This window comes from Aeromicrobium panaciterrae, from assembly GCF_031457275.1.
Classification (GTDB): domain Bacteria; phylum Actinomycetota; class Actinomycetes; order Propionibacteriales; family Nocardioidaceae; genus Aeromicrobium; species Aeromicrobium panaciterrae_A.
In genome coordinates this window covers 393,055-448,412 of record NZ_JAVDWH010000001.1, presented here as the reverse complement: position 1 = coordinate 448,412, position 55,358 = coordinate 393,055, and the positions used below count along the sequence as shown (strand labels likewise).

At 64.1% G+C, this 55,358-nt stretch carries 59 protein-coding genes and 1 riboswitch (2 of these 60 only partly in view); of the genes, 24 read left to right on the top strand and 35 right to left on the bottom strand.

The features are described from left to right. The 5 genes from J2X11_RS02270 to J2X11_RS02250 form a co-directional block, all read right to left on the bottom strand. Positions 1–575 carry the 5' portion of an SDR family NAD(P)-dependent oxidoreductase gene (locus tag J2X11_RS02270; protein WP_309966246.1) on the bottom strand. The gene continues 226 nt to the left of window position 1, outside the view, so 575 of the gene's 801 nt are visible here — the first part of the coding sequence; it begins with the start codon at positions 573–575; its stop codon lies beyond the left edge, outside the window. A gap of 25 nt (positions 576–600) precedes the next feature. After that, positions 601–1,764 (bottom strand): hypothetical protein, encoded by a 1,164-nt coding sequence (locus J2X11_RS02265; protein ID WP_309966243.1) that lies wholly within the window; start codon positions 1,762–1,764, stop codon positions 601–603. 46 nt (positions 1,765–1,810) lie between these two features. After that, entirely contained in the window at positions 1,811–2,452 is a 642-nt protein-coding gene (locus J2X11_RS02260) for a histidine phosphatase family protein (protein ID WP_309966239.1), read from the bottom strand. Positions 2,453–2,527: 75 nt separating this feature from the next. After that, entirely contained in the window at positions 2,528–3,172 is a 645-nt protein-coding gene (locus tag J2X11_RS02255) for a fasciclin domain-containing protein (RefSeq protein WP_309966236.1), read from the bottom strand. 26 nt (positions 3,173–3,198) lie between these two features. Continuing rightward, positions 3,199–4,758 (bottom strand): molybdopterin-dependent oxidoreductase, encoded by a 1,560-nt coding sequence (locus J2X11_RS02250; RefSeq protein WP_309966233.1) that lies wholly within the window; start codon positions 4,756–4,758, stop codon positions 3,199–3,201. Positions 4,759–4,858: 100 nt separating this feature from the next. Here J2X11_RS02250 and J2X11_RS02245 point away from each other — a divergent pair, with 100 nt between their 5' ends. Then, complete coding sequence (locus tag J2X11_RS02245) at positions 4,859–6,286, top strand: hypothetical protein (protein WP_309966230.1); 1,428 nt, start codon at positions 4,859–4,861, stop codon at positions 6,284–6,286. Here J2X11_RS02245 and J2X11_RS02240 read toward each other — a convergent pair. Genes J2X11_RS02240 through J2X11_RS02230 form a run of 3 tightly spaced genes read right to left on the bottom strand, consistent with a single transcriptional unit; the run spans position 6,283 to position 8,572 of the window. Beyond that, positions 6,283–6,954, bottom strand: a complete 672-nt coding sequence (locus J2X11_RS02240) for a nitroreductase (RefSeq protein WP_309966227.1) — start codon at positions 6,952–6,954, stop codon at positions 6,283–6,285. The two genes, J2X11_RS02245 and J2X11_RS02240, sit on opposite strands and share 4 nt — an antisense overlap. Further along, complete coding sequence (locus tag J2X11_RS02235) at positions 6,951–7,706, bottom strand: enoyl-CoA hydratase-related protein (RefSeq protein WP_309966224.1); 756 nt, start codon at positions 7,704–7,706, stop codon at positions 6,951–6,953. Before J2X11_RS02235 ends, J2X11_RS02240 begins: the two co-directional genes overlap by 4 nt. Next, a complete protein-coding gene (locus J2X11_RS02230; protein WP_309966221.1) occupies positions 7,703–8,572 on the bottom strand; it encodes an alpha/beta fold hydrolase in 870 nt (289 codons plus the stop codon). Before J2X11_RS02230 ends, J2X11_RS02235 begins: the two co-directional genes overlap by 4 nt. A gap of 29 nt (positions 8,573–8,601) precedes the next feature. On the opposite strand from J2X11_RS02230, the gene J2X11_RS02225 reads away from it, so the two are divergent. The 5 genes from J2X11_RS02225 to J2X11_RS02205 all read left to right on the top strand — a co-directional run bounded on the left by J2X11_RS02225 (position 8,602) and on the right by J2X11_RS02205 (position 12,422). Continuing rightward, a complete protein-coding gene (locus J2X11_RS02225) occupies positions 8,602–9,495 on the top strand; it encodes an SDR family oxidoreductase (protein WP_309966219.1) in 894 nt (297 codons plus the stop codon). A gap of 80 nt (positions 9,496–9,575) precedes the next feature. Then, entirely contained in the window at positions 9,576–9,947 is a 372-nt protein-coding gene (locus J2X11_RS02220) for an ArsR/SmtB family transcription factor (protein ID WP_309966216.1), read from the top strand. Then, positions 9,940–10,440: an SRPBCC family protein gene (locus J2X11_RS02215; protein ID WP_309966213.1), complete on the top strand. Its 501-nt coding sequence runs from the start codon at positions 9,940–9,942 to the stop codon at positions 10,438–10,440. The genes J2X11_RS02220 and J2X11_RS02215 overlap by 8 nt, the downstream gene beginning before the upstream one ends. Next, a complete protein-coding gene (locus tag J2X11_RS02210; protein ID WP_309966210.1) occupies positions 10,437–10,898 on the top strand; it encodes a VOC family protein in 462 nt (153 codons plus the stop codon). The genes J2X11_RS02215 and J2X11_RS02210 overlap by 4 nt, the downstream gene beginning before the upstream one ends. Before the next feature lie 51 nt (positions 10,899–10,949). Beyond that, a complete protein-coding gene (locus J2X11_RS02205) occupies positions 10,950–12,422 on the top strand; it encodes an SDR family oxidoreductase (protein WP_309966207.1) in 1,473 nt (490 codons plus the stop codon). Here the strand turns inward: J2X11_RS02205 and J2X11_RS02200 are convergent. The 5 genes from J2X11_RS02200 to J2X11_RS02180 are packed head-to-tail and all read right to left on the bottom strand — an operon-like array spanning position 12,419 to position 16,756. Next, entirely contained in the window at positions 12,419–12,844 is a 426-nt protein-coding gene (locus J2X11_RS02200) for an OsmC family protein (protein WP_309966205.1), read from the bottom strand. The two genes, J2X11_RS02205 and J2X11_RS02200, sit on opposite strands and share 4 nt — an antisense overlap. A gap of 9 nt (positions 12,845–12,853) precedes the next feature. After that, positions 12,854–13,672, bottom strand: a complete 819-nt coding sequence (locus J2X11_RS02195) for an ABC transporter ATP-binding protein (RefSeq protein ID WP_309966201.1) — start codon at positions 13,670–13,672, stop codon at positions 12,854–12,856. After that, entirely contained in the window at positions 13,669–14,712 is a 1,044-nt protein-coding gene (locus J2X11_RS02190) for a FecCD family ABC transporter permease (RefSeq protein ID WP_309966198.1), read from the bottom strand. Before J2X11_RS02190 ends, J2X11_RS02195 begins: the two co-directional genes overlap by 4 nt. Next, complete coding sequence (locus tag J2X11_RS02185) at positions 14,712–15,758, bottom strand: FecCD family ABC transporter permease (RefSeq protein WP_309966194.1); 1,047 nt, start codon at positions 15,756–15,758, stop codon at positions 14,712–14,714. Before J2X11_RS02185 ends, J2X11_RS02190 begins: the two co-directional genes overlap by 1 nt. Then, positions 15,755–16,756: an ABC transporter substrate-binding protein gene (locus tag J2X11_RS02180; RefSeq protein ID WP_309966191.1), complete on the bottom strand. Its 1,002-nt coding sequence runs from the start codon at positions 16,754–16,756 to the stop codon at positions 15,755–15,757. Before J2X11_RS02180 ends, J2X11_RS02185 begins: the two co-directional genes overlap by 4 nt. 127 nt (positions 16,757–16,883) lie before the next feature. Here J2X11_RS02180 and J2X11_RS02175 point away from each other — a divergent pair, with 127 nt between their 5' ends. Further along, positions 16,884–17,252 (top strand): nuclear transport factor 2 family protein, encoded by a 369-nt coding sequence (locus J2X11_RS02175; RefSeq protein WP_309966189.1) that lies wholly within the window; start codon positions 16,884–16,886, stop codon positions 17,250–17,252. Between the two features lie 60 nt (positions 17,253–17,312). On the opposite strand, the gene J2X11_RS02170 is transcribed toward J2X11_RS02175, so the two are convergent. Both J2X11_RS02170 and J2X11_RS02165 read right to left on the bottom strand, forming a co-directional pair. Next, positions 17,313–19,514, bottom strand: a complete 2,202-nt coding sequence (locus J2X11_RS02170) for a 3-hydroxyacyl-CoA dehydrogenase NAD-binding domain-containing protein (protein ID WP_309966188.1) — start codon at positions 19,512–19,514, stop codon at positions 17,313–17,315. A 23-nt stretch (positions 19,515–19,537) separates the two neighbouring features. Beyond that, positions 19,538–20,749 (bottom strand): acetyl-CoA C-acetyltransferase, encoded by a 1,212-nt coding sequence (locus J2X11_RS02165; protein WP_309966185.1) that lies wholly within the window; start codon positions 20,747–20,749, stop codon positions 19,538–19,540. Between the two features lie 143 nt (positions 20,750–20,892). Here J2X11_RS02165 and J2X11_RS02160 point away from each other — a divergent pair, with 143 nt between their 5' ends. Continuing rightward, the gene (locus J2X11_RS02160) at positions 20,893–21,609 is read left to right on the top strand and encodes a MerR family transcriptional regulator (RefSeq protein ID WP_309966182.1); all 717 of its coding nucleotides are present in this window, start codon (positions 20,893–20,895) and stop codon (positions 21,607–21,609) included. Here the strand turns inward: J2X11_RS02160 and J2X11_RS02155 are convergent. The 3 genes from J2X11_RS02155 to J2X11_RS02145 are packed head-to-tail and all read right to left on the bottom strand — an operon-like array spanning position 21,606 to position 24,855. Beyond that, positions 21,606–22,526 (bottom strand): alpha/beta fold hydrolase, encoded by a 921-nt coding sequence (locus J2X11_RS02155; protein WP_309966180.1) that lies wholly within the window; start codon positions 22,524–22,526, stop codon positions 21,606–21,608. The two genes, J2X11_RS02160 and J2X11_RS02155, sit on opposite strands and share 4 nt — an antisense overlap. A 9-nt stretch (positions 22,527–22,535) precedes the next feature. Next, positions 22,536–23,678 (bottom strand): acyl-CoA dehydrogenase family protein, encoded by a 1,143-nt coding sequence (locus tag J2X11_RS02150; protein ID WP_309966177.1) that lies wholly within the window; start codon positions 23,676–23,678, stop codon positions 22,536–22,538. A 10-nt stretch (positions 23,679–23,688) separates the two neighbouring features. Next, a complete protein-coding gene (locus J2X11_RS02145; protein WP_309966175.1) occupies positions 23,689–24,855 on the bottom strand; it encodes a CaiB/BaiF CoA transferase family protein in 1,167 nt (388 codons plus the stop codon). Positions 24,856–24,975: 120 nt separating this feature from the next. Here J2X11_RS02145 and J2X11_RS02140 point away from each other — a divergent pair, with 120 nt between their 5' ends. Further along, complete coding sequence (locus J2X11_RS02140; protein WP_309966172.1) at positions 24,976–25,788, top strand: alpha/beta fold hydrolase; 813 nt, start codon at positions 24,976–24,978, stop codon at positions 25,786–25,788. Positions 25,789–25,867: 79 nt separating this feature from the next. On the opposite strand, the gene J2X11_RS02135 is transcribed toward J2X11_RS02140, so the two are convergent. From J2X11_RS02135 to J2X11_RS02120, 4 genes are all read right to left on the bottom strand, one after another. After that, complete coding sequence (locus J2X11_RS02135; RefSeq protein ID WP_309966170.1) at positions 25,868–27,571, bottom strand: LPXTG cell wall anchor domain-containing protein; 1,704 nt, start codon at positions 27,569–27,571, stop codon at positions 25,868–25,870. A 157-nt stretch (positions 27,572–27,728) separates the two neighbouring features. Beyond that, on the bottom strand, positions 27,729–30,005 hold the full coding sequence (locus J2X11_RS02130; protein ID WP_309966167.1) for a right-handed parallel beta-helix repeat-containing protein: 2,277 nt from the start codon (positions 30,003–30,005) through the stop codon (positions 27,729–27,731). A gap of 93 nt (positions 30,006–30,098) precedes the next feature. Then, positions 30,099–30,392: a YciI family protein gene (locus tag J2X11_RS02125; protein ID WP_309966164.1), complete on the bottom strand. Its 294-nt coding sequence runs from the start codon at positions 30,390–30,392 to the stop codon at positions 30,099–30,101. A gap of 34 nt (positions 30,393–30,426) precedes the next feature. After that, positions 30,427–31,116, bottom strand: coding sequence for a hypothetical protein (locus J2X11_RS02120; protein WP_309966162.1), 690 nt, complete (start codon positions 31,114–31,116; stop codon positions 30,427–30,429). A gap of 129 nt (positions 31,117–31,245) precedes the next feature. Here J2X11_RS02120 and J2X11_RS02115 point away from each other — a divergent pair, with 129 nt between their 5' ends. Next, a complete protein-coding gene (locus tag J2X11_RS02115; protein ID WP_309966160.1) occupies positions 31,246–31,785 on the top strand; it encodes a PadR family transcriptional regulator in 540 nt (179 codons plus the stop codon). Here the strand turns inward: J2X11_RS02115 and J2X11_RS02110 are convergent. Then, positions 31,761–32,000, bottom strand: a complete 240-nt coding sequence (locus J2X11_RS02110) for an SCO4848 family membrane protein (RefSeq protein ID WP_309966158.1) — start codon at positions 31,998–32,000, stop codon at positions 31,761–31,763. The two genes, J2X11_RS02115 and J2X11_RS02110, sit on opposite strands and share 25 nt — an antisense overlap. A gap of 26 nt (positions 32,001–32,026) precedes the next feature. Between J2X11_RS02110 and J2X11_RS02105 the strand changes: the two genes are divergently transcribed. The 6 genes from J2X11_RS02105 to J2X11_RS02080 all read left to right on the top strand — a co-directional run bounded on the left by J2X11_RS02105 (position 32,027) and on the right by J2X11_RS02080 (position 36,903). Next, entirely contained in the window at positions 32,027–32,425 is a 399-nt protein-coding gene (locus J2X11_RS02105) for a nuclear transport factor 2 family protein (RefSeq protein WP_309966155.1), read from the top strand. Next, complete coding sequence (locus J2X11_RS02100) at positions 32,422–34,449, top strand: NADPH-dependent 2,4-dienoyl-CoA reductase (protein ID WP_309966152.1); 2,028 nt, start codon at positions 32,422–32,424, stop codon at positions 34,447–34,449. Before J2X11_RS02105 ends, J2X11_RS02100 begins: the two co-directional genes overlap by 4 nt. Before the next feature lie 19 nt (positions 34,450–34,468). Continuing rightward, the gene (locus tag J2X11_RS02095) at positions 34,469–34,813 is read left to right on the top strand and encodes a hypothetical protein (RefSeq protein ID WP_309966149.1); all 345 of its coding nucleotides are present in this window, start codon (positions 34,469–34,471) and stop codon (positions 34,811–34,813) included. Positions 34,814–34,826: 13 nt separating this feature from the next. After that, a complete protein-coding gene (locus J2X11_RS02090) occupies positions 34,827–35,354 on the top strand; it encodes a DUF1697 domain-containing protein (protein ID WP_309966147.1) in 528 nt (175 codons plus the stop codon). A gap of 33 nt (positions 35,355–35,387) precedes the next feature. Continuing rightward, complete coding sequence (locus J2X11_RS02085; RefSeq protein ID WP_309966144.1) at positions 35,388–36,194, top strand: NAD-dependent protein deacetylase; 807 nt, start codon at positions 35,388–35,390, stop codon at positions 36,192–36,194. A gap of 76 nt (positions 36,195–36,270) precedes the next feature. Continuing rightward, positions 36,271–36,903 carry a DUF4389 domain-containing protein gene (locus J2X11_RS02080; RefSeq protein ID WP_309966141.1) on the top strand — a complete coding sequence of 211 codons (633 nt, stop codon included), beginning with the start codon at positions 36,271–36,273 and terminating at the stop codon, positions 36,901–36,903. Between the two features lie 55 nt (positions 36,904–36,958). Here the strand turns inward: J2X11_RS02080 and serA are convergent, their stop codons facing one another. Both serA and J2X11_RS02070 read right to left on the bottom strand, forming a co-directional pair. Next, positions 36,959–38,203: a phosphoglycerate dehydrogenase gene (serA, locus tag J2X11_RS02075; RefSeq protein ID WP_309966138.1), complete on the bottom strand. Its 1,245-nt coding sequence runs from the start codon at positions 38,201–38,203 to the stop codon at positions 36,959–36,961. 45 nt (positions 38,204–38,248) lie between these two features. Further along, positions 38,249–38,336: riboswitch (ZMP/ZTP riboswitch) on the bottom strand. 55 nt (positions 38,337–38,391) lie between these two features. Next, positions 38,392–38,820, bottom strand: coding sequence for a PaaI family thioesterase (locus J2X11_RS02070; RefSeq protein WP_309966136.1), 429 nt, complete (start codon positions 38,818–38,820; stop codon positions 38,392–38,394). A 55-nt stretch (positions 38,821–38,875) separates the two neighbouring features. Between J2X11_RS02070 and J2X11_RS02065 the strand changes: the two genes are divergently transcribed. From J2X11_RS02065 to J2X11_RS02050, 4 genes are read left to right on the top strand one after another with little or no spacing between them, the layout of a single operon-like run. Further along, positions 38,876–39,418 (top strand): DUF305 domain-containing protein, encoded by a 543-nt coding sequence (locus tag J2X11_RS02065; protein WP_309966133.1) that lies wholly within the window; start codon positions 38,876–38,878, stop codon positions 39,416–39,418. After that, on the top strand, positions 39,411–39,707 hold the full coding sequence (locus J2X11_RS02060) for a metal-sensitive transcriptional regulator (protein WP_309966130.1): 297 nt from the start codon (positions 39,411–39,413) through the stop codon (positions 39,705–39,707). Before J2X11_RS02065 ends, J2X11_RS02060 begins: the two co-directional genes overlap by 8 nt. A 13-nt stretch (positions 39,708–39,720) precedes the next feature. Further along, complete coding sequence (locus J2X11_RS02055; protein WP_309966127.1) at positions 39,721–39,957, top strand: heavy-metal-associated domain-containing protein; 237 nt, start codon at positions 39,721–39,723, stop codon at positions 39,955–39,957. Further along, positions 39,954–42,140, top strand: coding sequence for a heavy metal translocating P-type ATPase (locus tag J2X11_RS02050; protein ID WP_309966124.1), 2,187 nt, complete (start codon positions 39,954–39,956; stop codon positions 42,138–42,140). Before J2X11_RS02055 ends, J2X11_RS02050 begins: the two co-directional genes overlap by 4 nt. Here the strand turns inward: J2X11_RS02050 and J2X11_RS02045 are convergent. Then, on the bottom strand, positions 42,130–43,110 hold the full coding sequence (locus J2X11_RS02045; RefSeq protein WP_309966121.1) for an NAD-dependent epimerase/dehydratase family protein: 981 nt from the start codon (positions 43,108–43,110) through the stop codon (positions 42,130–42,132). The two genes, J2X11_RS02050 and J2X11_RS02045, sit on opposite strands and share 11 nt — an antisense overlap. A gap of 96 nt (positions 43,111–43,206) precedes the next feature. Here J2X11_RS02045 and J2X11_RS02040 point away from each other — a divergent pair, with 96 nt between their 5' ends. After that, positions 43,207–43,512: a YbaY family lipoprotein gene (locus J2X11_RS02040; RefSeq protein ID WP_309966118.1), complete on the top strand. Its 306-nt coding sequence runs from the start codon at positions 43,207–43,209 to the stop codon at positions 43,510–43,512. After that, positions 43,512–45,548 (top strand): ABC transporter ATP-binding protein, encoded by a 2,037-nt coding sequence (locus tag J2X11_RS02035; protein WP_309966115.1) that lies wholly within the window; start codon positions 43,512–43,514, stop codon positions 45,546–45,548. Before J2X11_RS02040 ends, J2X11_RS02035 begins: the two co-directional genes overlap by 1 nt. A 10-nt stretch (positions 45,549–45,558) precedes the next feature. On the opposite strand, the gene J2X11_RS02030 is transcribed toward J2X11_RS02035, so the two are convergent. Continuing rightward, a complete protein-coding gene (locus J2X11_RS02030; RefSeq protein ID WP_309966112.1) occupies positions 45,559–47,022 on the bottom strand; it encodes an NAD-dependent succinate-semialdehyde dehydrogenase in 1,464 nt (487 codons plus the stop codon). Between the two features lie 36 nt (positions 47,023–47,058). Continuing rightward, the gene (locus J2X11_RS02025) at positions 47,059–47,712 is read right to left on the bottom strand and encodes a DedA family protein (RefSeq protein ID WP_309966109.1); all 654 of its coding nucleotides are present in this window, start codon (positions 47,710–47,712) and stop codon (positions 47,059–47,061) included. 4 nt (positions 47,713–47,716) lie between these two features. On the opposite strand from J2X11_RS02025, the gene J2X11_RS02020 reads away from it, so the two are divergent. Then, positions 47,717–49,207 carry a hypothetical protein gene (locus J2X11_RS02020; RefSeq protein ID WP_309966106.1) on the top strand — a complete coding sequence of 497 codons (1,491 nt, stop codon included), beginning with the start codon at positions 47,717–47,719 and terminating at the stop codon, positions 49,205–49,207. Between the two features lie 161 nt (positions 49,208–49,368). Here J2X11_RS02020 and dnaB read toward each other — a convergent pair whose 3' ends face one another. From dnaB to J2X11_RS01985, 7 genes are all read right to left on the bottom strand, one after another. Then, the gene (gene dnaB / locus J2X11_RS02015; protein ID WP_309966103.1) at positions 49,369–50,781 is read right to left on the bottom strand and encodes a replicative DNA helicase; all 1,413 of its coding nucleotides are present in this window, start codon (positions 50,779–50,781) and stop codon (positions 49,369–49,371) included. Positions 50,782–51,206: 425 nt separating this feature from the next. Beyond that, a complete protein-coding gene (locus J2X11_RS02010) occupies positions 51,207–52,880 on the bottom strand; it encodes an ABC transporter family substrate-binding protein (protein ID WP_309966100.1) in 1,674 nt (557 codons plus the stop codon). Between the two features lie 54 nt (positions 52,881–52,934). After that, positions 52,935–53,381: a 50S ribosomal protein L9 gene (gene rplI / locus J2X11_RS02005; RefSeq protein ID WP_309966097.1), complete on the bottom strand. Its 447-nt coding sequence runs from the start codon at positions 53,379–53,381 to the stop codon at positions 52,935–52,937. A gap of 12 nt (positions 53,382–53,393) precedes the next feature. Continuing rightward, positions 53,394–53,630 (bottom strand): 30S ribosomal protein S18, encoded by a 237-nt coding sequence (gene rpsR / locus J2X11_RS02000; RefSeq protein ID WP_309966094.1) that lies wholly within the window; start codon positions 53,628–53,630, stop codon positions 53,394–53,396. Positions 53,631–53,665: 35 nt separating this feature from the next. Continuing rightward, entirely contained in the window at positions 53,666–54,187 is a 522-nt protein-coding gene (locus J2X11_RS01995; RefSeq protein ID WP_309966091.1) for a single-stranded DNA-binding protein, read from the bottom strand. Between the two features lie 89 nt (positions 54,188–54,276). Further along, the gene (rpsF, locus tag J2X11_RS01990; RefSeq protein ID WP_309972270.1) at positions 54,277–54,567 is read right to left on the bottom strand and encodes a 30S ribosomal protein S6; all 291 of its coding nucleotides are present in this window, start codon (positions 54,565–54,567) and stop codon (positions 54,277–54,279) included. A gap of 125 nt (positions 54,568–54,692) precedes the next feature. Further along, positions 54,693–55,118 (bottom strand): nuclear transport factor 2 family protein, encoded by a 426-nt coding sequence (locus tag J2X11_RS01985; RefSeq protein WP_309966087.1) that lies wholly within the window; start codon positions 55,116–55,118, stop codon positions 54,693–54,695. 45 nt (positions 55,119–55,163) lie between these two features. Between J2X11_RS01985 and J2X11_RS01980 the strand changes: the two genes are divergently transcribed. Further along, on the top strand, positions 55,164–55,358 hold the beginning of the coding sequence (locus J2X11_RS01980) for a TIGR03619 family F420-dependent LLM class oxidoreductase (protein ID WP_309966084.1). 678 nt of this gene lie beyond the right edge of the window; 195 of the gene's 873 nt are visible here — the first part of the coding sequence; the start codon lies at positions 55,164–55,166; the stop codon falls past the right edge of the window.

Below are 55,358 nucleotides of genomic sequence, written 5' to 3'. Positions count from 1 at the left end.
CGTAGCGACTCCGTGAGATTGGTCTTGAAGAACGTCGGACAAATGACCGAGACCTTGACGCCGTACGGCTTGAGCTCATGGAAGAGGGACTCGCTGATCGCGACCACGCCCGCCTTGACGGCGACATACTCCGTCATCCGCGGGGGATGAATCAGTCCGGCGGCGGATGCGGTGTTGATGATGTGTCCGCTACCTTGTTCCTTCATCAGCGGCGTGAACGTACGGCAGCCGCGTGCGACACCAAGCAAGTTGATGTCGACGATCCACTGCCACTGATCCATCTCGGACAGCTCGATTCGACCGCCCGCTGCCACACCAGCGTTGTTGAACAGGTAGTCGAGGCCATCCCAGGTCTCGGTCACCCAGTCGCGGGCCTTCGCCCAATCGACGTCCTGGGTGACGTTGAGCGTCAGGTACGAGACGCCTTCGAGCCCTCGCAGGCTGTCAGGGATCTCCTCGTGAACGTCAGTGGCGAGCACGCGGGCTCCACGCTCAACGAACTGAAGGACCAGTGCGAGGCCGAGGCCCGAGGCGCCTCCAGTGATCAGGACGCGCGAGTTGGGGGCGATCTTCATATTCAGATACTAGCGGTATCCGAATCTAGACGGCTCCGTGCTTGTGATCGCAGAGGGTGACCTCGCCCTTCTTGACCGATCCCGCGGCAACGCCATCGAGAGCCGAGAACGGTCCACAGCGATGCGCCTCAATCCATACGTGGATCATCGGCACGGCCCCACCGATGCTCGATCCCGGCGGGCACGGCTGGCCGGGATTGATCAGTCCAACCACCTTGCCGTCGGCGAAGCACAGGTTGTCGTGGATGTGCCACTGGGTGAGCCGGCCACCCAGCTCGGGCACATCGTCGAGCGTGTCGCCCGGATTCATCATGAACATTGCCGAGACGAGCTTCTTCGGCGTCTGGGTCGTGTCGTAGACAAGCGACTCGGGATGGTCAGGATCGAGGATGTTGCCGTCCGACATGTTGTCGACGTTCATGTAGTGCTCAAACCCAGAGAATCCGTCGCCAATCGACTTGAAGCCCTGGGCCTCGAGCTTGCTGGCATCCGAGAATTGCGGGAGTCGGAGCAAGGTGATGGCAATGAGATTCTCCGCCGCAGCCTGCTGCTGGAGCGTCACGCCAGGCGTACCGCTGAGGTCAATCGGCAGAGCGGGGTCGTACGGCTTCGCCACGTTGCTGTGCGCATGGTCCTCGCTGCCAGCGTGGGAATGACCGCCGGTCGCGAGCATGCCCGGCACCGACAGCGCCGCGACGGCCAACGCGACTGTTGCGGTGACGAGCGGGTGTCGAATCAGTCGCGCCGTACCGAACGTCCTCAGATGCGCCATCGCGGCAAGCGCAGCAAGCGTCGCCAGAATCGCAGCCAGGGTGTCGGCCCGCTGAAGCGGTTCTGCGGTGTCGAGACCTTCGAATGGCAGTCCGACCGTCTTGGCGAGAATCCACCCGAGGACGGCGCCGACGTTCGCCATTGCGCCAAGGGTGAGCAGGCCCGGGCCAGGGCGCATGAGTGCGGAGACACCGACGCCGAGCTGGACGACGGCAGTGAGCGTGAAGATCAGGGCCGCTTGGCGATGCTCGCTGTGAGCACCGATCGCCGTCGCGTGGATCGCCCCCGCGGCGAGTGACGCCGCGGCCACAATCGCGAGCCAGCCAAACGAGCCGAGCTCCTTCAGAGGGCGAAGCGGGTGGTCGCTATCAGCAGCGCCGCCCGAAGTGCGCTGTTGAGGTTCAATGTCGACTGTCACGATGGTTCCTTGCTCCCTGAACCTTCGATGCTACGCGCGGAAAGGGTCAGCGGAAGGTGACCATGTCACGGGGCAGGTGCCCGTGCTCGTTGAAGGTCAGCAACCTCGGTCCGGACTGCCCAACGATGACCGTCGTCACGCTGGCATTGATGACGACATCGTTCACGCGCTGGAAAAGCGTGGCACCGCCGGTCATCAGGTGAGAAGCGACCAGCGCAATCGGCCCACCCGAGGTGAACACAGCTACTGATCGGCCGGAGCCGGCCTCCAGGACCGCGCGGTCAAAAGCCTTCATGACTCGCTCGACGAACTGCTGATAGCTCTCTCCAGCACCCTCGCCTCCAGCAATCCAGCCGTCCAGCGCCACGTTGAGCATGGCCTGGAAGGCCTTGGGGTCGGCGTCCATCGACGCAGGATCGTGAGCGCGGGCAATCGCGATGTGGTCGAACTCGTCCCAACCAGCGTCGACGTCATAGCCCTCGCCCTGCCCGCAGGCATCGATCACCGAGATCGCGGTCTGAGCGTGGCGCTTCATGGATCCGGCAACAGCCGTGGTGGGCGACCAGTCCGAGGCCTCCCACGAAATGCCGAGAGCGGTCGACTGCCTCTGCCCAAGCTCGGACAGCTGGTCGTAGTCGGCAGCGCCCCACGAAGCCTGGCCGTGGCGAATGAGGTGCACAGAACCCATGCGTCGGAGCCTACCGACGACGAACGGGCCGGCCCCCAAAGGGAGCCGGCCCGCACGGGTGTGAAGTGGTGTGGATCAGGCCGCAGGCGGCATGAGCACCGAGTCGATCAGGTAGACCGTGGCGTTGGCGGTCTTGACGCCACCGCAGATCACGCTGGCCTGGCCGCCGACCTTGATGTTGTCGCCGGAGCCGGTGACCTTGAGCTCAGCACCGTTGACAGTCTTGAGCGTTCCGTCGATGTCCTTCGGCAGGATGCGGCCGGGGATCACGTGGTACGTCAGGACGCTCTCGAGCGTCTTTGCGCCGGCGGGGGTGCCGAGGGTGGCAACCGTTGCCTTGTCGAGCTTGGCGAATGCCGTGTCGACAGGTGCGAACACGGTGAACTCTCCACCGTTGAGGGTGTCGACCAGGTCGACGTCGGGGTTGAGCTGACCGGAGACAGCTGCCACGAGGGTCTTGAGGAGCGGGTTGTTGCTGGCTGCAGTGGCAACCGGATCCTCGGACATGCCGCTGACGGAGCCCTTGCCCTCGGGGACGGCCTTGGCGTAGTCGGCGCAGCCCGGACCAACGAGGTCGGAAGCGACATCGTCCATCGGAGCAGCCGAGGTGGTGGTGTCTTCGGAGGCAGCCGGATCGCTGTCGCTCGAGCCGCACGCCGCGGTGAACAGGGACAGCGAGGCAACCGCCGCGATGGCGAAGCTCTTGGTGGTTGTACGCATTTCATTTCTCCTTGGGTTGGGTGGTGCTACTCGACGCGGAACTGGACGCTGTGCCAGCCGGTCGTCCCGTTCGGGCGAATACGCGCCCGCTCGGAAGTCTGGGTTTTGCCGTTCTTGTTGGTGGCGCGGATCGTCGCCTTGTGAGTGCCCTCAGTGGCGTCGTCCCACTGCCACATCCACTGACGCCAGGTTTCGAGGTTGTCTTCCGCCCCAAGAGTCGCGATCTCCCACGGACCGTCGTCGATCTTGATCTCCACCTGCTCGATCCCGACGGTCTGCGCCCAGGCGACGCCGCCGAGGCGGACCTTGTCGCGCGGGAAGCTCTGGAAGGACTTCGGAACGTCGATACGCGACGAGAACTTGATCGGCGCCTCCGCGGTGTAGTCGCGGGTGGTCCAGTAGCCCTTGAAGTCTGAGAAGCGAGTCACTTCGATGTCGACGAGCCACTTGGTCGCCGAGACGAATCCGTACAGGCCAGGTACGACCAGCCGCGCCGGGAACCCGTGCTCCAGGGGAAGCGGCTCGCCGTTCATCCCGATCGCGAGCATCGCGTTGCGCTCGTCCGTCACGACATCGAGTGGCGTACCAGCGGTCCAACGATCAGCGCTCGTGCTTTTGATCGCGTCGGCGCCGCTTTGGACTCCGGCCATCTCGAGCAGGTCCTTGGTCAGCACGCCGAGCCAGGCGGCGTTGCCGAGGTAGCGTCCGCCGACTTCGTTGGAGACGCAGGTGAGCGTGATGCGGTTCTCGACGAGTGGCATGTTCATGATGTCGCGGTACGAGAGGTTGAGCTCCTTGTCGACCATCCCGTGGATGCGGAGGTTCCAGCCCTCAGCCGGCACGTCGGGCACCCGCAGTGCGGTGTCGACGCGGTAGAAGTCGCGGTTGGGCGTGACGAACGGGGTGATGCCCTTCAGGTCGAGCTGGACGCCGGCAGGAATCGGCGGTGCAGCGATCGCAGCTCCCGGGAGGCGGATTCCGGCTCGCGAAGCGGCCGCTGCTGCGCTGCCGTAGACCCGGCCGACAACGCCACCGACAACGACCAGCGCCGAAGCGCCGAGCGCCACCTTCAGGAACTTGCGGCGATCGAACCCGGCCGGAAGCGACTCGAGCTTGCGGTTCAGCTGGGTGAGCGTGCCAAGCAGGACGATGAGCACGGCCAGGCTGACAGCAAGTGTCAGCACAGAAGGAATGAGGGTGAGGGCGCGGCTCGCGGTGGTCGTGCGGTCAATCGCCGCTGCTGCAACAGCGATGACGCCGATCAGTGCAACCGCACCAACGGCCAAGCGCGGCTTGCTGCGACCGATGACTCCGGCCACCATCGCGAGGATCGCCAAGGTGACAACGACGCCACCGATGAGAATCGGCTTGTCCGCGGTGCCGAACTGCTTGACGGCGAACTCTTTGAGGAAGGGAGGCGCGTAGTCAATCGCGCGGTTGCCGACCGATTCGATCGGGGACGGAACGCCTTGCAGCAACGCCGCAACACCCGTTCCGACAGCAACACCGGACGCGGCGGCGAGGAATCCGGCGACGGCTCCGGCCCACCAGGGTGCCGCGGTACGAGCCGGCGTCGTTGTGTTCATGTGACTGATTCGCCACGCTCGCACCCGCGGATTGGTCGTCTTCGAAAATATTCAGGATCCTGACTCGTGAGTAACCAAATTTGGCTCCTACTCTGGCGACATGAGCGCATTTGAGGGAGTCACATTCGAGTCCGAGAGCACGTCGTCGGCCGCCCGAACGATCATCGGAGACGCGCTGCGAAAGGCCGACCCGGTCGGATCGCGCGCCGTCGAAAACGAGACCAACTGGCGACGCAACTATCTGGCGCACTTCCGCCGCGCGCTCGAGGCGGGCATTGGCGAGGCACCCGCCGCCCACTCGATCGCGGCCGATGGATTGCGCAGCGCGCACGAGCACATGCGATTTGGTGACGGGTCGCTCGACGACGCAATCCCGAACACCCCGCTGTCGCAGGTCTTCCACACCCAGACCATCAAGGGGGACGCCGAGATCGAAACCGAGCTGACGCTTCCGTACCGCGGCGAACGACTGCGCGGCAAGGCGCTGCTCGACCAGCTCGACGACTGGGTGAGCCGCGGCATCATCACGCACTCCTGCTCTGAAGCCGTACAGACCGTGATCGACAATCCCGAGTGGATGAGGCTCGAGGGCGACACCATGGTCGTGCTCGGGGCCGGCGCGGAGATGGGCCCCTACCGCGCGCTGATGCGCTGGGGCGCAACCTGCGTTGCGCTAGATCTGCCTCGCGAAGATGTGCAGTCACGGATCAGCGAGTACGCCGCCGAATCGGCCGGCCGACTCCATGTACCAGCGCGCATTGTGACCAACGGTGGTGCCGACGTCGGTGCCGATCTGATCACCGAGCTCCCGGCAGTCGCTGAATGGCTCGACCACATCGACGGTCGCCTGGTGCTCGGCAACTATTGCTACGCAGATGGGGCGACCCACGTACGTGTGTCGATGGCCGCCGATGCGCTCGCAACTCATCTCCTTCAGAACCGACCCGACACCGCGCTGGCGTTCCTCGCAACACCGACTGACGTCTTCGCCGTACCGGCCGAGGAGGTCGAGGTGGCCAATGCGGCCTACGCCTCGCGGAGTGTCTCGAAGGTGCTGCGAACGCCGCTGCGTCTGGCGAGCGGCGGACGGCTGCTGCAGCGCAACTACCCGCCCGGTGCAGACCCCGGCATCTGCGATGCGTTGGTGCCGCAGCAAGGACCCAACTACGCGCTCGCCAAGCGCCTACAGCGCTGGCGCGCGACGACGGCTCGGAACGAGGGCACCACGGTGTCGCTCAATGTCGCGCCGGCAACTCGTACGCGATCGGTCGTCAAGAACAAGGCGCTCGCGGCGGCATATGCCGGCGCGCACCGCTTCGGCGTCGAGGTCTTCGACCCCGCGACGAGCAACACGTTGATGGCAGCGCTGCTGGTCCATGACCTTCGAGCCGGCTCCGAACAGCAAGCCGAACCGTGGCTCGACGAGGCCAACAATGCAGCGCACGGCGGACTGTGGACGTCCGCCTATCACCCACGCAGCGCCTTGGGCCTCGCCGCCGTTCTCGGCATTGGAGCCCTCAGGGGCTAATCAACGAAGACGGCTGCTTCAGGGATCGCCGCTCGGCGAGACGTGAAGTTGGCCGACGGGTGCTCGCGGTCCGGGTAACCGAAGGAGATCGCGCACACGACCTTGCGAGTCTCGGGCAGATCGAACCAGTCGCGGAGGAACTGCGAGCGCATCGCCAGCGCAGCCTGGGCACACGTCCCGAGGCCGAGCGCTTCGGCTGCTAGCAGGAACGAGTCGACATACAGTCCGCAGTCGACTGCCCCGTAAACGCCGAGGTCGGCTTCCGTCGTGATGATCGCCGCATGTGGGGCGCCGAAGAACTCGTAATTGCGCAGCATCTCGCGTGCCGATGCCTCGCGGTCTCCGCGGGTCACCCCAACGGCTTCATACAGCTGCCAACCGACGTCCTTGCGACGCTCGTCGTAGACGCCGGTGTACGCGGCTGGGAAGTCGAAGTCCGTGCCGTAGCCGTCGGGCGACTCGAGCAACGCTTCACGAAGCTTGGTCGTTGCCTCGCCCGAGGTGATCACGACGTGCCAGGGCTGGGTGTTGCACCACGACGCCGTACGTTGGGCGGCGGCGAGGAGCTGCTCGATGACCTCGCGCGGAACCTGCTCATCGGTGAATCCGCGACAGCTTCGGCGACTGGTCAGCAGGCGGTCGAGCACCTCGAAATCAGTCGTCATCATGCTCCCGTGAATGCTGCGGGGCGCTTCTCGAGGAACGCCGAGCCGCCCTCGAACGCGTCCTTGGTCGAGAACAGGGCGACCTGGCCCTCGAGCTCAGCATCGAGAGCGGCGTCGAGCCTCGGCAGCGTGTTGGCCGTGATGACCTTCTTCATGGCCGACAACGCCTTGGTCGGTCCACGGCCGATCTTGCCGACGAGCGTCGCGAACTCGGCGTCATAGTCCTCGTCATCGAGCGACTTGTAGATCAGGCCGATCTGGGCCGCCTCGTCAGCAGGCAGCTTCTCGCCCAGCATTGCCATGCGGTTGGCGCGGGCACGACCGACGGAGGCCGCAACGAGTTCGGTGGCACCGCCGTCAGGCATGAGACCGATGTTGACGAAGGCGAGCAGGAAGTAGCCCGAGCTCTTGGCCAAGGTGATGTCAGCGGCGATCGCGATAGAGCAACCGACGCCAGCAGCGATTCCGTTGACCGCGCTGATGACGGGCAAAGGCGAACGGGTCATCGCCCGTACGAGACGGTTGGCGCCATCAAGGGTTGCCGACCCGTCGAAGTCAGCACCCAGCGCGGCGCCAGAACTGAAGGCGCGACCGGTCCCGGTGATCACTACGAGGCGGGTTTCCGACGGTGCTTCCTCAATCGATGCAGCGGCTGCGTTGAGCATCTCGGCCGTGAGGGCATTGAGCCGGTCGGGCTCATTCCAGGTGATCGTCAAGACACCATCAACGGTGTCGATGAGCACTGAGTCACTCATGTGTTCCTCCATTGGCCGAGCAGAGTCTGGAGCACCGCGATGAGCGCTACCGGTTGGTCGAGCATGATGTGGTGCCCCGCGTCGGGGATCAGCGTGACAGGCACGTGTCCACCGAGCCGTTCGGCGACGAGGTCGGTGATGTCGGTTGTGGCCATGCCACGTTCGCCGCGGATCAACGCGACCTCGCAATCGATCGCCGCGAGCTCCTCCGGCTCCATACGTGAGCTGAGGAAGATGTGCGGATCGAACTTCCAGGTCCAGCGGCCGTCGATCTCGACGACCGAGCCTTCGGCGATGTGGTCCTTGACGTACGTCAGCGTCGAGGTGTCCTCCGGCAGGGTCCTGAACCGGCTGAGGATCGTCTCGCGATCGGGATAGAACTTGTTGCCCGGTATGTCGCCGTGCCCACCCTCGGCGATCCACGCCTTGGCCTCCGCCGACAGCTCGCGCACCGGAGAGTCGATCGCCGCAACACCGCGCAATGCGCGTCCGTAGTCGCGGCCAGCCGTGAGCGCGACGAAACCACCCATGCTGTGCCCGAACACGATCGGTGCCTCGTCGGACTCGGCAGCGGCGGCGGACACCACCTCGGTCGCCCAGGTCGAGAGCGCGTAGGACTCACGACGGTCGCTGTCGCCATGTCCGGAGAGGTCGATCGCGATCACGCGATGGTCGGCGGCAAGGAACGGCGCCGTCGTATCCCACCAGCCGGCGTGTGCAGCTCCGCCATGCACCAGAACGACCGGGGCGGCTCCACTCTTGCCCCAGGCGCGGTAGGTGATGCGTGCGCCGTCGACGTCGAGCTCGCGACTCTCGTACGGCTGGGCCAGTGCGTGACTGAACCAGTCAGGATGCTGCTCGCTCATTGCGCGACCTTTCTCACTTACCGTCAGTATTGACTGTAAGTGATGCTCGCGGCAAGATCGAAGCCATGTCCCTTGCAGGCAAGACGATCATCATGTCCGGCGGAAGCCGCGGAATTGGCGAGGCAATCGCCGTACGCGCTGCGAAAGATGGCGCCAACGTCGCCCTCCTCGCGAAGACCACAGAACCTCACCCCAAGCTGCCCGGCACCATCTATACCGCGGCCGCAGCAATCGAAGCCGCCGGCGGAAAGGCACTCCCGCTCGTCGGCGACGTACGCGACGATGCCTTCGTCGCGGAGGCCATCGCGAAGACTGCCGAGGAGTTCGGCGGCATCGACATTGTGGTCAACAACGCCAGCGCCATCGATCTGTCGAAGACCGAAGACGTGACGATGAAGAAGTACGACCTGATGAACGACATCAACGCGCGTGGCTCCTTCCTGCTGTCGAAGCTGTCGATCGAGTGGCTCAAGCAGTCCGAGAACCCGCACATCCTGACGCTCTCGCCGCCGATCAGCCTCGACCCGAAGTGGTTCACCGTGCACACGGCGTACACGATGGCGAAGTACGGCATGAGCCTCGTGACCCTGGGTCTCAGCGTCGAGCTCGCCGAGTACGGCATTGCCGCCAACTCGCTGTGGCCGCGCACTGCGATCGACACCGCAGCAGTCCGCAATGTCGTCGGCGCAGAGCTCGTCAGTCACTCACGGACGCCAGCCATCATGGCCGACGCCGCCTACGAGATCTTGATCAAGCCGAGCCGCGAATACACGGGCCAGTTCCTGATCGATGACGACGTTCTCGAGGACGCCGGAGTCACCGACTTCTCGATCTATCTCAACGGTGGCACCGAGGAGCAGCTCGCCCTCGACTTCTGGGTTGAGCCCAAGGGGCCGCACGACCCGTCGCTCAAGATGCACTAAGACCTCCCTCGTAGGGCCGCGCAAAACTCCTTTGGACTCGTACTTGACGTGTTAGTTAATTAACGAGTATGTTAAGCGGCATGGCAACTGATCAGCTCAGCAGGGTCTTCTCGGCACTCGCCGATCCGACCCGACGCGACATCCTGGCTCGACTCGGAGAGGGCGACGCAACCGTCACCGAGCTCGCCGCACCGTTCCCCATCAGCCTTCCGGCCATCTCTCGGCACCTCAAGGTGCTCGAGGGTGCCGGCCTGATCGCTCGCGACCGACAGGCGCAGTGGCGTACGAGCAGCCTGCGAGCCGAGCCTCTGAAGGAGGCGACGACCTGGATGGAGCACCTGAGCCATCTGTGGGACGACCGCTTCGACCGTCTCGACGCCCACTTGGCATCCATGAAGCAAGCACTGCAGGACACCGAAGACACCAACAAGGAAGAGAACACCGATGACTGAACAAACGTATGAGGTCAAGATCTCGCGCTACTTCGACGCGCCCCCTGCCCTCGTCTTTCGCGCGTTCACCGACCGCGAGCAGCTCTCGCAATGGTTCGGGCCATTGATGTTCACGGTTCCGGTCGACACCGTCTCCATCGACGCGAAGGTTGGCGGCCACTGGCGCATCACGATGGTCGGCAAGGACAACCCCGAGTGGCGCGCGCCCATCGACGCGACATTCACCGAGGTCGTCGAGAACCGACTGCTCGTTGGCTACGAGCTGGCCCAAGGATTCCCCGGCCTCGCCGATGGCACCCGTATGACGCTCTCGATCGAGTTCATCCCCGAGGGCGAAGGCACTCGGCTCGAGCTCAGCCAGGGCCCCATGCCCCAGGAGATGCAGGAGAACGCGACGGTCGGCTGGATCCAGTCGCTCTACAAGCTCGACGCCCTGCTGGCCACGCCAGCACACCTACGCAACAGCCCCACCAATGAAGGAGAGACATCATGACAACCGTTACCCCGTTCCTCTGGTTCAACGACAACGCCGGCGAAGCCATCGAGCGCTATCAGAAGGTCTTCCCGGACACCGAGATCGTCGATGAGTCCCGCATGCCCGACGGCACCTTCTTCATCGCAACCATTCGCCTTCAGGGCCAGGAGCTCGTCCTGATGAACGGAGGGCCTTCTCACCAGCTGACGGAAGCGTTCTCGCTCTCGGTCGGCGTGGAGACCCAGCAAGAGGTCGACGAGATCTCCGACGCTCTGATCGAGGGCGGCGGATACCAGGATTCCTGCGGCTGGCTCAAGGACGCCTTCGGACTGTCGTGGCAGGTCGTACCGTCAATCCTCGGCAAGCTCATGAGTGATCCGGATCCCGAAAAGGCCGGTCGAACTCAGGCGGCGATGATGCAGATGAAGCGCCTCAGCGTGCAGGGACTGCAGGACGCATACGACGGCAAGGCCTAAGTCACACCGTTTCAACTCGCGGGTCGTGCACATCTCACCAACAGTGGAGGGATGAGCCCGACCCGCAGCCTTATCACCGGAGCCACCGGCTACGTCGGTGGCCGACTCGTGCCCGAGCTCGTGACGGCAGGCCATCACGTACGCGTGATGGTCCGCGACGAGCCCAAGGCTCAGGCCCACGCCTGGTCGAGCGATGTCGAGATCGTGCAGGGTGACGCGTCCGAGGCCGTCGACGTACGCGGGGCACTGCTCGGTGTCGACGTCGCGTACTACCTGCTCCACTCGATCGGCACCGGCGGAGACTTCGGCGACACCGAGCGCGAAATGGCCCAGACCTTCGCGGACGAGGCGCAACGAGCGGGCGTCAACCGCATCGTCTACCTCGGCGGCATGATCCCCGAGGGTGAGGAACTGTCGGAGCACCTGGAGTCCCGCAAGCAGGTCGGTGACGTGCTCCTCGGCTCCGGGGTGCCAACGGCCGTCCTGCAGGCTGGCGTCATCATCGGCTCAGGGTCGGCGTCGTTCGAGATGCTGCGCTACCTCACCGAGCGCCTGCCGGTGATGGTCACACCCAAGTGGGTGCACACGCGCATACAGCCGATCGCGATCCGCGACGTGCTGCGCTACCTCGTTGACTGCGCCGAGCTGCCCGGCGACGTCAACCGGCGCTTCGACATCGGTGGTCCTGATGTCCTGACGTACTTCGACATGATGCAGCGGTACGCAGCCGTTGCCGGCCTGCCCAAGCGCCGCGTCCTTCCTGTGCCGGTACTGTCCCCCGGGCTGTCGAGCCACTGGGTCGGCATCATCACCCCAGTCCCGGCAAGCCTGGCTCGCCCGCTCGTCGAGTCGCTGCGCAACGAAGTCGTTGCTGCCGAGCACGACATCACGACGTACGTGCCTGACCCGCCCGAGGGACTGATCGGCTTCGACCGTTCCGTCGAGCTGGCGTTGACGAAGATCCAGAACCTCGACGTACCCACTTCATGGTCGTCAGCTGCGACGGCGGGTGCACCCGCGGAGGGCTTGCCCACTGATCCTGACTGGGCCGGCGGCTCGCTCTACAAGGACGACCGCACTCGTGAGGTCGCCGCCAGCCCCGAGCACCTCTGGCAGGTCATCGAAGGGATCGGCGGTCGCAACGGCTGGTACTCGTGGCGGCTCGCCTGGTGGGTGCGCGGCGTGCTCGACCGCATGGTGGGTGGACCCGGACTGCGCCGAGGACGGCGCAGTCCGCGGGATCTCGTGGTCGGCGACGCGCTCGACTTCTGGCGGGTCGAAGAGACCGACGACCGCTCCTTCGTACGTCTTCGAGCCGAGATGAAGGTCCCCGGGCTGGCGTGGCTGGAGCTGCAGGTCGGCTCGACCGATGGCGGCACCACGACGTTCCACCACCGGGCGCTCTTCCACCCACGCGGGCTGTTCGGCCATCTCTACTGGTGGTCGATCCTGCCGTTCCATGGAATCATCTTCGGCTCGATGCAACGCAACATCGCCAAGGCAGCGGAGGCTCTCGAGGCCTAGTCGGCGATGACCGACTCGACTGGAGTGCCGACGACAACTGTGCGGGTGACCGTGCAGAGGCGATCGTGCGACTGAGCAACTGCTCGAGGCAGGATCTCCTTCGCATGGTCGCCCTCGGCACCTCCGGGGAACGTCAGGTCGAAGGTCAGCCTGATGTCGGTGAGGCGGTTCCCGAGGTCGTCTCGGATCTTGTCGGCCCGGATCGAGAGATCGAACGATGACGGCTCGACTCGCTTGCCGACCAGGTAGTCCACGTCGATCGCGCTGCATCCCGCGATGGCCACGAGCAGCAGCTCGACCGGAGTGAAGTCGGCATCGTTTCCCTCGCCGAAGTCGAGCGTCCCGCCACGTACGTTGGTGGCCCTGAACGCCGCTTTGCCAGTGCGGCTCAGCTCGACAGATCGTTCGGTGTCAGCAGTCATACCTCGACGCTAGCGCGTCAGGGCTGATGCGGCTCGCGCGTGGTGACGACCTCGCGGGACCACCATCGGCGTACCGCTGACCGGGTCCGGTACGACTTCGCAATCCAGGCCGTAGACCGTTGTGATGACCTCCGCCGTCACGACCTCGCTCGGCACACCCTCCGCGATGATCGCGCCTTCCTTCATCGCAATGATGCGATCGGCGTAGCGGCACGCGAGATTGAGATCGTGCAGCACGATCACAATCGTCTTGCCTGAGAGCCGGTTGAGGTCGGTCAATAGATCGAGCAACTCGACCTGGTGGTTGATGTCGAGGAACGTCGTCGGCTCGTCGAGCAGCAGCAGGTCGGTGTCCTGCGCGAGCGCCATTGCGACCCACACCCGCTGGCGCTGGCCGCCAGAGAGCTCCGAGATGTTGCGATCTGCGAGCTCGGCGGTACCTGTTGCCTCGAGCGCCTCGATGACCGCGTCATCGTCGGCTGTCGTCCACCTCCGGAACCAGCCCTGGTGCGGATAGCGGCCGCGACCGACCAGGTCGCTGACGGTGATGCCATCCGGGGCGACCGGCGACTGCGGCAGCAAGCCGAGCACCTTGGCCACGTCGATGCTTCGCAGGTCGTGTACCGACTTGCCATCGAGGATGACGTCACCGCCTCGTGGCTTGAGCAGGCGCGCGAGTCCGCGCAGGAGGGTGGACTTGCCGCACGCATTGGCGCCGACGATGACGGTGATGCGCTCGGCGAGGATGTCGACGTCGAGATTGTGCACAATGTCGACATCGGCATAGCCCAGCGACAGGTTGCTGCCACGCAGCTCGTGACTGGTCATCCGCCACGTCCTTCCTTGTTGACGGTGACGAGGAGCCAGATCAGGTATGGCGCCCCGATCACGCCCGTGATGACACCAGTGGGGAGGTCGACCGGCAAGAGCTGGTGCGACACGAGATCTGCGCCGAGCGTGATGATGGCGCCTACGCAGCCGGCGGCCAGGATTCCGCCGGCAGCTTGGCCAACCAGTCGCTGGGCTATGGGTCCGGCAATGAGTGCAACGAACATGATCGGTCCGGCGACGGCGACAGCGAAGCCGATCAGGACGATCGCGGCGCCGATCAGGCCCAGTCTGTGGAGCTCGACCCGTGCACCGAGCGCCTTGGCGGTGTCGTCGCCGAGCTCCAGCGCCCGAAGCGGACGCTCCAGCGCGAGAATCAGCGGCACGAGGATGACCAGAGCGACTACCAACGTACGAAGTTCGCCCGAACCGGCCTGGCCGACAGTGCCAACGAGCCAGGTCATCGCTTCACGCGCCTCGTGGATGCTGGCGTGCGACACGATGTAGCCGACGAGCGAGATCATCAGCTGAGAGACGCCGATGCCAATCAGGATGAAGCGATAGCCCGTGATCCCGTCGCGCCACGCGAGAAGGTAAATCAGCGCGGAGCTCAACAAGGCGCCAAAGAGTGCGGATCCCGAGATGAGGGTGCTGCTCGCGTTGAACAGCACGATCGCCGAGACTGCGAAGAGGCTCGCACCTGACGAGATCCCGACGAAGTCCGGGGAAGCCAACGGGTTGCCGAGCACCCGCTGGAACAGGTGGCCCGAGATGCCGAGCGCGATTCCCACCGCGAGACCGGCAATCGCGGTCGGGAGGCGCAGATCGCGGACGATGAAGTCGACTGACGGATCGTCCCGTACGTGGAGCATCGACGCGAGGACGTCGGGAGCCGACACTGCATAGCTGCCCAGCATCATCGTGAGCACGAAAAGGACGAACGCGACGGCCGCCAGCAATACCGTCACAAAGTACGCGCGACGGTTGCGGGTGGCACGGCTGGAACGTTCGCGCTGAGGGGTAGCGAGAGTCTGAGTCATCACAGCTCCGCCAAGTTGCGGTACCGGACGAGAGCAATGAACGCGGGGGCGCCCAGCACTCCGAGGACGACTCCGACCTGGAGCTCGCCGGGCGACACGACGACGCGGCCGATGATGTCAGCGATCAGAAGCACGGCCGGAGTGAGGATCATCGAGTACGGGAGGATCCAGCGGTAGTCCGGACCGCACAGCATCCGGGCCACGTGCGGCACGACCAGTCCCACGAAGACAATCGGCCCGCATGCTGCTGTCGCTGCACCGCACAGGATCGCCACGATGACGAACATCATGATGCGGCTGAGGCGTACGCGTTGACCCAACGCCTCAGCCAGGTCGTCTCCAAGGGCTAGACCGTTGAGCGCTCGACCGGTGGTGAGTGCCATGACGATGCCCACTGCAATGAATGGTGCCGTCTGCTCGAGCACCGAGAAGTAGCGACCGGCCAGCGACCCGACCTGCCAGAACCGCAGCTCGTTGAGCGCGTCGATGTTGGTCATCACGATCCCCGAGGTGATCGATGTCAGCACCGCGGTCACGGCCGCCCCGGCGAGCGCCAGCTTGATCGGTGTTGCCCCTTCACGACCGAATGAGGCGATCGCGTAGACCGCCACCGTGGCGAAGGCGGCTCCCGCGAAGGCGAACCAGACGTACACACCGATGCTCTGAGCACCCAGCACCATGATGCTGAAAACGATGAACACGGCGGCACCTGCGTTGATGCCCATGATCCCGGGATCGGCGAGCGGATTGCGCGTGACGCCCTGCAGGATCGCACCGCTCAGGCCGAGCGCCGCACCCGCGAAGATTCCTATCAGCGTTCGGGGCACTCGAATTTCGCGAATCACCGTCTCGGACGCAGAGTTCGGATCGAAGTCCAGGAATGCCTTGACGATCGTCGTCGGCCCCACCCCGCGCGCGCCCAGCGTGATGCTGAAGAAGCAGACGACGGCAAGCACTCCGACGAGGATCGCGAGGCCCACGGCGAGGCCGGCCGTGGGGCGTGCCCCAGGGCCGGCTTCAACCGTGCTGCGATCAATCACACTCATGCGAGGTCGGCGTCAGCCTTCTCGATGGCTGTGGTCAGCTGCGTGAGCTGCGCGGCGTACTCGCCATAGGTGTGCATCCAGTAGGCGGGCCACGGAACGTACGCCTTGGCTTTGGCGGCCTTGATGGTGTTCCACGTCGGCTGCTTCTCGCCCGTCTTGAGAGTCGAGTCGTAGGCACGGTCGTCAACCAGCAGGAGGTCCGGCTGGTACTTGTCGGCCTTCTCCCAGCTGAGGTTCTCCCAGTACGGGAAGCCCTTGTCGGGGTTGTCCGGGTTGATGACGTCGAGTCCCCAGCGCTGGAAGTCGAGCAGCTCCGGTGCGTACTTCGGATTGGCGACGTACAGCACGTCGTCCGCCGGCGAGACAGCCAGCACGGACAGACCGGGCTTGGCGGCAACAGCCTTCTTGAAGGCCGCAAGGGAAGTCTCGAATGCCTTCTTGTCGGCCGCGATCTTCGGATCGTCGACGTCGGCGCCGAGGGACTCAGCGAGCTTCTCGTAGCCCTCCGCGAGTGCCTCGATGGAATCGCCCTGAGCAACACCGACTACCGGTGCCAGGTTGGCGAGCTTCCTGCTGCTTGCCTTCACACCCTCTTCGAGGCCGCTGTATGCCTTCTCGGCCGGCCACCAGTCGGCCACGATCAGATCGGGGTTGAGGGTCGCAGCCTTCTCCACATCGATCTCGCCCCAGGCTTCGCCCAGGATCGTGATGCCCTTGAGGTCAAGGTTCTTGAGGTTGGCATCGTCCTCGACGGGGGTGTTGGCGTAAATGCCAACCGGCCGGATGCCGAACGAGATGAGTGCGGCAGCTTCGGCGCCGCTGGCGATGATGCGCTTGGGGGTGGTGTCGAGCTTGACGGTCTTGCCGTCGCCCGACGTGAAGGACCACGGACCTCCGCTGGAGTCATCATCTGAGGCTGTCGAACCGCAGGCTGCCATGGAGCCGGCCAGGAGGAGCGCGCCGAAAGCGGCAACGGCGCGGCGGCTGAATTGGGACACAGAACTACCCTTCGTTGGTGATGTACGAAGGTCAGCCTAACTTAGGTATGCCTACCCTTGCGCCTCGAATACGTCACACCCTCCCCACCGAGGTCGTACGCTCGATCCAACGACCCCGGAGGCTCTCGTGACTCACACACCCGGCTGGAAGCTCGCGAATGCCGTTGCCGACCACGACGAGGCAACGCTGTTGACCTTGTTCGCACCAGACGTCAGCTTCAAGGGCCTGACGCCGGGTCGCGTGTGGGAGGCCGACGACGCTGTCGGAGCCGTCGACATCATGCTCGGCAACTGGTTCGAGGCGCATGATCACATCGATGAGATCGTGACTCTCGAGGACGGCGACATGGTCGCAGACACCGCTCGAGTCTCCTATCGCTTCAACATGACGACGCCGGACGGACCCCGAACGGCCGAGCAACAGGTGTTCTATCGAACTGAAGGCGAGCAGATCACCTACGCCCGCGTGCTGTGCTCAGGCTTCCGTCCGCTCTGACACCAGACGCACAAGGACCCGCGAGCTGAGCTCGCGGGTCCTTCTGTCTGTTTCATATGCTCAGGCGAACTTCTCGCCGTTCTTGGCCTTGTCGAGCAGCAGAGCCGGCGGCTCGAAGCGCTCGCCGTACTTCGCGGAAAGCTCCTGAGCGCGCTCGGTGAACACCTCGACACCGATGCGACCGTCCGGTGCCTCGTAGCCGTTGATGTACTGCAGTGCGCCACCCAGCAGCGGCGGGAAGCCGATGCCGAAGATCGAGCCGATGTTGGCGTCGGCCACCGTGCGCAGCACGTTCTCTTCGAGGCAGCGAACCGTGTCCAGCGACATCACGAAGACCAAGCGGTCCTTGAGGTCCTGGAAGTCAGGCTGCTCTGCGGCGACCGGGAACTTCTCGGCCAGCCCGGGCCACAGGCCCGTACGCTTGCCGGCCTCGTCGTACTCAAAGAAGCCCTTGCCGACGAGACGGCTGGAGCGGCCGAGGTCGATCATCGTGTCGATGACGGTCTCAGCGGGCAGCGTGTCCCAGGTGCCGCCTTCTTCCTCAACGGCCTTCTGCGAGGCGACGCGGATCTTCTTCATCAGCTCGAGGTTGAGCTCGTCGCTGAGCTGCAGCGGTCCGGTCGGGTAGCCCGACTGGGTCGCAGCGCGGTCGATCGAGACCGGGCTGATGCCCTCGGTCAGCATGCCGAGGCCCTCGTTGACGAACTGACCGATGACACGGCTGGTGAAGAAGCCGCGGCTGTCGTTGACGACGATCGGTGTCTTCTTGATGGCCTGGACGTAGTCGAGTGCGTGAGCAATCGTCTTGTCGTTGGTCTTGGCACCGGCGATGATCTCGACCAGCGGCATCTTGTCGACCGGCGAGAAGAAGTGGATGCCGATGAAGTCCTCGGGACGCTGCACACCCTCGGCGAGGCCGGTGATCGGCAGCGTCGAGGTGTTCGATCCCAGGAGCGCGTCGGCGTTGACGATCGGCTCGAGCTCGGCGAACACCGAGTGCTTGAGCTCGACCGACTCGAAGACGGCTTCCACGACGATGTCGCAGCCCTTGAGGTCCGCGTAGTCGGCAGTCGGCGTGATCAGGGCGAGGAACGCGTCCTTCTTCTCCTGCGTGATGCGCCCCTTCGCGAGCTGCTTGTCGAGGAGCTTCTCGCTGTACGACTTGCCCTTCTCGGCGGCTTCGAGGCTGACGTCCTTGAGGACGACCTCCATGCCAGCCTTGGCGGACACGTACGCGATGCCAGCGCCCATCATGCCGGCGCCGAGGACGGCGACCTTGGTGAACTTCTTGCGCTCGATGCCCTCGGGGCGCGAGCCGCCCGCGTTGATCGAGTTGAGATCGAAGAAGAACGCCTGTGTCATGTTCTTGAACTGCTGACCGACGACGAGCTCTACGAGGTAGCGCGACTCGATGCGGCTGGCCGTGTCGAAGTCGACCGAGGCGCCTTCGATGGCCGCGCTCAGGATGGCCTTCGGCGCGCGGTAGTCAGCACCCTTGACCTGCTTGCGCAGGTTGGCCGGGAAGGCCGGCAGGTTGGCAGCGAACGCCGGAGTCTTGGGCGATCCGCCGGGCATTTTGTAGCCCTTGCGGTCCCACGGCTGGCTGGCTGCTTCCTCGTTGTCGACGTTGGCCTCGATCCAAGCCTTGGCTGCCGGGATGAGCTCATCCTCCGTCGCGACGACCTCGTCGATCAGGCCGGTCTCCTTGGCCTGTGCCGGCTTGAAACGCGTGCCCTCCAGAACAACCTTGAGGAGGGCATCGGCGATACCGAGCATGCGGACCGTACGGGTCACGCCGCCACCGCCCGGCAGGAGGCCGAGAGACGACTCGGGGAGGCCGATGTCGTAACGACCGTCAGCGGCAATGCGGTGGTGGCAGGCGAGAGCGATCTCGAGTCCACCTCCGAGGGCAGCGCCGTTGATGGCTGCGACCACAGGCTTGCCGCTCAACTCGAGCTTGCGGAGCGTGGCCTTGATGCTCTCGACGTTCTCGAAGATGTCTTCGGCATCCTCGGGCTTCGCCTGGGTCATGAGCTTCAGGTCGCCGCCGGCGAAGAAGGTCTTCTTGGCGGAGGAGACGATGACACCCTTGACCGACTCCGGCTTGGCAGCAATGTCTGCCAGGAGCTGGTCGACGGCCTTGGCCATGCCCTCGCGGTAGGCCGGGGTCATGGTGTTGGCGCTCTGGTTGGGGTCGTCGAGGATCAGGTTGGCGAATCCATCGGCGAGCTCATAGCGGACTGCGTCAGTTGTGCTTGTCATGTGTATGGAGTCCTTGTCCGGTTTCAGATGCGTTCGACGATGGTGGCGATGCCCATGCCGCCGCCGACGCAGAGAGTGGCGAGGCCGTAGCGCTGGTCACGGCGCTCGAGCTCGTCGATGAGGGTGCCGAGGATCATGGCACCGGTCGCACCGAGCGGGTGGCCCATCGCGATGGCGCCACCGTTGACGTTGGTCTTCTCGTGCGGGAAGTCGAGGTCACGCATGAGGCGCATCGCCACCGCTGCAAAGGCCTCGTTGATCTCGAGCAGGTCGATGTCGTCGACCGTCAAGCCGGCCTTGTCGAGCGCCTTGCGGCAGGCGGGAGCCGGACCGGTCAGCATGATCGTCGGGTCGGCGCCCGAGACGGCAGCCGACACGATGCGAGCACGAGGGGTGAGGCCGTGGCGCTTGCCAGCAGCCTCGCTGCCGATCGCGACGAGTGCGGCGCCATCGACGATGCCCGACGAGTTGCCGGCGTGGTGGACGTGGTTGATGCGCTCGATGTCGTGGTACTGCTCGAGCGCGACCGAGTCGAAGCCGCCCATCTCACCGATGCCGGCGAACGAGGCGGGCAGACCGGCAAGGCTCTCGACTGTCGTGCCTTCGCGTACGAACTCGTCGTGGTCGAGGATCGTCAGGCCGTTCTCGTCCTTGACGGGAATCACTGACTTGGCGAAGTAGCCGTTGGCGATCGCCTTGGCGGCACGCGCCTGCGACTCGGCGGCGAACGTGTCGACGTCGGTACGGCTCCAGCCCTCGATCGTGGCAATGAGGTCGGCGCCAATGCCTTGAGGCACGAAGGACGTGTCGAACGCTGTACGCGGGTCCATCGCCCACGCGCCACCGTCGGAGCCCATCGGCACGCGGCTCATCGACTCGACACCACCGGCGAAGATCAGATCTTCCCAGCCGGAGCGGATACGGCCGGCGGCCTGGTTGACGGCCTCGAGGCCGGAGGCGCAGAAGCGGTTGAGCTGGACGCCGGCGACAGTGTCGGGCAGACCGGCGTTCAGCGCTGCGGTCTTGGCGATGTCACCGCCCTGGTCGGCAACGGGCGAGACGACGCCGAGTACGACGTCATCGACGCCATTCGGGTCGAGAGTCGGGTTGCGCTTCTGGATCTCATCGATCAGGCCGGTGATCAGCGTGATCGGCTTGACCTCGTGGAGTGATCCGGTCTTCTTGCCGCGACCACGCGGGGTGCGGATGGCGTCGTAGACGTATGCCTCAGTCATGAATGTGTCCTCGCAGTGAGAAAGGTGACTCGTCACAGTGTTCTTACTTAGTCAGCGGGTGACGTAAGAACGATTGTGACACCAACACTGTCATTGTCCAACCGTCGGGGGTTGTGGTGCTAGTCACGGATAGTCTCAGCCCTATGAATCCGGCACCGGTCGAGACCCTGAGCGTTGAACAGCTCGCCTCGCGCGTCGGGATGACCGTACGCACGGTGCGCTTTTACGCCGGCCGCGGACTCATACCGCCGCCACGCCGCGAAGGCCGCAACGGCTACTACGGACCCGACCACCTCGCGCGCCTCGAGCTCGTACGCGAGCTGCAGGCCCACGGATTCACACTGTCGGCGATCGAGGGCTATCTCGAGAACATCCCGAGCGATGCGACTCCCGAGCAGGTCGCTCTGCACCGCACTTTGCTCGCGCCGTGGATGCCCGATCTGCCCGAGACGGTCACCCGTCCCGAGCTGCTGAAGCGCACCGGCCGCGAACTGTCCGACGACGATCTCGAGCTGCTGGTCGCCTTGGGCGTGATCGAGCCGACCCCGGTTGAGGACGTCTTCCAGGTCGCACCGGCCCACCTCGCCGTCGGCGTTCAGTTCCTCGACGTCGGACTGCCAACCGAGGCTGCGCTGGCCGCACGGCGCATCATCACCGAGCACGGTCAGGCGATGGCGACCGAGCTCACCGAGCTTTTCCGTACGACGGTCTGGCCGCACCTGAAGTCATCGGGTCAGCCACCCGAGGCGATCACCACGATGATCGAGCGGTTCAAGCCGTTGACGATCGCAGCCCTCGTGACGGCATACGAAACTGCCGTCGACGAGGCCAAGCGCGAGACGATCCGCAGAAGGTCTTAGTTGGCAGCCAGGCGCGCGCTGCGTGGGCCCAGAGCCATCAGCGTGCTCAGCGCCTCAGCGGCCGCTCCCATGCCTCCGAGGTGAGACTCGCCATCTATCGTGGCGAACGTGGCGTTCGATAGTCGCTCGGAACAATGCACACCGTGGCGGTGGGGAATGATGTGGTCCGCGTTGCCATGCCACCACCGCACCGGGACCGTGACGTCAGCGAGGTCGAATCCCCAGTGCCGGTTGAACAAGATGATGTCGGCGAGTGGCGCACCCACTTGGAACCGCGCCCCGTTCAGTAGATCGTCAAGAAACATCGCCTTGAACTCGGGGCGAGCAAGGAGTTCCTTGTCGCCGCGCGGCTGCACGGCCCCGTATGCGTCCAACGCCAATCCACCGAGCGGACGGATGATCCTGATGCCCGCGGCCAGAAGATAGCTGAGCGGCACCCTGGTAGCTCTCATCACCGGAGCAGCAAACGGAGCGAGCGCAGGCAGCCCGCCACCAATGGCGTCGTTGCCCACCCGCGGCGCAACGCCGCCGAGTACGCCGACCCCATGCACCCGTTCGGGCATCGCCGCCCCTGCCGCGAGGGCATACGGTCCGCCTCCGGAGAGGCCGATGATGCGCAAGGTATCGATGCCCAAGTGATCAGCCAGCAACGACAGATCGCCAGTCCAGTCGAGCACGTTGTCGTACAGGTGGGGCGTTGAGGTTCCAATGCCCGGCCTGTCGATTCCGATGATTCGGACGTCGCGCTCCAAGGCAAAGCGTCTGGCCTCGAGCGGAACCTGTCGGCGTGCGCCAGGCGTGCCGTGCATCCATATGATGGCGGCGCCTCGAGGCGTACCGAACTCAGCGAACGAAAGTCGCCTGCCATCGCGGACGGCAACAGAGCCTTCGAGCAGTGGGCGCTCTACGTCAGACATGCCCACAGACTAGAGGCCCATTCCGCGGCCGATGATCTCCTTCATGATCTCGGTCGTGCCGCCGTAGATCGTCTGGATGCGGGTGTCGAGGTACGCCTTCGAGATCGGGTACTCGGTCATGTAGCCGTATCCGCCGAACAGCTGGAGGCACTGATCGGCCGTCTTCTTCTGCAACTCGCTCGTCCACCACTTGCCCATTGCAGCTTCGGCAACAGTCAGCGTGCCATTGTTGAGCTCGGTAATCGATTTGTCGACAAAGACTTGAGCGATCTGCTGCTCGGTCTCGAGCTCGGCCAGGACGAAGCGGCTGTTCTGGAACGAGCCGATCGGCTTGCCGAACGCCTTGCGCTCCTTGACGTAGTCGACCGTCATGTCAATCATCTGGCGGCAGGCAGCTGCGGCCACGACCGAGATCGTCATGCGCTCCTGGGGCAGGTTGTCCATCAGGTAGATGAAGCCCTGTCCTTCTTCACCCAACAGGTTGGACGTCGGCACGCGGCAGTTGTCGAAGAACAGTTCGGCCGTGTCCTGCGCCTTGAGGCCCATCTTGTCGAGGTTGCGGCCGCGCTCGAATCCTTCAGCGCCCCGCTCGACGACGATCAGCGAGAAGCCGAGGGCGCCTGCCTCCGGATCCGTCTTGCAGACGACGATCACGAAGTCGGCGTTGATGCCGTTGGTGATGAACGTCTTCGCGCCGCTGATGACGTACTCGTCGCCGTCCTTGACCGCAGAGGTCTGGATGCCCTGCAGGTCCGAGCCGGTGCCGGGCTCGGTCATGGCGATTGCGGTGATCATCTCGCCGGAGCAGAACTTCGGGAACCAGCGAGCCTTCTGCTCGTCGTTGCAGTACTTCAGCAGGTAGCCCGAGACGAGGTCGGTCTGGATCGCGAACCCCACTCCGCTGCCGCCAACTCGGGTGACCTCTTCCTGCAGGACTGCGTTGAAGCGGAAGTCGTGCATGCCGCCTCCGCCGTACTCCTCCGGCATCATGAAGCCGAGCAGGCCCAGCTCGCCGGCCTTGGTCCATACGTCACGCGGGACGATCGAGTCCTTCTCCCACTGTTCGTGGTGAGGAGCGATCTCCTTCTCGCAGAACGCCCGGACGGTGTCGCGGAACGAGTCATGGTCGGCTTCAAAAATGGTGCGCTTCATGGGAGCTCTTTCAGTCGGCCTGAACGGCAATGCCGTCGGCAAGGAGTGAATCGATGTCAGGGATGCCCCAGGCGGCAAGCGCCTCGGCCGTGTTGGTGCCGGCCTTCACCGGCGAAGTGGTGAGGTTGGCGGGAGTTTCGGAGAAGCGAGGTGCGGGCGCCGGCTGCACAAGGCCGTCGTGCTCGACGTACGTACCGCGGGCCACGTTGTGCGGATGCGCAGCGGCCTCGTCGATCGGTACGACCGGTGCCACACAGGAGTCGGTGCCGTCGAACAGCGCCGTCCACTCGGCCTGGGTCTTGGTGCGGAATGCCTCGTCGAGAGCCTTCTTGAGTGCAGGCCACTCCTCGAGCTCCCAGCGGCTAGGCAACTCCAGACCGGGGATCGCCGCCTTGAGCACCACTTCCATGGCGTCGTAGAACTGCGGCTCGAGCGGGCCGACCGACATCCACCGACCGTCGGACGTCTCGTACACGTCGTAGACCGGAGCGCCGGAGTCGAGGAGGTTGGTGCCACGTGCGGCATTCCATGAGCCGACCTGCATCATGCCGATCGGCATGGCCAGCAGGTGGGCGACACCATCGGTGATCGCAGCGTCCACGACCTGGCCCTGACCCGTCGACTTGGCATGGAGAAGTGCCGCCAGCACACCTGTGACGAGGTACATCGAACCGCCGGCGAAGTCGCCGAGCAGGTTGAGTGGAATCTGCGGAGGACCTCCCGCGCGGCCCATCGTGTCGAGTGCCCCCGCGATCGAGATGTAGTTGATGTCGTGTCCGGCGGTATGCGCGAGTGGTCCGTGCTGGCCCCATCCCGTCATACGTCCGTAGACAAGCTTCGGGTTGCGGGCGAAGCAGTCGTCGGGGCCGAGTCCAAGGCGTTCGGTGACTCCAGGGCGGAAGCCTTCGATCAGAACGTCGGCCTTCTCAACGAGCTGGAGAACGACCTCAACGCCACGCGGATCCTTGATGTTGACGGCAACAGACGGGCGCCCGCGGCTCAGGATGTCCTTCTCCGGTACGGAGACCTGGAGGGCGTTGCCGCCGGGTCGATCGACTCGGATGACGTCGGCGCCCAAGTCGGCGAGCAGCATGCCTGCGAACGGGCCAGGCCCGATTCCGACGAGCTCCACGACGCGTACGCCAGCGAGTGGACCGGTGCGTTCGGTTGTAGTCACTGCGTGATTGTGACAGTTGTACTGTCACGGTTCAAGGTGCCGCAGGTCACATACTGACGGTACGTCTATGTGTCATCATGAATGTCACGTTCCAAGGACCGCCCGAAAGGCAACCGACGCATGCATTCCGAACTGGCCTACTCCCGTAAGGGATCCGGCGAACCGCTCGTCCTCATCCACGGCATCGGCCACCGCCGCCAGGCGTGGGACCCCGTATTCGAGCAGCTCGCCGAGTCGTACGACGTGATCGCGGTCGACCTTGCCGGATTCGGTGAATCCGCGGAGTACCCCAAAGGCGTGAAGTACAACATGCACAACGCGGTCGAGAACCTCACCGACAACTTCGCCGCCTGGGGCATCGAGAAGCCCCACGTTGTCGGCAACTCCCTTGGAGGCGCACTCGCCCTCGAGCTCGGAGCCCGCGGAGCGGTCAGTTCAGTCACCGCGTTGAGCCCAGCCGGCTTCTTCGGCATCCTCAACCGCGTGCAGACATTCGTTCTGCTGATCATGCTGCGCATCAGCAGCAAGCTTCCCGACCGTGTGCTCAAGTTCGTCTCCCAGCAGGCCTGGGGACGCAAGCTCGCCGGCGCGACGCTCTACGTCCATCCGGAACGGTTCTCCGCTGAGGAGGTGTACGGCGACGCCTTGTCACTCAAGCGCGCCACCGGTTTCGAGGAGACGATCCTCGCGGGCGCTCGCTACTCCTTCAAACAGCAGGTTCCGGTACCCACGACGATCGCCTGGGGGACACGCGACCTGATCCTGCCGTACAGCTCCTCAGCGATCGCAGCGGAGCGACTGCCCAATGCACGCCATGTGGCGTTGCCGCACTGCGGCCACGTACCGATGGTCGACGACCCGGATCTCATCGTCCGCGTCGTCAAGAACACCGTTGATTCGGCCGTCGCCGCCGAAGCCGACCAAGCGGCCTGACCGACCTCGTACAAACGACCGAGCCCCATGCCTTCCGGCATGGGGCTCGATTCGAGTTGTGTCGTGCTGAAGGTTCCAGCTAGACGAGTTGCAATTCTCGGTGTCTGCGCGATTCGAGATGGCCACCCGACCCCGCAGGGTCGATCAATCGGACACCTCGCTGAGCGCTCTCGCGCACGACCGCGACGTGATGCGCGGTCATGATCTGCACCTGACGCGCCGACGACTCGAGAACACTCTCGACTGCGCCGGTGGTGAGGACATCGGGGCCGTCAGCCACTGGCTGGCGGTCTCGCGGCTTGCGCCGACTACCGAACAGGAGGCCGATGCCACCGAGGATCAGCACGGCCGCAATGGCACCCTGCGTCCGAGTGTCGCCAGCACCTGTGTTGGGCAGCAGCGCGGTCTCAGCCGGTGCCACGTCACCCTCTTCAGGCTCTTCCTCTGGCACGTCGATGAACAACGTCGCCTGCGAGACGATCACGTCGATGCCATCGAGCGTGCGGAACACCTCGTAGACCACCGTGCCATCGTCGGTCGCCGTGAAGGTCAGCATGCCCGTCAGCTCGTCGATGACTGCGTCGACGACATCGGAGGTCGAGACGATCCTGTAGCGCAACGGCTCCGTCTCATCCCCTTCGTCGTCCAACTGCTCGTCATTGAAAGCCAAGTCGAACACGCCTTCGACGCCGGCATCCTGGGTGGTTTCGTCATCGACCGCACATGCAAGGTCAATACCGTCTCCGCCTACCAGAAGGTTGACGCCCTCTTCACCACACAGCAGGTCGTTGCCGGCGCCGCCGAAGAGCTCGTCGTCGCCGAGGCCACCGTTGAGCACGTCGTTGCCGCCGACCAACTCGCCGAGGTAGCCATCGCCGTAGATCTCATCGTTGCCGTCGCCACCATCGATGGTGTCGTCGCCGCCCACGACGGTGATGAAGCCGTCACCGACGATCAGATCGTCACCGATGCCGCCGTCGATCAGGTCGTCGCCGCCGACGAACGTGAGTCCGCCGTCGCCCGAGATCCGGTCGTCACCGTCCTCGCCGTCGATCTCGTCGTCGCCACCAACTGCGGTGAAGAGGAACCCATCGCCGTGAATGTGGTCGTCGCCGGTACCGCCGTCGATGTCGTCGTCGCCACCGATGATGGTGAAGAAGTTGTCGCCGAGGATGTCATCGTCGCCGCCATCGCCATCGATGGTGTCGTCGCCGTCGCCACCCAGGATTTCATCGTTGCCACCGATGACGTCTACGACTGAGCCATCACCATGGATGTCGTCGTCGCCGTCGCCGCCGTCTATCGAATCGGCTCCACCGACGATCACAATCGCGCCATCGCCGTTGAGGGTGTCATCACCGTCGCCGCCAAAGATTTCGTCATCACCGCCGACGTTGGTTGAGACACCATCGCCGGAGATCACGTCGTCACCGTCGCCGCCATCGAGGTCGTCGTTGCCACCGATGACCGTGATCGAGCCATCGCCGAGGAGTTCGTCATCCCCGTCGCCGCCATCTAGGTCGTCGTTGCCACCGAGGACGGTGGTCGCGGCGTCGCCCTGAATCTGGTCTTCGCCATCGCCACCATCGATTTCGTCATTCCCACCGGGGACGGCAGGGTCCGGGTCGCCACTGACCGTGTCATCCGCGCCGTCGCAGCTGATGAAGTCATTGCCGGCAGTCGCCGGATCACACGCAGCAAATGCGGTGCTGGGCGCCAGTGTCAGTGCCGCAGTCACCGCCAATACCGCGCATATGCGCAGTGCATAGCTTCTGTGTTTCATGGTGACCTCCTGGGTCACAGTTGGGAGTTTCATCGATGGTTACACGTGATCTCCGTCACTGCCATGACAACGCGCAAGAAAGTCGCACAACACGCGCAAACCACCCGAAACAACTACGGTTTCGGGTGGTCTACGGCACTAAATCGGCTTTCCGGAACTAGGGAGAAACTCCCGAGAACGCTGCTGCCATTCCGTACAGCTTGTAGAGCGCCATGTTCTCCATCGACCCGGGAGCGCATCGGTGATCGAAGAACGTCGCCGCCTGGGCCGTGGGCAAAACGGTGCCGAACCCGAGGAGACCTGAACCCTCGATCGGTCCACCCACCCAATCGTGCAGGCGTGAAAGCAGCGAGGCCCTCAGGTCCTTCGATGCGGTGGTCCAATCAGCGCAGCTGTAGAGACCCAGAGCGTGACGCGCAGTCTGCGGCGCAACCTTGGCCGGCGAAGCCTTGGTGAACGGCGAAACCGTCGGAGTGCGCTCGCCGACGAACGGCTCGCAGACATTGTTGCCCCAGCCTCGCTTGCAGAAGGACAAGAAGGCCGATTTACGCAGAGCGTCAGTTCCGCTCTGGGCACTCGAGCTCGTGCTCGTGCTCGTGCTCGCGCTATTCGGCGCAGGAGGCGTCTTGGTCCAGTCGCACAGGGTCGAGTTGCCATTGGGGTAGCCCGTGACTTCGAATCCGACGAAACAGGCCACCAGTTCGGCTTCGTTGACGACGTTGCCCAGGCCGATACTCGAGGACGGGTTCGTGCCGTCACTGCAGTTGGGAAGGCTGCTCGGCGAAGATGTGGCCGGCTTGCCGCCAGGGCCAACGTTGTCCCACCAGCAGTTGCCGGTGTTGGTCGGGAACGCGTCCCACCAGAAGTCAACGCCGTTGGGCTTGGTCGTCCCATCAGGCGCAACGCCCATCACGTTGCCACTGAACGAGTTGTTGTAGGAGGTCGAGATCTTCGTGGTGTCGCATCCCGGAACGGGAGTGGTCGAGCCGATCACGGGACCGCACACCATCGCGTCAGGCGCCGAGAACAACATGGCGCCGCGGCGGTAGTTGTTCCAGAAGTGGTTGTTGCGGACGATGTTGTCGTTGCCGCCGGCAATCCACAGACCGGTACCGACTGGCGCCGCCACATACGGTCGGACATCCGAGCCAGCGATGTAGGGGTTGAAGTTGTTGGAGTAGAAGTTGTTGTCCTCGACCAGATCGCCCTGCTGCGGGAAACCGGGGTGTCCGGGCGCAGTGAACACGTCAGTCGTGAAGCCCAGGGCGTTGTCGTAGAAGTTGTTGTGCACGATGTGCGTGCCGTTGCCGTTGGTCCCGGAATAGCCACTGTTGTTGTGGTGGCTGTCGCAGTCGCGAATTTCCTGGCTGTAACGGAACTTCGGATAGATCTTGGTGTCACGTCCGGCAGAAGTCTTGGCTCCCGAGCCCGGGTACAGGCCCGAGTCGCCATTGCCCTTGGCCTCACAGTTCTTCATCAGTCCGTGGTCACCCACAAACGTCAGCACTCCGTAGGCGCCGCCGTAGTAGGTCTTGAACTGGTCGAGGAGGTAGCCCTCCGTCTCCAAGACGTAGATGTCGTGCTCGGCCGCGTGACGCACAGTGACCTTACGCAGAACAGCGCCATCCGCCTGATCGAAGAAGATGCCGACATCCTTCTTGTGTCCGACAGCTGATGGGCCACCGTTGCCAGCGGCTGGGTCGCCTGCTTCAACGATGACGTCGTCGGCGCTGACGCCTGAACCTTCAATCTGCAGATTGCAGCGAATGCACTTGCCAAGGTTGGGGATTCCGTGGCGATCCACCAAGGCAGGAGAGGGGTCCTGGCCGGGACCCACGCCTCGGCCAATCACTGCAACAAGGTTGGCGTCGTTCGGGCAGTTGACCTGGTAGGCGTGCGACAGCGCGTTCGGGTCACCCGAGTCGGCAGCCGTCTTGTACTTCTCACAAGCAGGGTCGAACGTCGGCTTGGAGCGCGACTTCTCCTCCAGGTAGAGACCCGGCATGATCACGACGCGGTCATTGTTGCGCGACGCAGTCACCGCCGCCTGAATCTCTCGGTAGTCACACAGCTTGAACAGCTTCTTGTTGGCCGACAGCAACGAGTCTGCCGAGGACTTGCTCAAGGAGCGATGGTCTGTGGGCCGAATGTAGTAGCCCGACTTCCGCGCCTTCGAGATCGACGTGCGGAGGAGGGTCAAGGAGTTGGGTTTACAGACGACGCGAGTCTTGCCCACAAGTTTCGTATCGAGCGCCGACGACAGAGAACGCGCTACTGGCACCTTGCCGCCCGCACAGGGCTTGATCGAACAATCCGCCGCCGGGTTCGGCCAGTACGACGGGCGCTCGACGTGCGCGTTTGCGCCTGAGATGCCGAGGACACCTCCCACCAGAACGAGTCCGAGCACACGTGCAACGAATTTAGAACCGAACATTGGGTGCTCCTGGGCATCGCTGGGCAGACGGTGACTACTTCAACGACGCGAACTGGAACAGGTTATGAAAATGGTAAGAACCTCGTGGAGCGCTCAGAACTGCTGAGCCAGCACTCCTGACACTGGCGTCCACTCACGAACCACAACCTCCGCGACGAGACCGTCGAGCACGAAGGGATCGGCGTCAATCAGCGCGCGAGCGTCAGCCGCGGTATCGGCGACGAAAACGAGCAGCGCACCACCAGGCTCGCCGTCCGAGAACGGACCCGACACCTGCAGCTGACCGCGCTCAGTCAGTCCAGCGAGGTAGTCGCGGTGCGCGGGGCGCACCTCACCTCTCCGTTCAACGTCGTCGTTGTAGCGGTAGGTCGTCGCAAAGTAGGCCATGCGCCGATCTTGTCAGGTGCCCCACGCAGTGCGTTTAGCCGAGCTCCGCGAGGTCGACGATCTCTTCAGCGGTCGGGGCCAAGGCTTCTTCCACGTCGTCGTACGAGAACGTCATCGTTCCGCCGTCGTCGCCCGTGCTGATCAGGCTGATCGGCCGACCGTCATCCTTGGCGAAGTAGAACGTGCCATTCGAGTCGTCCTTGAGTGCGACACATTCGACACCGTCGATCGTTTTGCCCTTGCCCTTCGTGACCTTTCCGTCGGGCTTGAGCAGCTCGCCGAAGAAGTCCTTCTTGGACACGAACGAAGCGAGGTCAGCGAAGTCCGGGTTGGCCGGATCCGCCAGCACCCAACGACCATCGATCAGCGCGATGATCTGCTCGGCAGCCTCGCCGGCACTCGCGCGGTAGAAGTCGTCGGTCGCCTTGAAGTAGGCCTTGCCGTCCGCGCCCAACAGCTGGAACTCCGCACCATCAACTGCGATCGTTCCGGACGCTGTATCGCCGGAGTAGCTCATGTCGATCGCGATCTCGGTGCCATCATCGACACCGTCGCCCTCGATCGTGACGGACTCTTCAGCCGCGACCACCTTCTTGGCTTTCGCGAGCAGCGCTGTGGCCGACAAGTCGGAGACGTCGTCCTTGGCGTCCGAGCCGCCACCGCAGCCGACGAGGGCAAAGGTCGAAGCGACAACGAGTGTGGTGAGGCGGAGGCGGATGGCCATCGAGTGCTCCTAGGTCGTGGCGCCCGTGCGGATGCCCGTGGAAGTTGCACCAGCGTGCCGTATGAAGGGCTCACAGCGATACCGTTGCAACTAGTTGCATAGCAACGCGTTGCATAGTACGGTCTCCGCATGGCTCTGGAGCACGCGATCCTGGTGTCCCTCGCGGAGAAGACCGCGTCGGGATACGACTTGGCGCGCCGCTTCGACGCGTCGATCGGGCATTTCTGGAAGGCCAGCCACCAGCAGATCTACAAGGTGCTGGGCCGTATGGAGTCCGACAAGTGGGTCGAGTCGCACCTCGTCGCCCAGGACAACCGTCCGGACAAGAAGGTCTACTCGATCACCAACGAAGGTCGCGATGAGCTGATGCGCTGGTCATCCGTACCGACGCCGATCGAACCGCTCCGCAGCGAATTCGCCGTGAAGCTTCGCGGCACCCAGTTCGGCGATCGCGAGGCCGTGCTCGCCGATGTACGTGTACGTCGCGCCGCCCATGAAGCCCAGATCGCGTACTACGAAGCCAGCGCACAACGGCACTATCCCGAGCCGGCATCTTTGCGCGAGGACGAGCTCGGTGCCTACCTTGTGCTGCGCGGCGGCATCCTTGCCGAGCAGACCGGGATGGCCTGGTGCGACGAAATCCTTCAGGCCTTTGAGGCGGAGCGATGAGCGCGAACGCCGACCGCGAGCACACCCAGCCCGATCACGATCGCGGTCGTGATGAGCACCGCATGCACCCAGAAGAACGCCTGCGGAGTGCTGTGCCACTGCTCGCCTGCCCACGCGCGGTCGTCATCAACTATGGCTTTCGCAAATCGCGGCCAGATCACCACGTTGAACACGCCCGCAACGATCAGGAACCGGGCACTCGTCTTGGAAATCACATCCTCATCCCATCACAGGAGATCCGATGAAAGAGTTCCGCGCTGCCGTTGAGGCAGGTGACTTCGAGGGACTCGGTGAGCTGCTCGCCGAGGACGTCGTGTTTCGCAGCCCCGTTGCGTTCAAGCCGTACGAGGGCAAGCCGATCGTTGCCGCGATCCTTCGAGGTGTCGGTCGCGTGTTCACCGAGTTCCGGTACGTCCGCGAACTCGCGGATGCAGATGGCGGCGGGTCGGCGCTGGTCTTCGAGACCGTCGTCGACGGAGTCAGCGTCAACGGGATCGACCTCATCCGTACGAATGACGCCGGACTCGTCAGCGAGCTGACCGTGATGGTCCGCCCGTTGTCCGGCGCCAACGCCCTCGCCACCGCCATGTCCGCACAGTTCGACCAGATCGTCGCCGAGGCTTCAGGAGCCAGCTCATGACCAGTCCCTACCCGCACCTGCTCGAGCCGCTCGACCTCGGCCACACCACGCTGCGCAACCGCGTGATCATGGGCTCAATGCACACGGGCCTCGAGGACCGCGCCAAGCACCTGCCCGAGCTCGCGGCGTACTTCGCCGAGCGCGCCAAGGGTGGCGTCGCACTCTCGGTCACCGGCGGCTATGCGCCTAACCGTCACGGTTGGCTACTCCCGTTCGGTTCACTGATGACGTCGACGAAGCTCGCCGACAAACACCGTCTGGTGACTGACGCAGTGCACGAGCACGACGGCAAGATCGCGATGCAGATCCTGCACGCCGGCCGTTACGGCTACCACCCGTTCAAGCGGGCTGCATCGTCCAAGCCCTCGCCGATCACTCCGTTCGGCAAGCCGAAGGCGATGTCGACCAAAGAGGTCGACGACACCGTCAACGACTTCGCCAAGTCGGCGGTGCTTGCACGCCGGGCCGGATACGACGGCGTCGAGATCATGGGGTCCGAGGGCTACTTGATCAACCAAATGATCACCGCGCGTACCAACAACCGCACCGACCGGTGGGGCGGCAGCGCCGAGAACCGCATGCGCTTCCCGGTCGAGATCGTTGAGCGCGTACGCGAGGCGGTCGGCGACGACTTCATCGTGATGTACCGCATGAGCCTGCTCGACCTGGTCGATGACGCTCAGAGCTGGGACGAGACCGTCGAGCTCGCCAAGAAGCTCGAGACAGCTGGCGTCTCCATCCTCAACACCGGCATCGGCTGGCACGAGGCTCGTATCCCGACGATCGTTACGTCCGTGCCTCGTGGCGCATTCGCGTGGGTCACCGGCAAGCTCAAGCCCGAGGTCTCGGTTCCGGTGGTGGCATCCAACCGGATCAACACCCCCGAGATCGCCGAGGAGATCATCGCCTCTGGTCAAGCCGACCTTGTGTCGATGGCACGGCCACTGCTCAGCGATCCGCACTTCGTCAACAAGGCGGCCGAGGATCGTGCCGACGAGATCAACACGTGCATTGCCTGCAACCAGGCCTGCCTCGACCACACGTTCAAGAACAAGCGCGCGACCTGCATGATCAACCCGCGCGCTGGCTACGAGACAACGCTGATCCTGTCGCCGACTCGCACGGCCAAGCGGATCGCGGTTGTCGGCGCTGGCCCGGCAGGACTCGCTGCCGCAACCGAGCTCGGTGGCCGTGGCCACAGTGTCGAGCTGTTCGAGTCCCTGCCCGAGGTCGGTGGCCAGTTCCGTCTGGCGATGCAGATCCCCGGCAAGGAGGAGTTCAAGGAGACGATCCGCTACTACTCACGTCGCATGGAGATCGCCGGCGTCAAGCTGCACCTCGGCGTACGCGCTGGTGTCGACCAGCTCGCAGAGTTCGATGAGGTTGTCGTTGCGACAGGCGTCGAGCCTCGCATTCCGTCCCTGCCCGGCGTCGACCACGCCAGTGTCGTCAACTACCAAGACGTGATCCGCCATGGCGCTCCCGTCGGCAAGCGCGTTGCCGTGATGGGTGCCGGCGGTATCGGCTTCGACGTCTCCGAGTTCCTGCTGCACAGTGCCGACGAATCGATCGAGCACTGGATGGAGCGCTGGGGTGTCACCGATCCATCGCTGGAGCGTGGCGGTCTCGCCACCAAGCTCAAGGCACCGCCGAAGCGCGAGGTGTTCCTGCTCCAGCGCAAGAACTCCGAGCTCGGCAAGGGCCTCGGCAAGACCAGCGGCTGGGTGCACCGCCAGACGCTCAAGGACTCCGGCGTCGAGATGATCAAGGGCGTCACGTACGACCGCATCGACGATTCCGGCTTGCACATCACCCTTCACAAGGGTGAGGACAACGAGGAGAGCCGCATCCTCGACGTCGACACGATCATCCTGTGCACAGGTCAAGAGTCCGTACGCGATCTGATCGAACCGCTCGAGGCGCTCGGCAAGCCAGTGCACGTGATCGGCGGAGCGGATGTCGCCGCTGAGCTCGACGCCAAGCGCGCCATCAAGCAGGCGACGGAGCTCGCTGCACGACTCTGAAAGGCGATACCGTCCCGGCATGAGTCAACCTGTCGCACCTCAGCGCTCGAGCCAGCTCGTCGCGTGGTTGTTGTACGTCCCGCAGCTGCTCCTCGACCTGGTGCTTGGTGTGTTCGGGATCTTCTCGGTCTTCGCGACCGACTCCTGCGGGAGCGTCGAGGACGAGCCGGCAGTGTGCAACGGCGACTACTTCAGCACGGTGCTGTTCAGCTTCTGGTTCGCGCTCTTGGGGCTGATCGTTGTGGTGCCCATTCTGATCTTCGTCTCGGCACGCAGGGGCGGACGGCCCTGGGTGTGGCCGCTGCTCGGTGGATTCCTCAGCATCGTGCTCGTCGTCGTGTTCTTCGCCTTGATGACTCGCTAGACATACTGAGTCCATGGCCAAGCGGATCATCCTGTTGCGTGCCGTCAACGTCGGCCCCGCCCAGCTGCCGATGGCTCGGTTGCGCGAGATCGCCGAAGGACTGGGCGCCACCGATGTGTCGACCTACATCGCCTCGGGCAACCTGATCGCCGACGTACCTGGCGACGCCGACGAGTTCGATCGGGAACTGGAGAAAGCGATCGAGACGGGGTTCGGCTTCTTCCGCGAGTCGATCTCGCGTACGCCGGCGCAAGTCGAGAAGGCGCTCCAGGCGCATCCGTTTTCGGTCGACGAGCCGAAGTACTCGTACGTCACCTTCCTCCTCGAGAAGCCGTCCGCCGAGGCGATCGCCAAGGCAGAGACGTACGAGACCGGAAGCGATCAATGGGCGATCATCGGCACGGAGATGCACATCAAGTACGCCAACGGTGCCGGGCGCCCCGACATGAAGTCCGATTCGATCGGCCGCGCGCTCAAGGTGCCGGGCACTGCCCGCAACCTGAATACGGTCAAGAAGCTGATCGAGCTCGCTGGATCCTGAGCGTCTGCTGGACCGCGTACGTAACCTTGAGGCATGGAGGATGTGCTCGGCGATCGGCGACTGCTCGTCCTGACCGGCGCTGGCATGTCGACCGATTCCGGGATCCCGGACTACCGCGGCCCGGGCGCACCGGCCCGGATGCCGATGACATTCCAGGACTTCATCAAAGGCCCTGCGGCTCAGCAGCGCTATTGGGCGCGAGCACACATTGGCTGGAGCCGAATGCGGCGAGCCGAGCCCAATGCCGGGCACCGACTGCTCGCCCAGATGGACCGCGATGGCCGCCTCGACGGGCTGATCACCCAGAACGTCGACGGACTGCACGGCCGCGCTGGCCACCCCGGCGTGATCGACCTGCACGGTCGCATCGATCGGGTGATCTGCCTGGACTGCCGATCGGTCAGTTCGCGCGGCGATCTTCACCAGAGGCTGCTGGTTCTCAATCCGGGCTTCGACCAGATCGACGCGGTGATGGCTCCCGATGGCGACGTACTGCTTGAGGAGACCGACACCTTCAACGTCGCTCCGTGCGCGGCCTGCGGCGGTCGACTCAAACCCGACGTCGTGTTCTTCGGCGAGAACGTACCCAAGGACCGCGTGGCCGAGTGTTACGAGCTTGTCGAGAACGCACAGGCGCTCGTCGTGCTCGGGTCTTCGCTGCAGGTGATGTCAGGTCTGCGATTCGTACGAGCAGCCAAGGCGCGTGGCATACCTATCGTGATCGTCAACCGCGGAACCACCCGCGGCGACGACCTTGCCACAATCAAGCTCGACGCAGGCTGTGCCGAGACACTGACCGAGTGGGCTCGTGACCGCGCGGAGTCCTTTAGCCAAACGTGATGCGGCGTTCACCCGTTGCAAGCGCCAAGCCGCTACGGTGCGAGAGACCGATCGTCGTAGACATGAAGGACTCGCCATGAGCGCAGAAACTCCGCCACCGCCTCCGCCCACCTCGTCTGCCGATGGCAGCTACCCGGCGACGTTCGGGTTCGATCCGCCTGAGTCGATTGCCCGCTGGCGAGTCATCGGCAACATCATCCTTGCCATCCCGCACTTCATCGTGCTGTACGTCCTCAACTTCGTGGCCGAGCTTCTCGCCTTCGTCGCCTGGATTCTCGGTGTCTTCACCGGCAAGGTTCCGGAAGGCATCCTCGGCATCATCGCGCTGTACATCCGCTACAGCACCCGCGTCAGCGTCTACGCCGGATTCCTCACGGAGGAGTACCCGCCGTTTACGTTCGCCACAACGTCCGCTGACCCGGGAGACTATCCGCGCGTCAACGTCGGCTTCGCCCCCGAGACCGAAGGACGCAACCGACTCACGATCTTCTTCCGCATCATTTTGGCCATCCCGCACCTCATCGTGCTCGGCCTGATCAGCATCGTGGCGTTCTTTGCGTACGTCGTCGCGTTCTTCGCAGTCCTGTTCACCGGCAAGTGGCCGGTCGGCCTGCGCAACTTCGTTGTTGGGTTGCTGCGGTGGAGCACCCGCCTCAACGCCTACATGTACCTGCTGACTGACAAGTACCCACCGTTCAGCCTCGAGTAGCCCGCAATGCACAACGCCCCGACCCGCAGCGCGGATCGGGGCGTTCTGCGTCGGTTCAGCTCAGCTCGCGCAGGCGCACGGTTTCGGGCAGCGCGGCCAGCGCCGAGAGCACCTCGGGCTCAACGCCCTCAGCGACATCGGTGAGTACGTAACCGATCTCGCCACGCGTCGCGAGCGACTGAGCCTCGATGTTCACGCCATGCTCACCGAGCAGGCCATTGATCGTCGCCAGCACGCCGGGGGCATTGCGGTGTACGTGCGCCAGGCGATGCTTCGCGGCATCGGCAGGCAAGTTGATCTCCGGCATGTTGACGCTGAGCGATGTGCCGCCGAACGACGCGTACGAACGCAACTTGGACGCCACGAAGCGGCCAATGTCCTGCTGCGCCTCTTCGGTCGATCCGCCGACGTGCGGCGTGAGGATGACGTTCCTGAGGCCCTGCAGGTCGGACTCGAACGGGTCACCCTGCCGCTTGGGCTCGATCGGGAACACGTCGACAGCAGCGCCGGCGATGTGGCCCGACTCGATGTGAGCACGCAGTGCCTTGGTGTCGACCGCGATACCTCGCGAGAGGTTGAGCAACAGCGAACGCGGCTTCATCAGCGCCATCTGCTCAGCACCGAACAGTCCGGCATTGCCGGGGCGGCCGTCGACGTGGAGCGAGACGACGTCCGAGGTCTCAAGCAGCTCCTCGATGGTCGAGCAACGGCGTGCGTTGCCCAGCGCCAGCTTGTCGTCGATGTCGTAGAAGACGACCTTCAGGCCCAAAGCCTCGGCCACGACCGACAGTTGGCTGCCGATGTTGCCGTAGCCGATGATGCCGAGGGTGCGGCCGCGTACTTCGTGGCTGCCTGCAGCCGACTTGTTCCAGACACCGTTGTGCATGTCAGTCGACTTCTCGTTCAACCGGCGCGCCAGCGAAATGATCTCGGCAATCGCGAGCTCAACGACACTTCGCGTGTTGGAGTAGGGCGCGTTGAACACCGCGACACCACGGGCCGTCGTGGCGTCGAGGTCGATCTGGTTGGTGCCGATGCAGAACGCACCGATCGCGAGCAAGTCGGGAGCAGCGTCCAGGACCTTCTCGGTGATGTATGTGGTCGAGCGGATGCCGAGGAGGTGGACTCCCTTGATCGCTGCGATCAGATCGTCCTCGCCGAGGGCACCGTCGAGCGACTCCACCTGATAGCCCTTGGCTCGCAGGAACTCTGCACCATCGGTATGGATGTTTTCGAGCAGCAGGACGCGAACGTCGCCGTCGGATAGCCGCTCGGTTGGGAACAAGTCGTCGCTCGTCATGGTCATCATCATCTCGCGTGCCTCCAGTCAGCAGAAATCTGGCTGACGTGGGGCCCAGGCGAACGGTCCCGATGTCGTGGTGATCGATCGCTCCCCGGTGGTATCCACCTCAACGCCAGTCGCGATCAACTCACCCAATCGTACCGGCTGATTCTGGGTGCGAAATCCAGTTCCATCGATCGGACGGATCAGGCGGGGTCGATGCCGGCGAAATGGGCGAGCGCCTCGGGCGGGACTTCCTGCTCGAGGTTGGCCAGGCGTACCTGGCCCTGCGCGATCAGCTTGCCGTCCTCGTCCACCGAGTCGAGGTGCCAGAGCTGCTGGGTGCGCCCGCGATGGATCGGAGTTGCCGTTGTCGTGATGACGTCACCGAGCTTGGCTTGCCGCAGGAAGTCAGTCGAGTTGTTGGTACCGACCGCGACTCCCTTGCCGTTGAGCCAGAGCAGCCCAGCGACACTCGCAGTCGACTCGTGCACCGCACAATAGACACCGCCGTGGGGAATCCCGAACGGCTGGAGGTGCCTCTCGTCGATCGTGAATCTCACGACGACCTTGTCGGGCCCTGTCTCCACGTGCTCAATGCCGAGCAGGCCGTCCAGTCCGGGGATGTCTGTCATGTGACCAGCCTAGGCCGCGCTTGATCTGTATACCCCCTAGGGGTATGGTCGAGACATGAAACGAATCCTCCTCGTACTCATCCCTCTTCTCCTGGTCGTCTCGTGTGCTGGCGGCACCAAGCGCGACGCGCAGGCCGAGCACAACGACGCGGACGTTGAGTTCGCGCAGCAGATGATCCCTCACCACGAGCAGGCAGTGGAGATGGCCGACTTGGTTCCCGGCGCAGATGCTTCGCCTGAAGTGGTCGAGCTCGCGGCTCAGATCAAGGCAGCCCAAGCTCCCGAGATCAAACAGATGAAGCGCTGGCTCAAGGACTGGGGCGCGAGTGCGATCGCTGATCACGACATGGACCACATGGACATGGGCGACGGAATGTTGAGCGACGACGAGCTGCGAGACCTCGGTCGCGCCACAGGCGCTGACTTCGACCGACTGTGGCTGACCGGCATGATCGCCCACCACGAAGGCGCCATCACGATGGCCAAGGCCGAGCTCGTCGACGGCAAAGACACGGCGGCCAGGAAACTCGCTCAGGCCATCATCGACGGCCAGCAGAAAGAGATTGCAACGATGAAGGGACTTCTCGCAAATGACTGAGCGCGTGACACCTGGATATTCAGACGACAAGGTCGCCGTACTCAAGCGACTTCGACGTATCGAAGGGCAGGTACGCGGACTGTCCCGCATGGTCGAGGACGACACGTACTGCATCGACGTCCTCACGCAGGTCTCTGCGACGACCAAGGCTCTCGAAGCTGTTGCTCTCAAGCTGCTCGACGAGCACCTCTCTCACTGCGTCGTCAACGCCGCCATCGCCGGCGGCGACGAGGCCGACATCAAGCTCAAAGAAGCGTCGGACGCCATCGCGCGTCTCGTGCGCTCATAAGGAAGGACCCACCATGACTACTGAGACCTATTCCGTTGTCGGTATGACCTGCGGTCACTGCGTTGCTGCGGTCACCGAGGAGCTCACGGCGCTCGACGGCGTGACTGGCGTTTCCGTCGACCTTGTCGCGGGCGGCACATCCCCCGTCACGGTGACCAGCACCGATCCACTCGACGCTGCGCTGGTCGCCGAGGCTGTCGACGAAGCCGGCTACGCACTTGCAGGTCCGCGCGACCTGCCGTTGGCATGACAACGCACAAGCTCGACATCGGCGGTATGACCTGCACGTCATGCGCCATGAGAGTGGAGAAGAAGCTCAACAAGATTGAGGGTGTGACGGCCACGGTCAACTACGCGACCGAGAAAGCCACCGTTGAGACCCCCGCTAACGTCGACGTACAGACGCTGATCGACACCGTCGCGAAGACCGGCTACTCGGCCTCCGTACGGCCGCCGGCGGGCTCGGCCCCTTCACACGACGGGCACTCGGGGCACGGTGACCTGCATGGAGCCGCGTCGATGCTGCGTCGGCTCAGGGTGTCGGCTGCGCTCGCCGTACCGGTCGTCATCCTTTCGATGGTTCCGGCGCTGCAGTTCGACAACTGGCAGTGGCTCGCGCTCGCCCTCGCTTCACCTGTCGTGGTCTGGGGCGCCTACCCGTTCCATCGCGCCGCTTGGGTCAACGCCCGGCACCGCGCGGCAACGATGGACACGCTTGTCAGCGTCGGCGTGGGAGCCGCCTGGCTCTGGTCGCTGTGGGCGCTGTTCATCGGTAACGCCGGCGAAACCGGTATGAAGATGCGCTTCTCGTTCCTTCCCGCCGGCGCCGGGCACGACGAGATTTACCTCGAAGTCGCCGCCGCGGTCACGGTTTTCATCCTCGCTGGCCACTACCTCGAGGCGAACGCGAAGACTCAGTCGAGCGCAGCCCTCCATGCCCTCATGGATCTTGGGGTGCGCGATGTCGCCGTACTACGAAACGGCGCAGAGACGTTGATCCCGCTCGCCGACCTGCACGAGGACGACCAGTTCGTCGTACGACCCGGAGAGAAGATCGCCACCGACGGAGTCGTCGAAGACGGCGCTTCCTCAATCGACGAGTCGATGTTGACCGGCGAGTCCGTACCGGTCGAGGTGGCTGAGGGAGACCACGTCACCGGAGCGACGGTCAACCAAAGCGGGCGACTCGTCGTACGCGCCACGGCCGTCGGCGCCGACACCCAACTCGCTCAGATGGCGCGGCTGGTAGAGGAAGCCCAAGAAGGCAAGGCCGACGTCCAACGCCTCGCCGACCGCATCTCGGCATGGTTCGTACCTGCCGTCATCCTGCTCTCCCTCGCCACGCTGATCGCTTGGTACGCCGGCGGCTACACCTGGAGCGATGCCTTCACGGCGGCCGTGGCCGTCCTGATCATCGCCTGCCCGTGTGCTCTCGGACTCGCGACACCGACCGCACTCATGGTGGGCACCGGCCGCGGGGCCCAACTGGGCATCCTGATCAAGGGTCCCCAGGTCCTCGAGTCCACCCGCACGGTCAACACGATCGTGCTCGACAAGACGGGCACGGTCACGACGGGGCGCATGGGCGTCACGGCGATCCGCGCCGCCGATGGTGTTTCCGAGGACGACCTTCGCCAGGTCGCGGCCTCACTCGAGCACGCGTCGGAGCACCCGATTGCCCGGGCCATCGCGACCCTCGCCGATCCGGTCTCAGTCGAAGACTTCACCAACCATGCTGGCTTCGGTGTCAGTGGCACTGTCGGCGGTCGAGCCGCTCTCGTCGGGCGTCCAGCGTGGCTGGCCGAACAAGGCATCAGCGTCCCACCGATGACTTCGGCTGACGGGACGACCGTTGGTGTCGCCTGGGATGGTGCCTTCCGCGGCTCGATCTCAGTGGCCGACTCGGTGAAACCCACTTCAGCTGCGGCCGTACGTCAGCTGCGCAATCTCGGCCTCGAACCGATCCTGCTCACAGGCGACAATCGCGCGGTTGCCGAAACCGTCGGAGCTGAGGTTGGCATCCAGCGCGTCATCGCCGACGTGACGCCAGCTGACAAGTTGCGCGTCGTCCAGGAGTTGCAGTCGGAGGGTCGCGTCGTCGCAATGGTCGGCGATGGCGTCAACGATGCCGCGGCACTGGCAGCGTCTGATCTCGGCATCGCGATGGGAACAGGCACGGATGTCGCCATCCAGGCGTCTGACCTGACCTTGGTCAAGGGCGACCTCGCCACGGCAGTGGACGCCGTGCGCCTGTCTCGCGCGACGCTTCGGACGATCAAGGGCAACCTGTTCTGGGCGTTCGCCTACAACGTGGCTGCCATCCCTCTCGCCGCCCTCGGCTACCTCAACCCACTGATTGCTGGCGCCACGATGGCGTTCAGCTCGGTGTTCGTGGTGACCAACAGTCTGCGGTTGCGACGCTTCAAGGCTTGAGCTGAGCGATCAGCTCAAGCTCGTCGTCACGGGAGAGTCCGGCCTTGCGTTCGCGCTCGAGGCCTAGCTCCTTCTCGTAGGCGAGCGTGTCGATCAGAGTGTCGGCGATCGGTCGACGTACGAGGCCGTGCTCCAACGACCGGGCGTCGTCCATCAACCCCATGCCGAAGTGGCTGGCCGGAAGCCACAGCGGCAGCGATCTCGGTCCCATCCACTCCTCGACATCGTGCTCTCGCAGCCAGTCTTCGGCGGCCGGCACTTGATCACCGGTGAACCCAGCGACCTCGGCCGACAGTCGCACCAGCTCGCCGACCGTCGTACGTTCACCAGCTCCGTGGACGATGCCCGTCACCTTCGCCTCAGCCACCTCGACGATCCATTGTGCGAGGTCGCGGACATCGATGACCTGCATCGGCTGGGTGGCAACGTCAGGCACGAGCACTCGCTCGCCACCTGCCTGAGCGAACCGGGACACGTAGTAGCCGAGGCGGTCCGAGCGGTCGCCTGGACCACCGATCAGGCCGACGCGTACGACGAGGTGATGGGCCAGGCTGCGCACGATCTCCTCGCAGGCGACCTTGCCCTCGCCGTACGTCTCCGGTTCTGCGACATCACCCTCGAGAGGGTCGAGCAGCGGCGAGACCTCGGTCAATGGCCCGCTCTGGTCGGCGTAGACCGAGCCCGTCGACACCAGCGTCCAGTGCGAAGTGGTGCCGCCGAGCACCTCGACGGCCGAGCGCACGTGGCCAGGTTGCCGGGACACGTCGATCACCATGTCCCACCGCTGGTCGAGAACTTCGTCGTACGCGTTGGGGGCATGGCGATCGGCCTGTACGAACGTGGCAGCAGTCGGTGCCTTGCCTGACTCGCCGCGCGCCAGACAGGTGACGTCGTGACCACGCATCACGGCATGGTGCGCGATCTGTCCGCCCAGCCATGACGTACCGCCCAGGACCAGCACTCTGCTCATACCTTCACCCGACCACGCCGTAGTCGTGGCCGCCAGAGGTGTTCACTCCCGGCGCAACGAGGTGGCGCGTCACCGTGACGGGCATAGCATCGAGTCATGACTCTCATGACTGTCAGCGGCTCCGTCCTGTTCCGTGAACGGATCGCCGTCCCGCCCGGAGCGATTGCCACCATCAAGCTCGTCGACACCGATGGTGAGGTACTTGCCGCCACAGCGGTCGACGCTCCCGGCGTACCGACCGAGTTCTCCGTGACAGTCGACTCCGAGTTCGTTCCCGATCCGGCCAACCTGCTCATCTGGGCGATCCTGCGCACCGAGGTTGGCGTATGGGGCACCACTGAGCTCGTCCCCGTCGAAGGCGACGCCACCACGGTCATGCTGACGAAGATCGACGGCGACTGATGCCAGGCGGCGGTGGGGGTGGCGGCCGCGGCGGTGGAGGTGGCGGAAGCAACATCACCCACATCCCGGACGAGGAGCTGAAGGCCGGCAACAACCGTCCCATTCTCCGCCGCATCGCCCGGATGCTGCGGCCCTATCGCGGCAAGATCATCCTCGTCGCCATCGCCGTTGTCGCCTCGGCGATCCTCACCTCGATCGTCCCGTTCCTGACAAAGGCGGTGTTCGACAAGGCACTGTTCCCGCCGACCGGCAAACCTGACCTCACCTTGCTGTGGTGGCTCTTCGGTTTCATGTGCCTCATCCCTGTTGTCACTGCGCTGATCGGCATTGGCCAGAACTGGCTCACGTCGACGATCGGCAACTCGGCGATGGCCGACCTGCGTGGCGACCTGTTCGCGCACCTGCAAAAGATGGAGCTCGCGTTCTTCACGGCGACCAAGACAGGTGCGATCCAGTCACGCCTGGCGAACGATGTCGCCGGAGTACGTACGGTGCTCACCGACACTGCCACCACCATCCTGCAGAACACAGTCACCGTCACCGCGGCCTTTGTGTCGATGGTGATTCTGTCGTGGCAGCTGACAATCCTGACGCTGATCGTGATGCCGCTGTTCGTCTACATCCAGCTTCAGGTCGGCAAGCGCCGGCAGAAGCTGGCCCGCAAGACCCAGGAGTCGTTGTCAGAGATGACAGCGATCACCGAGGAAGCGCTCAGCGTCTCCGGCATCCTGCTGTCGAAGGTTTTCAACCGGTCGGACGCCGAGGTCCAGCGCTACCGCGAGGCCAACCGCAACCAGACCAAGCTCCAGGTCGACCAGGCCATGACCGGTCGAGCCTTCTTCGCGACCGTGCAGACGTTCTTCGCGCTCACTCCGGCACTGGTCTATCTGCTCGCCGGATTCATGCTCAACAACGGCACCTCGCTGACTGCCGGAACGCTCGTCGCCTTCACGACCGTCCAGGCCCGCCTGCAGATGCCGCTGCTCCAGCTGATGCGCGTGACCCTCGACGTACAGACTTCACTGGCGCTGTTCCGCCGCATCTTCGAATACCTCGATCTCAAGCCGGCCATCATCGAACGCGCCAACGCCGTTGAGGTCGATCCAAAGACACTGCGTGGAGAGATCGAGTTCAGGGATGTGTTCTTCCGCTACCCCGAACCCCGCTCGCTCAGCGGCGAGACCCGCGGCGATCGCTTCGGTGAAACCGGCGTACGCATCGACCGCGAGGAGGGAGAGGTGGCACCCGAGAAGTCCTGGGCACTTGCCGATGTCTCGCTCAAGGTCATGCCGGGTCAGCTCGCCGCGATCGTAGGTCCGTCCGGTTCCGGCAAGACCACCGCGACGTACCTGGTGCCCCGCTTCTATGACGTCACCGACGGTGCGGTGCTTCTCGACGGCACCGACGTACGCGACCTGACGATGGGATCGCTCGCCGATTCAGTCGGCATGGTGACCCAGGAGCCGTACCTCTTCCACGGCACGATCCGCGACAACATTGCATACGCCAAGCCTGATGCGACCGCCGACGAGATTGAGCAGGCTGCGCGCGACGCGAACATCCACGACCGCATCATGTCGTTCGCCGAGGGCTACGAGACGATCACCGGCGAACGCGGCTATCGCCTCAGTGGTGGAGAGAAGCAGCGCCTCGCCATCGCCCGCGTTCTGCTGATGGACCCGCGGATCCTGATCCTCGACGAGGCCACCTCGGCACTCGACACCGAGACCGAGCGACTCGTACAGGAGGCACTCGAGCGGGCGACCCACAACCGTACGACGATCGCGATCGCTCACCGGCTGTCGACGATTCACAACGCCGACGTCATCTTCGGACTCGAAGACGGCAAGCTCGTCGAGCAGGGCACGCACGACGAGTTGCTGAAGCTCGGGGGTCTCTACTCGCGCCTGTACGTCGAGCAGTTCGGCTCAGGTCAGATCGAGGCGCGCTTCACCGACGGTGTTCGGTTCACGGACGGCAAGACCTACTGCGACAAGCCGAGCCGCGACGAGCGCCGCGCAGACGTCTCGTTCTAGGCTCCGCCGTTTAGAAGGCAAGCCCGACGTACTTGGTCTCGAGGTACTCCTCGATGCCCTCCGTGCCGCCCTCGCGACCGAAGCCGCTCGACTTCATGCCACCGAACGGTGCGGCCGGGTTGGAGACGATGCCCTGGTTGATGCCAACCATCCCGGTGTCGAGTGCCTCGTAGACACGCATCGCGCAGGCGTAATCCTGCGTGAACGCGTACGCGACGAGCCCGTACTCGGTGTCGTTGGCCATCCGCAGCGCCTCGGCCTCATCAGTGAAGGTGAAGATCGGCGCGACAGGTCCGAAGATCTCCTCGGTACGCAGCCGGGCCGAGTCAGGCACCTGAGTCAGGACCGTCGGCGGATAGAAGTAGCCGTCGCCCTCGAGCGCGGTGCCGCCAGTGAGCGCCTTCGCTCCCTTGCCAACTGCGTCGTCGACAAGCTCGGCGACCTTGTCGCGCTGCTTGGCTTCGACCAGCGGGCCGACGTCGATTCCGTCATCGGTACCCCGACCGACTGTGAGCGCGGCCATCCTGGCCGACAGTTTGGTGCTGAACTCCTCGGCCACCGATTCATGCACGATGAATCGGTTCGCAGCAGTGCAGGCCTCACCGATGTTGCGCATCTTGGCGAGCATGGCGCCATCGACGGCCTTGTCGAGGTCGGCGTCGTCAAACACCAGGAACGGCGCATTGCCACCCAGCTCCATCGACACCCGCAGGATGCCTTCGGCGCTCTGCGCGATCAGCGTACGGCCGACTTCGGTCGAGCCCGTGAACGTCAGCTTGCGCAGACGGGGGTCTCGGATGATCGGCTCCATGACCGGGCCCGTGTTGGTCGTCGTGACAATGTTGAGCACTCCCTTGGGGAGCCCCGCCTCGGCCAGGATGTCGCCGAGCCGAAGCATCGATAGCGGAGTCAGGGCAGCGGGCTTGACCACCATCGTGCAACCGGCGGCAATGGCGGGTCCGATCTTGCGGGTGCCCATGGCCATCGGAAAGTTCCACGGCGTGATCATCAGGCACGGGCCGACAGGCTGCTTGAGCGTGAGCAGCCGGGTCGCTCCATTGGGCGCCACCGAGTAGCGGCCCGAAATACGTACGGCCTCCTCGGCGAACCACCGGAAGAACTCTGAGGCGTATGCAATCTCCGCCTTGCTCTCCTTGATTGGCTTGCCCATCTCGAGCGTCATGAGCAGAGCCAGCTCGTCAACTTGCTCGGTGATCAGCTCGAATGCGCCGCGAAGGATCTCGCCGCGATCTCGCGGAGCTGTGGCCGCCCACTCGTCCTGCACCGCGACGGCGGCGTCAATTGCTGCCTTGCCGTCAGCCACGCTGGCATCCGCAACGTCGATCAGGTTGGCGCCAGTCGACGGGTCTTCGACACCGAACGTCTTGCCGCCTTCGGCGTCACGCCAGTCGCCGCCGATGAACAGCTGCGGGTGAACGGTGCCGAGCACCTTCTTCTCGTCCGATGCAGTCATGCCGTCACTCTAGGACGACGCACCAGACCTCGTCACTCAGGCGGAACGGCGCGAGCGCAATTTGTAGACAACGAACCACGCGACGGCAGCGACGATCGAGATGACCAGGCCGTACTTGAGCCAGTGCGCGTACTTCTCGACCTTCTCCCAGTTCGAGCCGAGCTGATAGCCGGCCACGATCCATGCGGTGTTCCAGATCAGGCTGCCAGCCAATGTGTAGAACAGGAAGCGGCCAACCGCCATCTTCTCGACTCCGGCCGGAATCGAGATCAGGCTGCGGATCGCCGGGACCATTCGCCCGAGGAGTACCGCGGCAGCGTCGTTACGTGCGAACCACGCGACGCCCTTGTCGATATCGCGAGCGGTCACCAGCGGCACCTTCGACAACAGGGCGCGGGTCCGGTCGAGCCCGAACACTCGTGACAACCAGTAGAGGATCAGCGCGCCACCAACCGAGCCGACAGTCGCAGCGATGATCGCTCCCACGACGCTGAAGTTGCCGGGGACACTCGCGGTGAACCCGGCCAACGGGAGGGCGACCTCGCTCGGCAGGAACGGAAGGATCGTCTCGACGGCGAGGATGAGACCAACGCCAAGCAACCCCAGCGAGTTCATGGTGTCGGCGACAAATCCTGCGAGGCCAGAGTCAGGAACTCCTGACGCGGATGCCAGAGCAGTCAGTAGGGTCACGGGCATGAGCCTAACTCCCACGCTCCAGCGCTCAGCCCTGGTCGCCGGGATCGTCGGACTCGCCCTCATCGGCGGCGGGTTCGTCGTGCTCAACACGTCGGAGGACGAGCAGGGTCAGACTCCAGCCCTGAGCACACCCACCAAGTCACTGGACTTGGTCGCGACGACAACACCCGCCGAGAATGCCGTCGCGGTCTCACGTCGTCTGTACGCCACGTCGCCTGTCGTGCTCGTCGCCAGCTCGGCCGATCAGGCTGCCCAGGAACTCGCAGTCGCTACCGCGACGAAGCTCGCGGTACCCGTCCTGATCGACGATCCGGCGACCGAGGCCGAGGTCGAGCGGCTTGCGCCCTCGAGCGTGCTGACCTTCGGCACGACGGGCTCATACGCGCATGCTCGCCCCGTCACGGCGACGACAGTTGGCAAGGAAGTCGCGCACGTACGCACTGCCTACGACATCGGGTCAGCCCCGAAGCGCTCGGTCATCGTGATGACGGGATCGACAACGAAGAACGCCGCCGCCGTTGGCTCCGCGAGGAACGCAGGTGCGACAGTCCTGGAGCTTCCCGGCGGAGATCCACGTATGGCGCCGGACGCCGTCAAGGCAATCGCCGCTGCTCCCAAAGCTCCTGTGATCGCGCTCGGCCCACGGTTCACCGCCAACCTCGAGTACACCCTCGCTGCCGTCCGATCCGGAGTCGAGCAGTTCGGTGGCGGCTATCTCGCGTTCCCCGGCCGCACGATGATCGCGCTTTACGGTCACCCGTCCACCGAAGCACTCGGCGTGCTCGGTGAGCAGACGGTCGCCGCGACGGTCAGGCGAGCCAAGGTGCTTGCAGCGAAGTACCGCAAGATCGTCAAGACACCCGTCGTACCGACGTTCGAGATCATCGCGACCGTTGCGTCCGCCGGCGCAGGCAAGGACAAGAACTACTCAGCCGAAACCAAGATCCGCGAGCTGCTGCCATTGATCGACGCCGCCGAGAAGAACGGCATCTACGTCATCCTTGATCTGCAACCGGGTCGAACCCATTTCCTCGCCCAGGCCAAGCGGTATGAGTCGCTGCTCAAGCGACCGCATGTCGGTCTGGCACTCGATCCGGAGTGGCGCCTGCGAAAGCACCAGAAGCACCTCACGCAGATCGGCAAGGTGTCAGTCCACGAAGTCAACAAGGTCGGCAAATGGCTGGCGAAGTTGACCCGCGATAACAACCTCCCGCAGAAAGTGTTCGTCCTTCACCAGTTCAACATCACCATGATCAAGGGCCGTTCCAAGGTCGTCACCACGCGGCCCGAACTGGCGACCGTGATCCACGTAGATGGGCAGGGCGGGCAGGGCGCCAAACAGGGCACCTGGCACTTCCTGCACAGGAAGGCACCCAAGGGGGTGTTCTGGGGCTGGAAGAACTTCTACGACGAGGACGAGCCGATGCTGACCGTCCCGCAGACCTGGCGACGGGTCAAACCCCACCCCCAGCTCATCAGCTATCAGTAAGTCCTGGTGGTTGAGTAGCCCGAGGTACGAGGGCGTATCGAAACCACGTACGACGAGGTGCTCGCGTTGGGACTACAACCTCACGAGGTTTCGATAGTCCTGGCGGCTTCGCCGCGTTCCACTCAACCTGGTTTCGCGCTCAGGCGCGGGGCGCCTTCGGCTCAACCAAAGTAGTCGCCGGCGGCTGCACCTGGCGGTTCGGCGTCGCGCGCCATCGGTGTGAAGCGCGAGTAGTGGCCCTGGAAGCTGACGGCCACGCGGTTGACCGGACCAGAACGGTTCTTGGCGATGATGATGTCGGCTTCGCCGGGGCGATCGGAGTCGCCGGCGCCGTAGGCGTCGGGACGGTTGAGCAGCATGACGATGTCGGCGTCCTGCTCGATCGACCCGGACTCACGAAGGTCGGACAGCATCGGGGTCTTGTCGGTGCGCTGCTCAGAGCCTCGGTTGAGCTGGCTGATCGCCACGACCGGGATCTCGAGCTCCTTGGCCAACAACTTGATCTGACGCGAGAACTCCGAGACCTCGACCTGACGGTTTTCGACACGCTTGCCGGACGTCATCAGCTGGAGGTAGTCGATCACCATGAAGCCGAGGCCATGGGTCTTCTTGATGCGGCGAGCCTTGGAACGGATCTCAGGCATCGTCATGTTGGCCGAGTCGTCGATGACGATCGGTGCTGCCTGCACTCGCGGCATCGCCTTGGCGATGGCGTCCCAGTCGCGCTGGCTCATGCCGCCGCCGCGCATCTGTGCGACGTTGACCTTGGCTTCGGCGGAGAGCATGCGCATCGCGATCTCAGGTCCCGACATTTCGAGGGAGAAGATGGCGCTAGGAATCTGGTGACGGATCGACGCGGACCTGCAGAAGTCGAGGCCGAGGGTCGACTTGCCGACACCGGGTCGAGCGGCGACGACGATCATCTGGCCCGGACGGAATCCTGTCGTGAGCCGGTCGAGATCGGGGAAGCCCGATGGCACACCATGCATCTCGGTGCCGCGACCCTGGATCTCTTCGATCTCGTCGATCGTCTCCAACATGAGATCGGAGACGTTCTTGTAGTCCTCGGCCGTCTTGGTGCCGTCGACGTCGAGGACTTCCTTTTGCGCCCGGTCGACGATGTCTGAAACCTCGCCCTGACCTGCCTGGCCCAGCTGCGCAATGCGCTGTCCGACTTCGACAAGTCGGCGGAGCACTGCCTTCTCGTGAACGATGTCGGCGTAGAAGTCGACGTTGGCGGCAATCGGAACGCTCGACATGAGCGTATGCAGGTAGGGAGCGCCACCGATACGACCGGCTTCGCCGCGACGCTGCAGCTCGGCAGCGACCGTGATGGCGTCGGCCGGCTCACCGCGGTTGGCGAGTTCGACGATGGTGTCGAAGATCAGCTCATGCGCGGGACGATAGAAGTCGCGTCCGTCGAGGATGTCGGCAGCCGGGTCGATCGCCAGCTTGCTCATCAGCATGGCGCCGAGAACGCTCTGCTCAGCCGCCAAATCCTGCGGCGGCACGCGTCCGGAGCCGGCGTCTTCGCCCGGCCCGGGCGCAGCCTCGTAGAGCTCCGTGACACTCACTGAATGTGACCCTTTCGCACATGCCCGACGCTATGCGTCCCACCCGACAGTTTTCCGCCGACTCGCCACAGTAGGCCGGTGCGTCACCCGGCGATAGACAGGCGCACACAGGGGGTGTGGGTAACCCAATCCAGCCTGGGGAAAACGCCGGGTTCCCATGTGCACAGTCCGTGGACGAAGGTGTGGAAAAGAAGTGGACCAAGAATCCATTTATGGCGCTGACCTGCAGCAATGTATGCGCACCGATGTGGAGACAAAATACTTGACCACTGTTTTTCGTCCACGACCGCCTGTTCATACACTTGTCGACATTTGGTGCGGATTCGGCGGTATGGCTAGCAGATCGCTACCGCCGAGGGTGCCGATTCTTAGCATCTGGGCACGCCGGATTCCTGCCCTAAACAGGGCGATCACGCGCGATTCAGCTACGCGGCGCTGACGAACCCGACAATCGTCCAGTCGGGCTGTTCAAACTGCGCTGCACCGTAGTTGCGGAGGTCCTCGCGCACGGCCATCACAATCGGGGTCACAGCAAGCGGAACCATCGCCGGCTCGGCGAAGATGCGGCGATCAAGTCGCGCGATACGCGTGAATCGCAGCGCGTCATCGAGGGTTGCGGCAGCCGTGTCGAACGCGTCATTGATGTCGCCATCGGCCACGCCGGTGAAGTTCTGGCTGGAGTCGATCGGGTTGAAGCGAGACTGTGCTTCGGCGATCGGGAAGGCCGAGCCACGCCACGCGAACGTCACGATGTCGAAGTCGAGTGCGACGACATGCTTGGCGAAGAAATCAGCCGCGGGAACGTTCTTGAGCTTCACCTGGATACCGACCTTGTCGAGGTCTGCCTTGATGGCTTCAGCCCGGGCGAGGTTGGTTGGGGTGTCGATCGGTACCGGCATCCGCAGAGTGAGCTTCTTGCCCTTGCGCACCATCACTCCGTCAGCACCGGCCTTGTAGCCCGCCTTGGCCAGCAGCTGCTTGGCTTCCTTGCGATCGAAGGCAATCGCCGACGACGAGTCGGCGTAGCCACGCTGTCCAGGGACATAGACCAGGCTTCCGGGAGTCACGCCGTCCAAGCCGAAGTTGCCCGAGACAGCATCGGCAATCTTGGAGCGGTCGATCGCGCGAGAGACCGCGCGACGAACGTCTGCGTCCTTGAGCGGTCCGCGTGCACCGTTGAATGTCAGCTGGGACCACTCGATGCCAGCGGCCTGCTGGATAGTGCCGTGACTGCGCGTCGACGAGTAGGTCGTCGCGTCAACGTTGATCGCGTCCAGCTCGTCCTCCGTGTAGGCCTTGGCCTGTACGTCAGGGGCGGCAATGCGCCAGACGATCGAGCCGAGCTTGGGCTTCGTGCCCCACCACCGCGGGTTGGGCTTCTCGGTGACCGTTCCGGTCTTGGCGTCGATCGACGTCACCATGAAGGGCCCGTTGGAGGACGGCGCCCTCTTGGCGAATCCTGAGTTGAACGTCTTGGCACTGTTGCTGACGTTGGCCGGCAGGTGCGGGTAGATGTAGCGCGGCCACTCGGCTGTTGGCTCGCTGAACGCGACGTCGTACGCGTAGCGACCATCGGGCGTGACGTCGGAGATGTCTTCGTAGCCCTCAGTTGAGCTGACCTCGAAGTCGTTGTCTTCGCCGTTCTGCGCCTTCCAGAACGCGACCATGTCCTTGGAGGTGATGGGCGCACCGCCCTGCCAGACGGCCTTGGGGTTGAGCTTGACCTGAATCGTCAGGGGGCTCTGGCTCGTCACCTTGACCGAGCTGGCGTAGTCGGTGTCGACGCGCCAGTCTCCGTCCTTGGTGACACGCACCGCGCTGCCCGACGTCGGGCCGAGGATGGTCTGCGCGTCCGACATGGCGCCATCCGCGTGCTGCGGATTGAAGTTGGTCGGAAGGGCTGTCACCGCGAGCCGCAGGTCGCCACCCTGGGCAACCTTGGCGGCCGAGGCAGCCTTCCAGTCGGTGTTGGGCAGCGATTTGCCGACCACCGGCTTCGGCGCGTCATCGTCGCCGGGAAGCAGAGAACAAGCCGACAAGACGAGCGCACCTGCCATCAGCAGGGATGCGCCCTTCAGGGGGAAAGTTCGCTTGGCCATACATGACCACCGATGCCCGGCGCCTCTACATGGGAGGTCGCCGGGCCGGGTGGACTACTTCGAAGCCACCACGTTGAGCTTGACCTGCGCGCTCACTTCGGGGTGGACCCGGACCGAAACGGTGTGGGCTCCGAGCGACTTGATCGGGTTGCCGACCTCAATGCGTCGCTTGTCGACCTTGGCACCAGCGACAGCAAGTGCGTCGGCGATGTCGGAGACCGTGACGGCGCCAAAGAGGCGGCCGCCCGTACCGGCGCGAACCGGAACGTTGATCGGGTTGGCCTCGAGGTTGCCCCTGATGCTCTGGGCTTCTTCGAGGTCGTGGATGGCGTGCGCGTCACGCGCTGCCTTGATGGACTCGACCTGCTTGGCGCCGCCCTTGGTCCAGCGGATGGCGAAGTTGCGGGGCAGCAGGAAGTTGCGGCCGTAGCCGTCCTTGACCTCGACGATGTCGCCGGGTGCACCGAGGTTGGTGACCTCGTGGGTGAGGATGAGCTTCATTGTCAGATCCCCTTAGCGGCTGTTGGACGTGTAAGGCAGGAGAGCCATCTCGCGGGCGTTCTTGATTGCCTTGGCGATCAGACGCTGCTCCTGCACGGAGACACCCGTCACTCGACGCGCGCGGATCTTGCCGCGGTCAGAGATGAACTTGCGCAGCAGCGCGGTGTCCTTGTAATCGATTTCGGTGACCTTGGCCGCAGTGAGCGGGTTGCTCTTCTTCTTCGGCTTTCGGACTACTGGCTTAGCCATGTTGCTCCTGGTGAATGTGTCTTAAGAGTTGATGTTTAGAAGGGGGGCTCGTCGGTCGTACCGGCGCTGCCACCCCACGCTGCCCCACCCTGCTGTGCTGCAGGCGCTGCGGGCTGAGTAGACCACGGGTTGCTGTCTCCAGCAGGTGCGCCTCCGCCAGCGTTGCCGCCGCCGAAGTCACCGCCACCCGAACGGTTGGCCTTGGTGACCTTGGCCGTCGCGTAACGGAGCGAGGGACCGATCTCGTCGACATTGATTTCGACGCTCGTGCCCTTCGAGCCGTCCTGGCGCTCGTAGTTGCGCACCTTGAGGGCGCCCGTCACGATGACGCGCTGACCCTTCTGGAGCGACTCTGCACAGTTCTCGGCGAGCTGGCGCCATGCGGCACAGCGAATGAACAGCGCGTCGCCGTCCTTCCACTCGTTCGTCTGACGATCGAACGTACGAGGTGTCGAAGCGACGGTGAAGTTGGCAACTGCGGCGCCCGACGGAGTGAACTTGAGCTCCGGGTCGTCGGTCAGGTTGCCGATGACGGTGATGACTGTTTCGCCTGCCATGATGCGCAGCCTTTCGAAAGTGGGATGTCTGAGTTCAGTGAACCTCAGCCCTGTGACATCCGGTTAGGGGTAGTCCACAGGGCAGATGGTCACTTGACGTCGGGGCGCGTGACCTTCGTACGGACGACGGACTCGTTCAGCGTGAGCTGACGGTCGAGCTCCTTGACCGTGGCCGGCTCAGCGGAGAGCTGGACGACGGCGTAGATGCCTTCAGACTTCTTGTTGATCTCGTACGCGAGGCGGCGCTTGCCCCACACGTCGACGCTCTCAACAGTTCCGCCATCCTGGCGAACAACGTTGAGGTAGGTGTCGAGGCTGGGAGCGACAGTTCGCTCTTCGAGATCCGGGTCAAGGATGACCATGACCTCATAGGGACGCAATGACATTCAGTCTCCTTCGGACTAAACGGCTACGGGGTCTCCGTAGCAGGAGTGGGCTACCCAAATAGGCAACCGTGAAAGTCTACGGGAACACCGGCATCCGAGGCCAATCGCCAGATAGGGGCTTAGAGGCCACGCTTCCAGATGACCTCTTCGTGGAGCTTGCGGCTGCGCCAGCCATCAGCCGTACGGATCAGCGTGTGGTGGTACATCCCGCCGACCTCGACGACCTTCTGTCCGCCCTGGCCGTCATCCATCAGCATCGGGTTGTCGAAGTACGCCGTCACGTCGGCCTCGTCGCCGCGCAGCGTGTAGTCGAGCTGGCCCAGTGTGTGCATCCGCTTGGAGAAGAACATCGGCAGCATCTCGGCGAGCCACGGCTTGACCTCGGCGAACCCAGCGGCAATCCCGCCGGACTCGGTGTAGTCGATCTGAGCGTCCGGAGTGAACACGGTGTCGAGCTTGTCCCAGTCGCCCGTGTCGATGGCGCGGGTGTAGCGAGTGAGTACGTCTGCGATCTCGAGACGGTCGCTGATCTCCTGAAGGTCCATACGGGCACTCTGGCAGAAAACTGGAACACGTTCTAGTCTGTGCGAATGCGCTTTACGTATGCCGAGGCAATGACCCAGGCCGATTACTACGCCCCGCTCGCCCAAGCAGCAGAGGCCGCGGGCTACACGTCGATGACGGTCGCTGACTCGCTGATCTATCCGAAGGACTCCGACTCGAAGTACCCCTACACGGACACCGGAGACCGCGAGTTCCTCGACGGCAAGGAATTCATCGAGGCG

Coding starts and splice junctions, on each gene's coding strand:
- J2X11_RS02260 (WP_309966239.1), bottom strand. CDS start 2,452: ATGGGTTCTGTGCACCTCATTCGCCACGGCCAGGCTTCGTGGGGCGCT.
- J2X11_RS02255 (WP_309966236.1), bottom strand. CDS start 3,172: ATGCGTACAACCACCAAGAGCTTCGCCATCGCGGCGGTTGCCTCGCTG.
- J2X11_RS02250 (WP_309966233.1), bottom strand. CDS start 4,758: ATGAACACAACGACGCCGGCTCGTACCGCGGCACCCTGGTGGGCCGGA.
- J2X11_RS02245 (WP_309966230.1), top strand. CDS start 4,859: ATGAGCGCATTTGAGGGAGTCACATTCGAGTCCGAGAGCACGTCGTCG.
- J2X11_RS02240 (WP_309966227.1), bottom strand. CDS start 6,954: ATGATGACGACTGATTTCGAGGTGCTCGACCGCCTGCTGACCAGTCGC.
- J2X11_RS02235 (WP_309966224.1), bottom strand. CDS start 7,706: ATGAGTGACTCAGTGCTCATCGACACCGTTGATGGTGTCTTGACGATC.
- J2X11_RS02230 (WP_309966221.1), bottom strand. CDS start 8,572: ATGAGCGAGCAGCATCCTGACTGGTTCAGTCACGCACTGGCCCAGCCG.
- J2X11_RS02220 (WP_309966216.1), top strand. CDS start 9,576: ATGGCAACTGATCAGCTCAGCAGGGTCTTCTCGGCACTCGCCGATCCG.
- J2X11_RS02215 (WP_309966213.1), top strand. CDS start 9,940: ATGACTGAACAAACGTATGAGGTCAAGATCTCGCGCTACTTCGACGCG.
- J2X11_RS02210 (WP_309966210.1), top strand. CDS start 10,437: ATGACAACCGTTACCCCGTTCCTCTGGTTCAACGACAACGCCGGCGAA.
- J2X11_RS02205 (WP_309966207.1), top strand. CDS start 10,950: ATGAGCCCGACCCGCAGCCTTATCACCGGAGCCACCGGCTACGTCGGT.
- J2X11_RS02200 (WP_309966205.1), bottom strand. CDS start 12,844: ATGACTGCTGACACCGAACGATCTGTCGAGCTGAGCCGCACTGGCAAA.
- J2X11_RS02195 (WP_309966201.1), bottom strand. CDS start 13,672: ATGACCAGTCACGAGCTGCGTGGCAGCAACCTGTCGCTGGGCTATGCC.
- J2X11_RS02190 (WP_309966198.1), bottom strand. CDS start 14,712: ATGACTCAGACTCTCGCTACCCCTCAGCGCGAACGTTCCAGCCGTGCC.
- J2X11_RS02185 (WP_309966194.1), bottom strand. CDS start 15,758: ATGAGTGTGATTGATCGCAGCACGGTTGAAGCCGGCCCTGGGGCACGC.
- J2X11_RS02170 (WP_309966188.1), bottom strand. CDS start 19,514: ATGACAAGCACAACTGACGCAGTCCGCTATGAGCTCGCCGATGGATTC.
- J2X11_RS02165 (WP_309966185.1), bottom strand. CDS start 20,749: ATGACTGAGGCATACGTCTACGACGCCATCCGCACCCCGCGTGGTCGC.
- J2X11_RS02160 (WP_309966182.1), top strand. CDS start 20,893: ATGAATCCGGCACCGGTCGAGACCCTGAGCGTTGAACAGCTCGCCTCG.
- J2X11_RS02155 (WP_309966180.1), bottom strand. CDS start 22,526: ATGTCTGACGTAGAGCGCCCACTGCTCGAAGGCTCTGTTGCCGTCCGC.
- J2X11_RS02150 (WP_309966177.1), bottom strand. CDS start 23,678: ATGAAGCGCACCATTTTTGAAGCCGACCATGACTCGTTCCGCGACACC.
- J2X11_RS02140 (WP_309966172.1), top strand. CDS start 24,976: ATGCATTCCGAACTGGCCTACTCCCGTAAGGGATCCGGCGAACCGCTC.
- J2X11_RS02135 (WP_309966170.1), bottom strand. CDS start 27,571: ATGAAACACAGAAGCTATGCACTGCGCATATGCGCGGTATTGGCGGTG.
- J2X11_RS02130 (WP_309966167.1), bottom strand. CDS start 30,005: ATGTTCGGTTCTAAATTCGTTGCACGTGTGCTCGGACTCGTTCTGGTG.
- J2X11_RS02125 (WP_309966164.1), bottom strand. CDS start 30,392: ATGGCCTACTTTGCGACGACCTACCGCTACAACGACGACGTTGAACGG.
- J2X11_RS02120 (WP_309966162.1), bottom strand. CDS start 31,116: ATGGCCATCCGCCTCCGCCTCACCACACTCGTTGTCGCTTCGACCTTT.
- J2X11_RS02115 (WP_309966160.1), top strand. CDS start 31,246: ATGGCTCTGGAGCACGCGATCCTGGTGTCCCTCGCGGAGAAGACCGCG.
- J2X11_RS02105 (WP_309966155.1), top strand. CDS start 32,027: ATGAAAGAGTTCCGCGCTGCCGTTGAGGCAGGTGACTTCGAGGGACTC.
- J2X11_RS02100 (WP_309966152.1), top strand. CDS start 32,422: ATGACCAGTCCCTACCCGCACCTGCTCGAGCCGCTCGACCTCGGCCAC.
- J2X11_RS02095 (WP_309966149.1), top strand. CDS start 34,469: ATGAGTCAACCTGTCGCACCTCAGCGCTCGAGCCAGCTCGTCGCGTGG.
- J2X11_RS02090 (WP_309966147.1), top strand. CDS start 34,827: ATGGCCAAGCGGATCATCCTGTTGCGTGCCGTCAACGTCGGCCCCGCC.
- J2X11_RS02085 (WP_309966144.1), top strand. CDS start 35,388: ATGGAGGATGTGCTCGGCGATCGGCGACTGCTCGTCCTGACCGGCGCT.
- J2X11_RS02080 (WP_309966141.1), top strand. CDS start 36,271: ATGAGCGCAGAAACTCCGCCACCGCCTCCGCCCACCTCGTCTGCCGAT.
- serA (WP_309966138.1), bottom strand. CDS start 38,203: ATGACGAGCGACGACTTGTTCCCAACCGAGCGGCTATCCGACGGCGAC.
- J2X11_RS02070 (WP_309966136.1), bottom strand. CDS start 38,820: ATGACAGACATCCCCGGACTGGACGGCCTGCTCGGCATTGAGCACGTG.
- J2X11_RS02065 (WP_309966133.1), top strand. CDS start 38,876: ATGAAACGAATCCTCCTCGTACTCATCCCTCTTCTCCTGGTCGTCTCG.
- J2X11_RS02060 (WP_309966130.1), top strand. CDS start 39,411: ATGACTGAGCGCGTGACACCTGGATATTCAGACGACAAGGTCGCCGTA.
- J2X11_RS02055 (WP_309966127.1), top strand. CDS start 39,721: ATGACTACTGAGACCTATTCCGTTGTCGGTATGACCTGCGGTCACTGC.
- J2X11_RS02050 (WP_309966124.1), top strand. CDS start 39,954: ATGACAACGCACAAGCTCGACATCGGCGGTATGACCTGCACGTCATGC.
- J2X11_RS02045 (WP_309966121.1), bottom strand. CDS start 43,110: ATGAGCAGAGTGCTGGTCCTGGGCGGTACGTCATGGCTGGGCGGACAG.
- J2X11_RS02040 (WP_309966118.1), top strand. CDS start 43,207: ATGACTCTCATGACTGTCAGCGGCTCCGTCCTGTTCCGTGAACGGATC.
- J2X11_RS02035 (WP_309966115.1), top strand. CDS start 43,512: ATGCCAGGCGGCGGTGGGGGTGGCGGCCGCGGCGGTGGAGGTGGCGGA.
- J2X11_RS02030 (WP_309966112.1), bottom strand. CDS start 47,022: ATGACTGCATCGGACGAGAAGAAGGTGCTCGGCACCGTTCACCCGCAG.
- J2X11_RS02020 (WP_309966106.1), top strand. CDS start 47,717: ATGAGCCTAACTCCCACGCTCCAGCGCTCAGCCCTGGTCGCCGGGATC.
- J2X11_RS02010 (WP_309966100.1), bottom strand. CDS start 52,880: ATGGCCAAGCGAACTTTCCCCCTGAAGGGCGCATCCCTGCTGATGGCA.
- rplI (WP_309966097.1), bottom strand. CDS start 53,381: ATGAAGCTCATCCTCACCCACGAGGTCACCAACCTCGGTGCACCCGGC.
- rpsR (WP_309966094.1), bottom strand. CDS start 53,630: ATGGCTAAGCCAGTAGTCCGAAAGCCGAAGAAGAAGAGCAACCCGCTC.
- J2X11_RS01995 (WP_309966091.1), bottom strand. CDS start 54,187: ATGGCAGGCGAAACAGTCATCACCGTCATCGGCAACCTGACCGACGAC.
- J2X11_RS01985 (WP_309966087.1), bottom strand. CDS start 55,118: ATGGACCTTCAGGAGATCAGCGACCGTCTCGAGATCGCAGACGTACTC.